Annotated in this window: 44 protein-coding genes (1 of these 44 running past the window's edge); 24 read left to right on the top strand and 20 right to left on the bottom strand. The window is 46.7% G+C overall.

The annotated features are described in order from the left end of the window. A protein-coding gene (locus ACMA1I_RS19005) for a tetratricopeptide repeat protein (RefSeq protein ID WP_337070027.1) crosses the window boundary here: on the bottom strand, positions 1-2,429 show its 5' portion. It extends 412 nt beyond the left edge of the window; the window shows 2,429 of its 2,841 coding nt (coding positions 1-2,429); the start codon lies at positions 2,427-2,429; its stop codon lies off the left edge, out of view. Positions 2,430-3,020: 591 nt separating this feature from the next. Between ACMA1I_RS19005 and ACMA1I_RS19000 the strand changes: the two genes are divergently transcribed. The 11 genes from ACMA1I_RS19000 to ACMA1I_RS18950 all read left to right on the top strand — a co-directional run bounded on the left by ACMA1I_RS19000 (position 3,021) and on the right by ACMA1I_RS18950 (position 12,420). Beyond that, complete coding sequence (locus tag ACMA1I_RS19000) at positions 3,021-3,302, top strand: AtpZ/AtpI family protein (RefSeq protein WP_337070025.1); 282 nt, start codon at positions 3,021-3,023, stop codon at positions 3,300-3,302. Between the two features lie 4 nt (positions 3,303-3,306). Beyond that, positions 3,307-3,684, top strand: coding sequence for a hypothetical protein (locus ACMA1I_RS18995; RefSeq protein WP_337070024.1), 378 nt, complete (start codon positions 3,307-3,309; stop codon positions 3,682-3,684). 49 nt (positions 3,685-3,733) lie between these two features. Further along, positions 3,734-4,771, top strand: a complete 1,038-nt coding sequence (gene atpB / locus ACMA1I_RS18990) for a F0F1 ATP synthase subunit A (protein ID WP_337070023.1) — start codon at positions 3,734-3,736, stop codon at positions 4,769-4,771. A gap of 39 nt (positions 4,772-4,810) precedes the next feature. Beyond that, entirely contained in the window at positions 4,811-5,071 is a 261-nt protein-coding gene (atpE, locus tag ACMA1I_RS18985; RefSeq protein WP_114782027.1) for an ATP synthase F0 subunit C, read from the top strand. Positions 5,072-5,211: 140 nt separating this feature from the next. Then, positions 5,212-5,706, top strand: a complete 495-nt coding sequence (locus ACMA1I_RS18980; protein WP_337070022.1) for a F0F1 ATP synthase subunit B — start codon at positions 5,212-5,214, stop codon at positions 5,704-5,706. A 52-nt stretch (positions 5,707-5,758) separates the two neighbouring features. Further along, complete coding sequence (atpH, locus tag ACMA1I_RS18975; protein ID WP_337070021.1) at positions 5,759-6,316, top strand: ATP synthase F1 subunit delta; 558 nt, start codon at positions 5,759-5,761, stop codon at positions 6,314-6,316. A gap of 2 nt (positions 6,317-6,318) precedes the next feature. Next, on the top strand, positions 6,319-7,893 hold the full coding sequence (atpA, locus tag ACMA1I_RS18970; protein ID WP_337070020.1) for a F0F1 ATP synthase subunit alpha: 1,575 nt from the start codon (positions 6,319-6,321) through the stop codon (positions 7,891-7,893). 73 nt (positions 7,894-7,966) lie between these two features. After that, positions 7,967-8,860 carry an ATP synthase F1 subunit gamma gene (atpG, locus tag ACMA1I_RS18965; protein WP_337070018.1) on the top strand — a complete coding sequence of 298 codons (894 nt, stop codon included), beginning with the start codon at positions 7,967-7,969 and terminating at the stop codon, positions 8,858-8,860. Between the two features lie 171 nt (positions 8,861-9,031). Next, positions 9,032-10,732, top strand: a complete 1,701-nt coding sequence (gene pafA / locus ACMA1I_RS18960; protein WP_337070016.1) for an alkaline phosphatase PafA — start codon at positions 9,032-9,034, stop codon at positions 10,730-10,732. A gap of 57 nt (positions 10,733-10,789) precedes the next feature. Continuing rightward, the gene (locus ACMA1I_RS18955) at positions 10,790-11,350 is read left to right on the top strand and encodes an inorganic diphosphatase (protein ID WP_337070015.1); all 561 of its coding nucleotides are present in this window, start codon (positions 10,790-10,792) and stop codon (positions 11,348-11,350) included. Positions 11,351-11,505: 155 nt separating this feature from the next. After that, complete coding sequence (locus tag ACMA1I_RS18950; RefSeq protein WP_337070013.1) at positions 11,506-12,420, top strand: hypothetical protein; 915 nt, start codon at positions 11,506-11,508, stop codon at positions 12,418-12,420. Here ACMA1I_RS18950 and ACMA1I_RS18945 read toward each other — a convergent pair. From ACMA1I_RS18945 to ACMA1I_RS18910, 8 genes are all read right to left on the bottom strand, one after another. Beyond that, positions 12,411-13,925 carry an NAD(P)H-hydrate dehydratase gene (locus ACMA1I_RS18945; protein WP_337070012.1) on the bottom strand — a complete coding sequence of 505 codons (1,515 nt, stop codon included), beginning with the start codon at positions 13,923-13,925 and terminating at the stop codon, positions 12,411-12,413. The genes ACMA1I_RS18950 and ACMA1I_RS18945 overlap by 10 nt on opposite strands. Positions 13,926-14,266: 341 nt before the next feature. Next, the gene (dgt, locus tag ACMA1I_RS18940) at positions 14,267-15,646 is read right to left on the bottom strand and encodes a dGTP triphosphohydrolase (RefSeq protein ID WP_337070011.1); all 1,380 of its coding nucleotides are present in this window, start codon (positions 15,644-15,646) and stop codon (positions 14,267-14,269) included. Positions 15,647-16,205: 559 nt separating this feature from the next. Beyond that, positions 16,206-18,263 (bottom strand): T9SS type A sorting domain-containing protein, encoded by a 2,058-nt coding sequence (locus ACMA1I_RS18935; RefSeq protein ID WP_337070010.1) that lies wholly within the window; start codon positions 18,261-18,263, stop codon positions 16,206-16,208. A 440-nt stretch (positions 18,264-18,703) separates the two neighbouring features. Then, on the bottom strand, positions 18,704-20,800 hold the full coding sequence (locus ACMA1I_RS18930; RefSeq protein ID WP_337070008.1) for a M56 family metallopeptidase: 2,097 nt from the start codon (positions 20,798-20,800) through the stop codon (positions 18,704-18,706). Continuing rightward, positions 20,797-21,186: a BlaI/MecI/CopY family transcriptional regulator gene (locus ACMA1I_RS18925; RefSeq protein WP_337070007.1), complete on the bottom strand. Its 390-nt coding sequence runs from the start codon at positions 21,184-21,186 to the stop codon at positions 20,797-20,799. Before ACMA1I_RS18925 ends, ACMA1I_RS18930 begins: the two co-directional genes overlap by 4 nt. Positions 21,187-21,482: 296 nt before the next feature. Then, positions 21,483-22,565: a site-2 protease family protein gene (locus tag ACMA1I_RS18920; RefSeq protein ID WP_337070006.1), complete on the bottom strand. Its 1,083-nt coding sequence runs from the start codon at positions 22,563-22,565 to the stop codon at positions 21,483-21,485. A 753-nt stretch (positions 22,566-23,318) separates the two neighbouring features. Next, complete coding sequence (locus ACMA1I_RS18915) at positions 23,319-23,603, bottom strand: acylphosphatase (RefSeq protein WP_337070005.1); 285 nt, start codon at positions 23,601-23,603, stop codon at positions 23,319-23,321. Between the two features lie 23 nt (positions 23,604-23,626). Continuing rightward, positions 23,627-24,118 (bottom strand): hypothetical protein, encoded by a 492-nt coding sequence (locus ACMA1I_RS18910; protein ID WP_337070004.1) that lies wholly within the window; start codon positions 24,116-24,118, stop codon positions 23,627-23,629. Between the two features lie 290 nt (positions 24,119-24,408). On the opposite strand from ACMA1I_RS18910, the gene sdaAA reads away from it, so the two are divergent. Further along, a complete protein-coding gene (gene sdaAA / locus ACMA1I_RS18905; protein WP_337070003.1) occupies positions 24,409-25,317 on the top strand; it encodes an L-serine ammonia-lyase, iron-sulfur-dependent, subunit alpha in 909 nt (302 codons plus the stop codon). 93 nt (positions 25,318-25,410) lie between these two features. On the opposite strand, the gene ACMA1I_RS18900 is transcribed toward sdaAA, so the two are convergent. The 7 genes from ACMA1I_RS18900 to ACMA1I_RS18870 all read right to left on the bottom strand — a co-directional run bounded on the left by ACMA1I_RS18900 (position 25,411) and on the right by ACMA1I_RS18870 (position 34,300). Beyond that, complete coding sequence (locus tag ACMA1I_RS18900; RefSeq protein ID WP_337070001.1) at positions 25,411-25,869, bottom strand: Lrp/AsnC ligand binding domain-containing protein; 459 nt, start codon at positions 25,867-25,869, stop codon at positions 25,411-25,413. Positions 25,870-26,318: 449 nt separating this feature from the next. Then, the gene (locus ACMA1I_RS18895) at positions 26,319-27,689 is read right to left on the bottom strand and encodes a LutB/LldF family L-lactate oxidation iron-sulfur protein (RefSeq protein ID WP_337070000.1); all 1,371 of its coding nucleotides are present in this window, start codon (positions 27,687-27,689) and stop codon (positions 26,319-26,321) included. 748 nt (positions 27,690-28,437) lie between these two features. Continuing rightward, positions 28,438-30,120, bottom strand: coding sequence for a M28 family peptidase (locus tag ACMA1I_RS18890; protein WP_337069998.1), 1,683 nt, complete (start codon positions 30,118-30,120; stop codon positions 28,438-28,440). A 36-nt stretch (positions 30,121-30,156) separates the two neighbouring features. Next, positions 30,157-30,642 carry a 2-C-methyl-D-erythritol 2,4-cyclodiphosphate synthase gene (gene ispF / locus ACMA1I_RS18885; RefSeq protein ID WP_337069997.1) on the bottom strand — a complete coding sequence of 162 codons (486 nt, stop codon included), beginning with the start codon at positions 30,640-30,642 and terminating at the stop codon, positions 30,157-30,159. 312 nt (positions 30,643-30,954) lie between these two features. Next, a complete protein-coding gene (locus ACMA1I_RS18880; protein WP_337069996.1) occupies positions 30,955-31,773 on the bottom strand; it encodes an aldo/keto reductase in 819 nt (272 codons plus the stop codon). 48 nt (positions 31,774-31,821) lie between these two features. Then, positions 31,822-32,271: a MarR family transcriptional regulator gene (locus tag ACMA1I_RS18875; RefSeq protein WP_337069994.1), complete on the bottom strand. Its 450-nt coding sequence runs from the start codon at positions 32,269-32,271 to the stop codon at positions 31,822-31,824. A 772-nt stretch (positions 32,272-33,043) separates the two neighbouring features. Continuing rightward, positions 33,044-34,300, bottom strand: coding sequence for a pitrilysin family protein (locus ACMA1I_RS18870; RefSeq protein ID WP_337069993.1), 1,257 nt, complete (start codon positions 34,298-34,300; stop codon positions 33,044-33,046). Between the two features lie 246 nt (positions 34,301-34,546). Between ACMA1I_RS18870 and ACMA1I_RS18865 the strand changes: the two genes are divergently transcribed. The 4 genes from ACMA1I_RS18865 to ytxJ are packed head-to-tail and all read left to right on the top strand — an operon-like array spanning position 34,547 to position 37,499. Further along, a complete protein-coding gene (locus ACMA1I_RS18865; RefSeq protein WP_337069992.1) occupies positions 34,547-36,526 on the top strand; it encodes a dehydrogenase E1 component subunit alpha/beta in 1,980 nt (659 codons plus the stop codon). A 16-nt stretch (positions 36,527-36,542) separates the two neighbouring features. Next, the gene (locus ACMA1I_RS18860) at positions 36,543-36,749 is read left to right on the top strand and encodes a hypothetical protein (protein WP_337069991.1); all 207 of its coding nucleotides are present in this window, start codon (positions 36,543-36,545) and stop codon (positions 36,747-36,749) included. Between the two features lie 51 nt (positions 36,750-36,800). Next, positions 36,801-37,145, top strand: coding sequence for a hypothetical protein (locus tag ACMA1I_RS18855; RefSeq protein ID WP_337069990.1), 345 nt, complete (start codon positions 36,801-36,803; stop codon positions 37,143-37,145). A 12-nt stretch (positions 37,146-37,157) separates the two neighbouring features. Next, on the top strand, positions 37,158-37,499 hold the full coding sequence (ytxJ, locus tag ACMA1I_RS18850) for a bacillithiol system redox-active protein YtxJ (protein WP_337069989.1): 342 nt from the start codon (positions 37,158-37,160) through the stop codon (positions 37,497-37,499). A 32-nt stretch (positions 37,500-37,531) separates the two neighbouring features. On the opposite strand, the gene ACMA1I_RS18845 is transcribed toward ytxJ, so the two are convergent. Continuing rightward, the gene (locus tag ACMA1I_RS18845) at positions 37,532-37,939 is read right to left on the bottom strand and encodes an OsmC family protein (protein ID WP_337069988.1); all 408 of its coding nucleotides are present in this window, start codon (positions 37,937-37,939) and stop codon (positions 37,532-37,534) included. Positions 37,940-38,006: 67 nt separating this feature from the next. On the opposite strand from ACMA1I_RS18845, the gene ACMA1I_RS18840 reads away from it, so the two are divergent. The 7 genes from ACMA1I_RS18840 (at position 38,007) to ACMA1I_RS18810 (ending at position 50,336) form a co-directional block, all read left to right on the top strand. Next, complete coding sequence (locus tag ACMA1I_RS18840; protein WP_337069987.1) at positions 38,007-38,738, top strand: hypothetical protein; 732 nt, start codon at positions 38,007-38,009, stop codon at positions 38,736-38,738. Positions 38,739-39,125: 387 nt separating this feature from the next. Next, positions 39,126-40,037 carry a lipoyl synthase gene (gene lipA / locus ACMA1I_RS18835; protein ID WP_337069986.1) on the top strand — a complete coding sequence of 304 codons (912 nt, stop codon included), beginning with the start codon at positions 39,126-39,128 and terminating at the stop codon, positions 40,035-40,037. A gap of 625 nt (positions 40,038-40,662) precedes the next feature. Beyond that, positions 40,663-43,554, top strand: coding sequence for an ice-binding family protein (locus ACMA1I_RS18830; protein WP_337069985.1), 2,892 nt, complete (start codon positions 40,663-40,665; stop codon positions 43,552-43,554). Between the two features lie 34 nt (positions 43,555-43,588). Then, complete coding sequence (locus tag ACMA1I_RS18825; protein ID WP_337069984.1) at positions 43,589-44,521, top strand: type IX secretion system membrane protein PorP/SprF; 933 nt, start codon at positions 43,589-43,591, stop codon at positions 44,519-44,521. A gap of 17 nt (positions 44,522-44,538) precedes the next feature. Further along, complete coding sequence (locus tag ACMA1I_RS18820) at positions 44,539-46,503, top strand: OmpA family protein (protein WP_337069983.1); 1,965 nt, start codon at positions 44,539-44,541, stop codon at positions 46,501-46,503. A 237-nt stretch (positions 46,504-46,740) separates the two neighbouring features. Beyond that, on the top strand, positions 46,741-49,041 hold the full coding sequence (locus ACMA1I_RS18815) for a TonB-dependent receptor domain-containing protein (RefSeq protein ID WP_337069982.1): 2,301 nt from the start codon (positions 46,741-46,743) through the stop codon (positions 49,039-49,041). Positions 49,042-49,271: 230 nt separating this feature from the next. Beyond that, positions 49,272-50,336 carry an NAD(P)H-dependent oxidoreductase gene (locus ACMA1I_RS18810; protein WP_337069981.1) on the top strand — a complete coding sequence of 355 codons (1,065 nt, stop codon included), beginning with the start codon at positions 49,272-49,274 and terminating at the stop codon, positions 50,334-50,336. Between the two features lie 304 nt (positions 50,337-50,640). On the opposite strand, the gene ACMA1I_RS18805 is transcribed toward ACMA1I_RS18810, so the two are convergent. From ACMA1I_RS18805 to gcvP, 3 genes are all read right to left on the bottom strand, one after another. Continuing rightward, entirely contained in the window at positions 50,641-51,258 is a 618-nt protein-coding gene (locus tag ACMA1I_RS18805; protein ID WP_337069980.1) for a DUF4136 domain-containing protein, read from the bottom strand. 91 nt (positions 51,259-51,349) lie between these two features. Next, positions 51,350-51,673 (bottom strand): hypothetical protein, encoded by a 324-nt coding sequence (locus tag ACMA1I_RS18800; RefSeq protein ID WP_337069979.1) that lies wholly within the window; start codon positions 51,671-51,673, stop codon positions 51,350-51,352. 789 nt (positions 51,674-52,462) lie between these two features. Next, entirely contained in the window at positions 52,463-55,378 is a 2,916-nt protein-coding gene (gcvP, locus tag ACMA1I_RS18795) for an aminomethyl-transferring glycine dehydrogenase (protein ID WP_337069978.1), read from the bottom strand. Between the two features lie 267 nt (positions 55,379-55,645). Between gcvP and ACMA1I_RS18790 the strand changes: the two genes are divergently transcribed. Then, a complete protein-coding gene (locus ACMA1I_RS18790; protein WP_337069977.1) occupies positions 55,646-56,863 on the top strand; it encodes an NAD(P)-dependent oxidoreductase in 1,218 nt (405 codons plus the stop codon). Positions 56,864-57,671: the final 808 nt, after the last annotated feature.

Genomic DNA, 57,671 nt, shown 5'->3' with positions numbered 1-57,671 from the left:
GCAACAGGCGGCTGGTTGTGAATAATGGTGTCGGTAGGTGGCGTTTGTACTGGCTGCTGTGCTGTTTCCGGCTGTGCTTCTGTAGCGGGTTGCGCTATAACGATCTGTTCTGGAGCAGCAGGAGATTCCAATATTTCAGTTTCAGTTGCTATTGGTCTTGCTGGTGCCGGAGTAGGTGCTGCCGAAGCAGTGGCCAGGGCCATTTCTGCCGCTATTCGTTCTTCAGGCGAAAGGTTATGAGTTACTTGTTCTTGGTTATTCGCAATTGGTGTAGCAGGAGCCTCCTGTCGCAACTGGTTTTTTTGTGCCAGGTCGTTATATACAACCAAAAGCTGATCCGCTTTCGCTTTAAGTGGACTGTACGGGAAATCAGCTGTAAAACGCTGTAGCTGCTCCAGGAGCACCACCGGCTTATCAGTACGTGCTGTTATGAGTACAGTCAGATAAGCTACTTTATCCGGAATGTCATTTAGAGGGTATTGTTGCTTCAGTGTTGCCAGTAAAGAAGATGCTTCCTGATAATCCTGCTTTTCGTAATGCATAAAGGCCGAATCATAAAGTCGATGTACCAGAATGTTATCTGCCGCATTTTTAGACATAAAGTCAGGGTCATCTATAAGCCTTGCAAAGGTAGTGTTAGGGAATTCCTGTTTTATTTTATTGTAATAAGCAGTTTTTCGTTCGTCCTCAGCTCTGGAGTACAGCAGGTAAAGGCTATAATAAGATTCTGCGGCATGCACTGTTTTAGGGAAGCGCTGCAGGAGCTGCTCAAAAGTTTCGGAAGCTCTGGCTGGGTCTTGTAATTTCTGGGCGTAAATATTGGCAAGGTTGAACATCGCCTCTTCCACCTGCTCTTCAGATTCCTGCATAGCAGCAGCAGTAACAGGTATATTCTGTAGGTATGACTGTACCTGGGCAGCAATGCGGTCTTCGGCACTTTCTGTAGGAGCTTCGGGGACAGCTGTCTGTTGTTGGGCTATTTGCTCCTGCTCCGATGCTTCTCCCCTTAATCGGACTCGCCAATTATCTTGTAAAGGCCTGTCGCCCCATCGCCTGTTAAATTCTGAACGGGCTGTGGTCATGGCAGCCGGATTATCAAAATACCATACACCGCCTGCGTCTGGTGTAGTGGCAATGCCTGTGCTGTTGTTCTGATTCTGATTTATAGAAGATCCTTGTCGTTGTTCAGCCTGTTTTGCTTGCTCCTGCAAGCGGGCAATTTCCTGCTGCCTCCTTTCTTCCTCTGCTTCCACCATTTGTGTTACAAAAGCTATTCTATCGGTCTCTGGCAAGCGGCCGATGCGCTGCAGGCTGTCCTGGGTGTGAATAGTGTTGTAGTTGAAGGTGAATTCTGTTAAAATGTTTCTGCGCTGCACCACCGCCTCATAATTAGCAGCCTGAGCCGGAAGTACCTGAACAGCACTGTCGTAATAGGCCTGTGCTGGATTGTATTTGCTCAGGTCGAAATAGATCGAGCCGGCCAATAGGTAGGAATAAGCTTTCTGGTTTGGTAGGCTGCCCGGAGTTTTTAACGAAGTATTTAAATGCTCCAGTGCCTTCTCAGGGTTGTTCTGGCGCAGTTCAAATAAAGCCATTTCATAAAAGATCTTATCGCGGTACTCGGTGTTTTTGCTATCCTTCAGCATTCTTTTATAATAGCCTGCAATCCGTTCTATGTCGTGTGTATTGCCAACTTCTGCTACCTGACCCATGTAGAGCCTGCTAAAAAAACCAAGGTCGTAAGGCGGGTTACGGCGCAGAATCTTGCTGTATTGCTGGTATGCCTCTTTGTCCTGATCCTTTGCCTGCAGTAGTCGGGCCAGCGAGAAACGGGCGCGGGCCAGGCCATCTTTTTCTTTAAAGTTGCGCAGCGACAAACTTAAGTTCTCTATAACGGCGGCTGTATCTCCTGCAAGGCGATTATAGTGGGCACGGGCAAGGTAAAGTTCTCTTGCGTTTTCTCTGTTAAGCCGCTCTTTCCGCAAAAAATCAGAGACAGCTTTTGCATTTTCCATCTCCTCCATCATCATAAAAGAGCGCATCAGCCAAATATGTGCTTCATGGCGGGTGGCATCGTCTTTACTGATAGAGTTTACATATTTAAAGGTACGCGAGGCATCGGCAAAGTTAAGTTGGTAATAGCGCACTTTGCCTATTAATACATAGCAGTCATCAATCCACTTGCTGTTCTTGTGGTATTGAATGGGAAAGGAGGCTTTTTTTACCACATCTTCCAGATCAGCAGCAAATGCTTTAGCAGTGGTAGAGTCTATAGCAGGGTAGACAGGGAGGGCAAGGTTATAATCATACACCATCTGCTCCTGCAGGCTTTCTTCTATCAGGCGTAGCTTCTCCTTAGCCAGAAAATAGCCATTATAACGGGCAGAAGTATTGTGATAGGCCTTGCTGAGCGGATTGTTGCGTTCCACAGAGCAGGCCGCAAGTGCAAGTCCAGCTAAAAGGAAGAGAGTATATAAGGATAGCTTGTTCAAAATATAAAGGAAGGAGAATATCAGTTAGCTATAGAGATCAATTGGTTCGTGAATAACGATGCATGTTACCTTTAAAGTATAGCTGTTGCTGCAGCTATCCGCTGTCCTGATGCCTCGCAGGTCAGGTTTAAACAGTACTCACAAAAATACAACAATATGCTGAATAATATTGGTTTCTGTTCAACTGCGCCTTCGTTAAAAGTATTTATCCGGCTAAGCTAATGAACCAATGAAAAACCTAATTGGTTTCAAGCAAAACTGCTCTAAAACAGCCACACGAGATGAGTTGGAAAAGAGGAAGCTAATTGTTCCTGCCTGTAAAAAAACAACATAGTGGAGAGAGCGTGCAGCACTATGTTCATATCAAATCATTGTCTGGGTAAAGGTTGAATCAGATAGCTGGTTTTTATTAGAGAAAATCCTGTTCAAGAGTAAATAAAGTTAGTTAGTTTTGTTTTAAGCAGTATACTTTAGTAAAAACGTAGAAATCAGGCTAAAAAAACACACAAATTAACTAAACATAACGTTTTGATCTTAAAAAGAAGTAAGTTTGCAAACTTGAATATTGGTATGGACGAAGCGCCTGAAAATAAGGAAGAGAAACCATCGCGACAGGATAATGTAAAACCGTACGTGAAGTATTCTGGAATGGCTTTTCAGATGATCGGGACTCTCTTGTTGGCGGCTTTTGCAGGCATTAAGTTAGACGAATATTTTGCCACAGAAAATCCATGGTTTACTATTGTGTTCCTACTCGTTGGGGTAATAGGTTCTATGGTGCTTACCATTATTTCTATCAGTAAAAAATAACAGCATGCGTTTTTACAAAAACCTGGCTATTCTTACAGTAGTGCTTGTACCTTTGCTGGCCTATTTACAAGTGGCCACGGGCAATGGACTAGTACATTCCTACATCTGGTATATGTTAGCTTTCTTTGTGTTTGTAACGGGGTTCGCCTATTATATAACAAACCTCGGGGTAGAGCAGGATGCCGACAACTTTCAGGTGTATTACTTTAGCGCTATGGGATTTAGGTTGCTATTATGTATAGCTGTAATATTTGCTTATGTCTATATAATAGGGGAGCAGCAACTACAATTCGTTTTAAATTTCTTTATATTATATTTCCTGTTTACCGGGTTTGAAATTTACAGTTTGTTAGCTAACTTGCGGCCGCATTTGAAAAAGTGATGCCAAAAGCTGGCTCGCTTCACTACATTTTGCTTCTAAAATATTCTTAATGAAGAGGTTATTCGTTCTATTGTTTTCCTTCTTAACTATTTCAGCTTCTGCTGAGGCACCAGTGGAAGGCGGGGAGTTTAAGCCCGGTGATATGATCACACATCACATTGCCGATGATTACAATTGGCATTTTGCTGATGGTGCCACCCTTTACCTGCCTGTGATCCTGCTGGATAATGGCAATCTTCAGGTATTCTCCTCTCATAATTTCTACAACGACAACCACGAACTGGTACCTTATAATGGGTATAAAGTGGAGCATGGGCACATTTACAGGGTAGATGCCGCCGGTCAGCCACTTGCCGACCAATCTGGCTTGTTAGACTTCTCTATCACCAAAAACGTTGCCTCGCTATTTCTTAGTGTAGCACTGCTATTTATAATTTTCTTTACTATAGCAGGACGTTACAAAAGCAACCCTGGTAAAGCGCCAAAAGGTATTCAGTCGTTCTTTGAGCCAATCATTGTTTTTATTCGCGATGAAATTGCCAAAGCCAATATTGGGCCAAAGTATGAGCGCTACATGCCGTACTTGCTTACTGTGTTCTTCTTTATCTGGTTTAATAACCTGCTAGGCTTAATGCCAGGAGGGGCTAACTTAACAGGAAACATAGCTGTAACGTTGGTTTTAGCAACACTTACCCTGCTTATTACTGTGTTTAGTGGTAACAAAAGCTACTGGCAACATATTTTTGCTACTCCAGGTGTTCCGGTTTGGCTTGCCCCGATCATGATTCCTGTGGAACTTATCGGTATAATTACAAAGCCGTTCTCCCTAATGGTTCGTCTTTTTGCCAACATCACGGCTGGTCACATCATCATCCTGTCTTTGTTTAGCTTGATTTTCATTTTCCAGAGCATCGCCGTTGGGCCGCTTAGTGTAGCGTTTGCAACCTTTATGAACTTCCTGGAGTTATTTGTGGCGCTGCTGCAGGCTTATATCTTTACGCTGCTTTCGGCTATGTACTTTGGCGGTGCCGTTGAGGAGCATGACCATACGGGCGATCTAGGTCACGGAGACGGAGCTCATCATTAATCTGAATTTTTATTTTTTAACTATATATTAACTACAATTATGTTATTAGCAATTCTGCTTCAAGCTCTATCTGAGGGTGCTGGTTTCGCGATTATGGGTGCTGGTATCGGCGCTGGTCTAGTAGCTCTAGGCGCAGGTTTGGGTATTGGTAGAATCGGTGGCTCTGCCATGGAATCTATCGCACGTCAGCCTGAGGCTGGTGGTAAAATCCAGACTGCCATGATTATCGCTGCTGCCCTTATCGAAGGTGTTGCACTTTTCGGTGTGGTAGTTTGCTTGCTAATCTCTTTCAAAGGCTAATTCAGCTTTTGTTGATCTCACGTCCGGACGCATGGTCCGGACGATGAGATTAAACTTGTAGTAGAGAGTATAGTTAAAGGCACCGGCAACTTAATGCCGACAGCCATTTTAAAAGAAACAATCTTTCAAATAAATAAACAATGGAATTAGTAACCCCTGGTATAGGTCTAATTTTCTGGCAGACAATAACATTTCTTATTGTACTGTTCCTGCTTTCTAAATTTGCCTGGAAGCCAATCATGGGCGCTCTTCGTGACCGTGAGGCGTCTATAGAAAGTGCCTTAAGCGCAGCTGAAAAAGCAAAGCTCGAAATTCAGGGCTTAAAGGCTGAGAATGAGAAGCTGTTGGCAGAAGCTCGTTTAGAGCGTGATAAGATTCTGAAAGAAGCCTCTGAAGCTGGTAACAGTATTGTGGAGTCAGCTAAGCTGAAAGCAAACGAAGAAGGTGCCCGCATGATTGCACAGGCGCGTGAGGCGATAGACAATGAGAAGCGTGCCGCCTTTACAGAGTTAAAGAACATGGCAGCTACTATTTCTTTAGAGATTGCTGAGCAAATCCTGAGAAAAGAGTTAAGCGACCCGAAAGCACAGCAGGTACTGGCGCAGCAGTATATTCAGGAAGTAACGCTTAACTAAATTTTTATAAAAGAATGGCGGATGATAACCGCTGTTGCTGATAAGATACAATATGTCAGATATTAGAGTTGCTTCCAGATACGCTAAGTCGCTAATAGAACTAGCTTCTGAAAAAGATGTGCTGGAACAGGTGCACGCTGATCTGCAACTGTTTACTCAGGTGGTGTCTCAGAACAGAGACTTTAAACTGCTCCTTCAAAATCCGATAGTAAAATCAGATAAGAAGCTGGCTATTATCAATTCTGTTTTCGGAAAACAAGTAAGCCCCATGACAATGGCCTTTTTTGGCATCATAACCAACAAAAGGAGAGAACCTGTTCTGGAAACTGTGGCGATCGAGTTTGAGAACCAATACAACGAGCTGAAAGGAATACAGAGAGCTGTTGTAACCAGTGCAATGCCACTTACAACTGCACTGCGCGAGCAGCTTATTATGCAGCTAACAGTGCAGACCGGAAAATCCATTCAACTTGTAGAAAAAGTTGATCCTTCGCTTATAGGTGGCTTTGTGCTACGTGTGGGCGACAAACAATACGACAGCTCGGTGAGACATAGCCTCACCAAGCTGAAAAATAATTTTAAAGACAACCCCTATATCAACAAATTATAATCATGGCAGAAGTAAGACCTGACGAAGTATCAGCCATACTAAGAGAGCAGTTATCAAACTTCCGTTCTGAGGCAGAACTGGAAGAAGTTGGTACAGTGCTGCAAGTGGGTGACGGTGTCGCTAGAATTTATGGCCTTTCGAAAGCACAGTCTGGAGAGCTTATTGAGTTCGAAAATGGACTTCAGGCTCTCGTTCTGAACTTAGAGGAAGACAATGTGGGTGCCGTAATGCTCGGCGATTACAGCGAGATCAGAGAAGGATCTACTGTAAAAAGAACAAATCGTATTGCTTCAGTAAGAGTAGGCGACGGAATTATTGGCAGAGTGGTAGATACACTTGGCCATCCGATCGATGGTAAAGGACCAGTTTCTGGTGAACTTTACGAAATGCCACTTGAGCGTAAAGCACCTGGGGTTGTATTCCGTCAGCCGGTAAACGAGCCAATGCAAACAGGCATCAAGGCGATCGATTCTATGATTCCGATTGGCCGTGGCCAGCGTGAGCTCATAATCGGTGACCGCCAGACAGGTAAAACTGCTGTTGCTATTGACACAATCCTGAATCAGCGCGAGTTCTATGAAAAAGGACAGCCTGTATTCTGTATATATGTAGCCGTTGGGCAAAAAGCATCTACAGTAGCTCAGATCGTGAAAGCGCTGGAGCAAGGTGGTGCTATGGATTACACAGTAGTTGTAGCGGCTTCTGCCTCCGATCCTGCTCCAATGCAGTTCTTTGCTCCATTTACTGGTGCAGCAATCGGAGAGTTTTTCCGTGATACAGGTCGTCCGGCGTTGGTTGTTTATGATGACCTTTCTAAGCAAGCAGTAGCTTACCGCGAAGTGTCGCTTCTGTTAAGAAGACCTCCAGGCCGCGAGGCTTATCCTGGTGACGTATTCTACCTGCACTCTCGCTTACTGGAGCGTGCAGCTAAAGTAAACGCATCGGATGAAATTGCACGCAACATGAACGACCTTCCTGATTCTATCAGACACCTGGTAAAAGGTGGTGGTTCATTAACAGCACTCCCAATTATTGAAACGCAGGCTGGTGACGTTTCTGCTTATATCCCAACCAACGTAATCTCTATTACCGATGGGCAGATATTCTTGGAAACCAACCTTTTCAACTCAGGTATTCGCCCGGCCATCAACGTAGGTATTTCCGTATCGCGTGTGGGTGGTTCTGCGCAAATTAAATCCATGAAAAAAGTGGCTGGTACACTTAAGCTGGATCAGGCGCAGTTCCGTGAACTGGAAGCTTTCGCTAAATTTGGTTCTGACCTGGATGCTGCTACCAAGCTTACTATTGAGCGTGGCCGCCGTAACCTAGAAATCCTGAAGCAACCACAATTCTCTCCTGTATCGGTAGAGGAGCAGGTAGCCATGATTTACTGCGCAACAAACGGCTTACTGGACAGGGTACCGGTAAGTGAAGTAAGAACATTTGAAAAGGATTTCTTGCGTACCATGCGTGCACAGCACAAAGGAACCTTAGATGCTCTTTTAGCTGGTAAGCTAGATGATCAGACTACAGGAGTTCTGAAGCAAGTAGCAAAAGAGCTTTCATCCAGATATTAATATAAACTAAAGTTATGTAAATGGCAGGGGCTAAACAGTTTTAGCCCCTCCTTTTGCTCATAACAACGAATTTATGGCAAGTTTAAAAGAGGTTAGAGCCCGAATTACGTCAGTATCGTCTACACAGCAGATTACCAAAGCCATGAAAATGGTGGCGGCTGCCAAGCTTAGACGTGCTCAGGACAATATCATGCGTATGCGCCCTTATGCACAGCGTTTGAGCGGTATTCTGACAAATTTGTCTGCAATTACGGATCAGGGATCTGTAACAAACGTGTACTCAGAGAAACGAGAAGTAAATCGTGTTCTGATTATTGCTGTTACCTCTGACCGTGGTTTGGCTGGCGCTTTTAACTCAAATATTATTAAGGCAGCTACTACCCTGGTAAACGGAAAATACAAGAGCCAGTTTGCTGCCGGGCAGGTAACATTCCTTGGAATAGGTAGGAAAGGCCATGAGGCTTTTACTAAAAAAGGCTTTAAAACGATAGGGGACTTCAGTAACCTTTTCTCTAACTTGTCTTTCGACACCGTACGTGCTGCAGCAGAACGTGCAATGGACGGCTTTGTGAAGAGGGAGTTTGATGAAGTGGTACTGCTTTACAATGAGTTCAAGAACGTGGCCACACAAATTGTGCGTACCGAACAGTTCCTGCCGATAGAAGACCAACCAACAGATACAGCAGCTGCTTCTGCCATGTCAGCTGACTATACGTTTGAGCCTTCAAAAGAAGAAATAATAGTAGAACTGATTCCAAAGTCGCTGAAGATACAGATATATAAAGCGGTATTGGAGTCAAATGCCTCAGAACATGGTGCCCGAATGACGGCCATGGATAAGGCAACAGAAAATGCCGGTGAACTATTAAAAGATCTTAAACTTACTTATAACAGAACCCGCCAGGCGGCCATCACTAAAGAGATTCTTGAAATTGTGGGTGGTGCCGAGGCATTGGCAGCTAAATAAGAAATATTGCCTTAAAAGGAACGCCCATCCTACCGATGGGCGTTTTTTATTCCTGCATATTTGCAAAAAGCTAAATTAATTATGAAATTGTTAAATTATTAGCTTCACCAGAAAGCTAATTTTAGTTTACTGTTGGGTGCGTTACATTTGTGGCAAACCTTAAAACATAACATGAAGTACAAAACAATTAAAATTTACTCCCTTTTTAAAATAACATTAGTAGCCTTGCTAGTGCTGAGTTCTTGTACCGGTAGTAAGACTGGTGCACAAAATAATACGCAGGTTCTTTCTGAAGCAGCGCCTCTTCCCAGACCAAAGCTTATAGTGGGTATTGTAGTGGACCAAATGCGGTACGATTTTCTGTATCGCTATTGGAGCCAATATGGAGAAGGCGGCTTTAAAAAGCTCGTAAGCAAAGGCTTTAATTTTAAGTACACGCATTTCAGTTATGTGCCTACCTATACTGCACCAGGGCATGCCTCTGTTTACACTGGTAGTGTGCCAGCTGTTAACGGCATTGTAGGCAACGCATGGTACAACAGGGAAACAGGCAAAACAGTCTATTGTGTCGAAGACAAAACGGTGAAAACGGTAGGTAGTACCTCTGATGCGGGCTTAATGTCGCCAAGAAACCTGCTGACAACAACTGTAACAGATGAACTTCGTTTGGCTACTAACATGGGTTCTAAAGTCATAGGCTTGTCATTAAAGGACAGGGGCTCTATTATTCCGGCGGGCCATTTGGCAAATGGTGCCTTCTGGTTCGACTCTCAGTCTGGCAACTGGATTACAAGTACTTTTTACAGCGAACAGCTACCGGATTGGGTACAGCAGTTCAATAACCAAAAATACCCAGACCAGCACCTAAGCAAGGTTTGGGAAACCCTGCTGCCGATAGAGCAGTACACCCAAAGCTCAGCCGACGATGTGCCTTGGGAAGGGAAATTATCTGGCGAGGAGCGTCCGGTTTTCCCACATAATATTCCGGCTATACGAAAAAAAGATTATGAATTACTACGCTCTATACCAGCTGGTAATACACTCACTAAAGATTTTGCACTTGCGGCATTGGCTGGCGAACAACTCGGTAAGGGTAACCATACTGACTTTTTAGCAGTAAGTTTCTCTACTCCTGATTATGTGGGGCATACATTCGGGCCAAACTCCATAGAGGTGCAGGATGTTTATTTGCGATTAGATAAAGAGATTGAGGAGCTACTGCAATACCTGGAGCAGCAAATAGGAACAGAGAATGTACTGGTATTTCTTACAGCCGATCATGGCGCCGCTCATGTGCCTGGTTATATGATTGATAAAAATGTACCGGCTGGTGTTGCCAGTTCCAGTATCATTAAAGACTCAACGGAAGCTTTCCTGAACAAAACATATGGAAGCGGAAAATGGGTAGAGAGTTATACAAACCAGCAATTATACCTGAACAGGAAGCTTATAGAAGCTAAGAAGCTAAACAGGCTGGAGGTACAGGAGAAAGTAGCCGATTATGTAACACGCTTTAATGCGGTGTCGAGGGCTATGTCGGCGGAGAGCATACAGCGCAGTGGCTGGGGTGAAGGAATGGTAAACAGAATGGCAAATGGCTACAATGCTGAACGTTCAGGTGATGTATTGATCGTGCTTCGGCCGGGTTGGTTTGAAGGAGGTTCTTCAAAGCATCCGACAGGCACCACCCATGGCTCCTACTCTAATTACGATACCCATGTGCCATTGGTATGGTATGGGTGGAAAGTAAAGCCAGGAGAGAGTTCTGCCGAAGTTATGATAGCTGATATTGCCCCAACTATTGCTTCCTGGCTCTACATTCAGGAACCGAACGGCACAGTTGGCAGACCGTTACAGGAGTTAATGAAATAATATGCTGCCTTGCAAAGGGCTTAACAGAAGAGAAAACAAAATTTATTTAATTAAGAGATGGCAAAATTTAATCCATGGCATGATGTACGCTTCGGAGATGAAGCTCCAAATGTAGTAAGCGCTATTATTGAAATACCGAAAGGTTCGAAGGCAAAGTATGAGTTGGATAAAGATAGCGGTATGCTAAAATTAGACAGAGTGTTATTCTCTTCTGTTCATTATCCTGCTAATTACGGATTTATCCCGCAAACCTATTGCGACGATAAAGACCCTCTTGATATACTCGTAATCTGCTCTATTGATGTGCAGCCAATGTGCCTGATAGATGCCAAAGTGATTGGCGTAATGCAGATGATTGACAACAACGAGGAAGATGACAAAATTATAGCCGTTGCAAACAACGACATGTCTGTGCGTCATATCAACGACATATCTGAACTGCCTCCTCACACACTGCTGGAGCTGCGTCGTTTCTTCGAAGACTACAAGAAACTGGAAAACAAAGAGGTAATTGTAGAACAGTTCCTTGGCCGTGAGCATGCTTATGGTATTATCAACGAAAGCATTAGCCTGTACGATGCTACATTTAGAACACAGGTAGAGAAGAGCGTCATATAAATTTTTACATATCCTATTGAGCCTGGCGTATTTCAATGCGTCAGGCTTTTTTATTCTCTAAATTGCCGTATATTCTTCAGAGTGCTCTATTGCCAAAACACTCTTAGGAGCTGCTATCCGCAGTTATGAATACCGAGAGCGGAAATTTCTATTACATGAACAGAGAAGAAGGTGTAAGCTTCAGAAACAGTAGCCAGGTACGCGATAGCAAAGTGTTTGCGGTACTTGCTGAAGGACTGTACTCACTACTGTACAGCAGCATCTTTATTTCCTGCTGCGCCTTTTTTCTGACAGTAGAAACTTTTCTGTTAGCAGGTATTCCTGTTTCGTTGCCATTGGCGAGCTTCGTGTTTCTGGCAACTTTATTTACCTACAACCTAAGCAGCATACAAACTGTGCTTAGAGGTAGCAGGAACCATAAAAAAAGCGCCTCATGGGCGCAAAGGCATAAGCAGGAATTAGCTTTTACCGGCACCTGCAGCCTTTTAGGAGCTATTCTTCTTTATTGGTTATACCAGCTGCATATTAACATCTGGTTTATGCTGCATCTGGCTGTTATTTCAGTTGGTTACACGATTCCTATTATCTACAAATCTAAAAAAGTGCGGCCACTCCGGAGTGTGCCACTGTTAAAGGTTTTTTTAATTGCCTATGTATGGGCGGCTGTTACAGTGTTTTTCCCATTGCTGCACGCAAAGGTTGCCATGTGGGAGCAGGAGGTGCTGCTCCTTTTTCTAAGGCGGTTTTTATTTATACTGGCCCTGGCTCTTCTTTTTGATATCCGCGATTACCTTTACGACCAAACAACCAACACTCTCACCGTGCCAGGGTTTGTAGGCGTCTGGAACACCAAGCTCTTATCGCTGGGCCTGTTGTTGCTAAACGGGCTCATTGGCATTAAAATGGAAAATATGCCTTTAGGAATTGCGCTATTAGTGGCTGCTGTATTATCGGCATTGGTGGTGCTTTACTCTTCGGAGCATAAACCACGGGTTTATTACGCCATATTGGCAGACGGAGCTATGTTATTGCACGCCGGCCTGGTGTACCTGGCTACGCTTTACACCTGAAGGAGCTTCAGGAAAGCTTGTGGCAGGAACCGGATAAGGTCAGAGGCTGTCATAGAAATTTCTCCTACTTCTGGCTTGGCCAGATCAGCAGCCAAACCGTGTACATATACACCAAGTATACAAGCATCCTGCAAACTATATTGCTGTGCTACTAAGGCTGTAATGATGCCTGTTAATACATCGCCGGTACCACCGGTAGCCATGCCCGCATTACCAGTTGAATTAAAGTAGAGGCTGCCATCTGGTGTACCAACTGCTGTATGTCTTCCTTTGAGCATAACGCAGCAGCTATACTGCTGACAAAAGGCCTGCAGCCGTTCCAGCCTTTGGTAATGGTTATCTGTTTTACCAGCCAGCCGCTCAAACTCTTTTGGGTGCGGCGTAAAAATGACCCTGTCCTTCGGAATCATAGATTTCAACTTGTCGCTGCCAGCTACCAGGTTAATGGCATCTGCATCCAGCACCAGGGGCTGCGTAGTAGTGGCAAGCAACTGCCCTACCATGGCCCGCGTTACCTTCTCCTGCCCAATACCAGGGCCAACTCCAATAACATGATAAGCAGCAGTAGTCTCCGGCAAAGAAGACAGGAATTTTTTGTTGGAGTCGGCCAGGCACATGGCTTCGGGCGCGGCAGTTTGCAGCACCGTGTAACCCGCAGCAGGAGCACGCACCGTGAGCAGGCCAACCCCACTTCGGAGGCAAGCTTGAGTGGCCAGTACAGCAGCACCCATTTTCCCATAACTGCCGCAGAGGAGCAAAGCATGACCAAAGGTGCCTTTATGCGAGAACTTGCTGCGAGGCTTTAGGAGGCCTTTTGCTGAAGGCAGACAGGTAAGGTAATATGGCGTTGGAGTAGTTGCTATATGTGCGGCATGCAGCCCGATAGGCACCACGTGCCACTCTCCCACAAATGCCTCATGCTGCGGCAGCAGAAAAGCCAGTTTTGGAAGCTCAAAGCTTATGGTATAGGCTGCACGTACCACTGCGCTCGCCTCTGGTGTCTGGCTATCGGAGTAGAGGCCAGATGGCATGTCGATAGCCGTAATGCAGGCGTCGCTCTGGTTCATATGAGCGATAACAGCAGCAAACAAACCCTCTGCAGGGCGGTTCAGTCCGGTTCCGAAAAGCGCATCTATTACAAGAGCATGAGCAGGCAAAGCAGGCAGGTCTTCCGAAAACTCTTTTATTTGTATCAGGCTTACTTCAGCTGGTAGGGCCTCATGGTTTGCCTTGAAGTCTTCAGATGCTTTTGTTGTGTCACCAACTATTGCTACCTCTACAGTGTAGCCACGCTGTTGCAGCAGCCTTGCCACAGCTAGTCCATCGCCACCGTTGTTTCCTGGTCCGCAGAAAATACACACTGGCTTATCAGGCCTGAACTTGTTCTCGAACCAGCAGGTAAAAGCTTTGGCAGCACGTTCCATTAACTCAACAGAAGCAATGCCTTCCTGTGCAATGGTTACTTTGTCGGCTTCTCTGGTTTGGGCAGCAGTCAGAATTTTCATAGCATCCGGGTTGAGTGGTGAGTGGTTAGGCAGATGTACGTGAGCACCGGCATCCGCGATACTAAAGTTCGCAAGGAAGCCCCTGAGGCATTTAAATCTAAATATCCCTCCGGAAGGGCAAATTCATTAGAATAATTTTGTTGCTTAGTATTAAATGGCCGATCCGGTATTTCGCTGGATGTGCCGCTCCTGCGAGTGACTGGAGTAAGCAGAAAAACTGGTGCATCAAACTTGAGAAAATTTAACATCTAAACCCTGGTATTTAAAATCTCCAAAAGGCCTCAGGAAGGCCATTTTCATTAGCAGAATTTAAATGGACTGAGAAAACAAGGGCAGGAAGTTTAATACATCCGTGGCAGCTCAATTCCTTTTATTTTCCGGTACAGTCCAAGTGCGGCTTGGTCGGTAAGGCTGGTAACATAATCGGTAAAGTGAATAATGCGATCGTAGTCGGTTGCGGTGCTAGGGAGTTGCAGGTACTGAGGCGGTATAAGCGCAGCCAGCTTGCGGTGGTGCTTCGATTCTGGTTTGAAAACGGCCTTCATGCAAGCGTCTAATAATCCGCCCAGCACCTCAAAGCCAGCGGCTTCTATCTCCAGCACCGGTTTGTTGTTATAAATCAGGTTTACAGAGAGCTTGCTTATTTCATCCAGCACCAGCTTGCACTCCAGTTCGTTTATAAGTGGCTTATCGTAAGTGCCGGCCAAAATCTCCTCCTCATGCTGCAGAAAAATGGAGGCTGTCTCATTTATCAACTTGCCGATAATGCGTGCCCTCACAAAGCCGAGCTCCTCTCGCCAGTCGTAAAACGTGAGGCGTGACACCCGGTCAGGTGCATCGTTGAGGATCTGGCGCAGTAGCGACATGCCTTTTTCCTGTGGCACCAGCCCCAGCTTCAGGCCATCTTCAAAGTCGATAATACGATAACAAATATCATCGGCGGCCTCTACCAGAAAGGCCAGCGGGTGCCGGTGAAAGAACACCTGATCCTCCTGGCCTTTAGAAAGCAAACCTAATTCTGTGGCAATGGTTTGGAACCACTGGCGTTCTGATTGAAAAAAGCCATATTTCTTCTCACTGGTGTTTTTAGTGCCCGCTATTACAGGCAACGACTCTTTCGGGTATTTGGTAAAGGTAGCCAGCGTGGTATAGGTGAGGCTCAGGCCGCCAGGCATGTTACAATGGGCCGGATAGGTGTAGGTAAGTACCCTAAAACCGGCAGCGTTGCCTTCGAAGCGGTGCAAATCTGCTTTTTGGGCATCTGTGAGCTGCTGCAGAAAAGGCTTTGCCGCATCGCTCAGAAAATAAGCCGATATGGCATCTTCGCCGGAGTGGCCAAACGGAGGGTTTCCAATGTCGTGAGCCAGGCAGGCAGCAGCTACTACATCACCAAAGTCGGCCTCTTGTATATGTTTCTCAAGTGCCAGCTGAGGGTGTCGCTCCAATATGCTTTTGCCTACAATACGACCCAACGACCGGCCCACCACTGAGGCTTCGAGGCTGTGGGTAAGGCGGGTGTGCACAAAGTCGCTTTCGGGCATTGGCATTACCTGGGTTTTGTTCTGCAACCTCCTGAAGGCGGAAGAGAATACAATTCGGTCATAGTCGCGCTGAAACTCACCTCGTACCGATTCGTCTGTTCCATATTTCTCCGAATCTGCCGCTGACTGGTACCGCTTTTTGGAGATCAGTTTTTCCCAGGTAGTGCTTGTTTGTTGCATAGAGCTCGCAAATTTATATTTCGTGTAAAGTTACACGATCTTGCCCATTCTAACTTCATAAACCAGTTGGAGCTGTATTAGCAGAAAGAAAATCGGGTGGCCGTAACTTTCTATTTGCATCTTTTATTGCTAGCATCTTTTACATTAGGCTAGGCGGCCAAATTAATTTTGTGGAGCATTTTATCAGGTATAATAGCTGGCGGCATAGTTTCTTAGTTTGAACTACGGTTTTTATGTTACTTTTTATATATTTTAAAATCAGGTTTTGTGGCTAAATAATCCCGTTTTGTAAATTTATAGTGTAAAATGGTAACAAAATTTATGAGGAGAATATGTTACTTTTTGCTATAAATTTGCCTTTTATTTAAGCCGTGAGATGAGCACCTTTGATAACATAAACCGGTCCCTTTCCAAGCTACAAACTTAATATGCGCCGCAACCTAACAATAACAAATAGTGCAGACACCTATTTGTTGTTCTTGGACATGAACAGAAAACAAACGAAAAGGCCAGCTGCAGAGCTGGCCTTTTAATTTTTAGTCTCAGGTGCTTTTGCTGTTTAAAGCTTTATTACTTTTACTTCTCCGCTACGGTCACCATAGGTCCACCTCAGAATGTACATGCCAGCCGCCAGGTTATGCATATCTACCTCAACAGGAGCATTGATGCTCGAAAATTCGGCTGTAAAGATTTTGTGCAGCTTTCCGGTATAATCATATAGCTTAAAATCAATAGTGGCGTCATCTTCTACCAGAAATTGCAGGTTAAGAGTCTGGTTTTCTACCTGAATAGGGTTGGGGTACACGAGCAGTTCCTGCGAATCGAGCGGGTTCAGCACACGTACCCTGCTGGAGAAGGCTGAGGTGTTGTTTCTATAAACCACCCGTAGCCTGTAGAAACTCTCCTTCCGCAGCGGTTCAGGATCGTTATAAGAGTAGCTGGTGGAACTGGCGGCGGGCACAGTGCCAAGTTCCGTCCAGGTAATGCCGTCGGGGCTTCGCTGTACTATAAAAGATCCGAGGTTCGAGGTTGTATTGGTCGTCCAGGTTACGGCCACTGTGCCTGCCGCTGTAAAAGCCGCCCGTAAGGTGCTTATCTCTTCGGCGAGGTTGCAGTCGGCATCGGTTTTGGCAATCATGGGCGGTTCCTGGCAGATGTTGGCAACCAAACTACCAGTCATTACAAAGTTTGCACCAGTTATATCGTTGCTGCTGAGGTCCAAGTTCTGAGCCTGCGACTCCACTGCATGATGCATAACTGCCCGTGGCAGAATAACGTGCCCTAGCTGGTGCGCATGCCCTAATTCGTGGAGCATAACCGTTTCGAAATCGAATTGGCCTCTGCCAGGGCCGTTGGGGCCATATTGCCAGTTTATGGCGCTGTTTATCTGCATATCAAACTCACTTACCCAAAGCAGTGTATCGTTACCGCTGCGGCAGCCTTCGTAACGGCTCACGGTGCTGGCTAACACATTTTGTCCTACCTGCGAGCTGGGTACAAAGTTTACTGTAATAATATCGTCGTCAATAGCCTCTGCTATGGAGGTGTTAGAGCCTATTCGCCAGTTTATGCGGGTGTTACAGATCCAGTTGTTCATGGCACGTTTAAAACCCTCCTGCGCTGCCGCCCTGGATTGCATGCCTGGCCCGAAGCGAATGGTATAGCCTCCTGATCCGTTTACATTGGTTAAAATAGGCCTGAAAGAGCGGGTGCCGTTATCGAAGGCAAGGTTAGAGTATACAAAAGGAATGCTGAGGCTACCGATGCTGGTGGCATTGTTTCCATCAGCAGCCGTAACCCTGATCTGACCGGAGCCGGCGGTGCCGCCATTTTCTCCATAAGATGGTAGCTGCACCCGAATCTGCGTATTAGACCACGAAATATAATCGCGCGGGAGAGGCTTGATCCAGGTAGAACCGCCATCATCGGCATTGCGGAACTCTACATAACCATCGCCACGGCTGTTGCCAAAGTCCCTTCCGTTAATAGTAATAATGGCGCCGGTACCGGCACTGGCTTCTGTAGGCGTAAAATTTGTAATAGCAGGCAAAAGTAATGTCTGCTGCTCTCGTAGCTGCTGCAGGTTTGTAGCCTCGCGCAGCCTCTGGTTATCAGATAGCGTTCTGAAAGTTGTGCCGGTGCTGGCCGAAATGGTATTGTAAAGCTCCTGAGCAGAGTTGTACTCGTAGAAAACATCCTTTGCCGTACCTTGCTTTAGGTCGTATTGCACAAAACCCTGCTGGCTTCCGTAGGCGCGCACCTTGTGGCGTTGGTTACCCGGTGTTCTTTGCTGCTGTTGCTCACCTGTTAAAAAGAATAAACCTTGCTGTCCGCGCTTCAGTTTAAGGGCAGCCGAAAAAACATGCACTTTAAAACCGATCTGCCCTCCTTCTGTTATTAGTTCTAGCTGCTCTTCCTGTACATCGCCTTTAAAGACCTTATATACTTTAATAATGTTCGAAGTATAGATGTTATGCTGGTTCTCGTCCCAAAACGATTGCTGCGACACAATTTCTCCTTCTACAATGGTGCTTGCTCCTTTTGTGCGCTCACCAAGAGGCATTGGAATAAAATGATGCGTGTCGTTGGCGAAGCTGCTTCCTGGTAACAAGAGCAAAATCAAAAAAATACACGTAAGGCTATTTCTTTTGGAAAGGTTTCTTAAAAAGTAAAAGTTGGTCATAGATACAATAGGATTTTGTATTTTGGGGATGGTATGAGTAAGGATGCAGGAGAACAGCTACCCACCTGATATTCTATTTTGCTGCGAATATATATTTTAAAAGCGTTACTTCTGGTGGCCGTCTGTTTTTACGGAAAAGATACTGCAGACGGATAAATCGCAATTTAGTTTAATTAGAAAAAGAACAGCCCCTCATTTAAAAAAATGCATGTCAGAATGATCTTCTTTTGTTCGTAAGTAATTGACTGTGTGACAGGTGTATTGGTTTTTGTTTTTGAAGTTTGTTACAGGAGCTTATAAAAGTGCTAAAACACTAAAGCCCGGACCGTAAACAACAACGTTTGCGATCCGGGCTTTAGTGTATATAGTGCTGGTTAGTCTCGTATTATAGTCGAAGAGCTTTTGTCCTGAATGTGGAAGTCGAAGCTTTTGCCTTCCTTGTCTTTCAGCAGGTTTCGGTATTTTTTGTGTACCTCTTCCGGTTGTTTTTTACCATTGATATACATCGAGTTTTCATCTATTTTAAGATTTAGGTGTGGAGTGTTCTCCTCCAGCAGCTTATCCTTTACCATCTCTTTCTTTGCATTCTCCAGCAGCTGGTTAGTTTCTTCCCGTATCTTCATGCTTTCCTCGTGTTTTACCATAGCCTCCTCGCGCAGCTGCTCGCTGCGCTCATGCTGCTGCTGGGCCTGCTCACGGTGGCGCATAACCTGCGCCTGCTCCATTGCAGTGCTGTGACGGCCAGGCAAAAGCCTTGCGCCTGGGGTTCTCAAGGGTCTCCCGGTTTGTTGCTGATAATAAATGGCGTCCTCCTGGTACTGCTTCATATCCTCTTCGTACTGCTTTATTTCCTGCTCATACGCCTTCATTTGCTGTTGATATGCTTTCCTGTCTTTTTCTGATACACCCGGAGCAAGGGGGGCAACAGGAGGAACAGGCGGCATGGGTGGCACCAGTATATGAACGTCAGGTAGAGGAGGAGCAGGAGGCAGGGGAGGTGCTGGGGGAGCAGGTGGCATTTCAAAACGGAAGTGGGTACTGTCGCCCTCCTGCGTCTGATAGTGGTAGCTGTACACCACGCGCTGGTTTCGAGCTTTTTCTGCGGAGGTGCGGGCAGCCTCCATGGCTGTGTTTACTTCTTCGCGGGTAGCTTTAGGAGCTTTTTGAGTTGCTTTCAGGCGCTGGTCCAGGAGGTTGGTATAGGCCGGAATGTCTTTTTTAGGAATGCGCTTCCCGTTTACATACAACTCGGTTACTTCTCCTTTCTTATTTTTGATAATAACGACATCGTCACCTTTTCCTGCGTCGTCCTGCAGCTTGTATACAAAGGCCTGCGTGGTTTCTTTTGCAGAATTGGGATGAGTAGTTGGTGGCAGTAAGATAGTCTTCTCTGTAAAAGGAACTGCTTCTGGAGTGGCAGGCTTAAAGCTGGCCATAGCACCCACCGACAGTACCGACAACCCCACCACCATAATGAGTGCCGCCATAAACCCTTCTGAAAAAGTTGGCCGCAGAGCAGGTTTGTTAACTAGCCTTTTAATGCGGTGCAGCAGCGAGCCGCTTTTGCCAGATACAGCCATCACCATGGCCGGAGCAGCCGGTAATCTCATGGCCTCCAGTTCAGCCAGAGCGCGGGCGTAGGTAAGAGGGTTGCCGCACAAAGCTACTGCCAGGTCGTCGCAGCAGTGTTCGCGTTCTGCCCGCACTACTGCCGACATCCACCACATGGCCGGATGGTAAAAGAACAGCAGATCCACCACCGATTGTAGCAGGTTCAGCAAATAATCTTTGCGGAGTATATGGGCCAGCTCATGTGCCAGTATAGCCTCTACCTGCGCCTGCGACAGCCCTGTAACGGCACCAACAGGCAGTAGAATTACCGGCTTCAGGTAGCCGATGGTTAGCGGAACCTGCACCAGTGCCGACTCTACCAGTTTTACAGTTTTATCTACACCCAAGGCATTGCTCAAAATAGCTGCCTTTTGTTGCCAGTGCTCGCCTAGCAAGGTGGTACGGTAGTGGCGCAGACGCTGGGTATAGGCAAGTCCGCCCAGGAACCGAAGCAGCATCACGAGCATTCCCATAAGCCAAACGGTTACTATCAGCGGCAGGTGCTGGTCGAAGTATCTGTTTGCTACTGCCAATGGGCCTTCTTCGGCTGTTACCGGGTTTGCCTGGTAAAGAGCCGGTGCAGCAGTTCCTATTTGGGTAACCTGTATGGGAGCAGCTATTGGGTTTGGTGCCGGAACTGTGCTGTAATACCACCCAAAGGTTACCACCGAGAGCAGGAGTTGCAGCAGCAAAGCGCCTCCTGCTATGTTGTAGCGTAGGGTGGCAGCGTGCCGCTGCAGCAATACTAGCAGCAAGCCGAGCACCAGGGCCACCAGGGCGCCTTGCCATAGCGAGTGCAGAAGCGTCCAGCCGAGGGCATGCACCAGCGCTTCAGAAAATAAATTGGCTATAAAATTCATGGCTTACCTCCTTCCAGTTTGTCAAGTAAGTTTCTTATTTCATCTAATTCTTCCTGCGATGTTTCGCGATTGCCGAGGGCCTGCATCACCAGCTTAGATGCAGAGCCGCGGAAGGCGGTGTCCAGGAAGCGGTCGAGGAGCTTGCGCTGAGTATCCTCTTCCTGCAGCAACGGGTGGTAAATATGTGTACGGCTCGATTTGTCGGGGGCTAGCATACCTTTTTCTGTCATAATCTGCATGAACTTAAGGGTAGTGGTGTAGCCAACCTCCTTTGTCTTGTTGAGCTCTTCGTTTACAAACCTGACGGTAGAGGGCCCATGCTGCCACAGCAATTGGAGTATCTCCAGTTCTGCTTCTGTTAGTTTTTGAGATGGTTCTGTGCTCATAGTTTTATTTGTACTAAGGTAATGTTCAGCTGACTCTATGCTAATGTACGAATGTTTTCGTAAAAGGAAAATGTATCTACGATATTTTTCGTATTTCTTTTTGTTTAGCAGCGTTAGTCTGTGAGGCTATGAGTATCTGTAAAGCTTTTTTGCCTCCGGAAGGCCATTTTCATTAGCAGAATTTACCTATAGTAATATGCAAAGTGCAGCTGGCGGAGGTGTTTGCAATGCAGCTACAGGAGCACCGCATTTTTTTGGCTAGCTACCGCACCATAAGGGCCACCTACTTTATTGACTTAATGCTGTGCCAGGGCAGATTTTATCATGATAAACTCGTTGATGTTATCGAGGTTGATAACGCCGGCCAGTTGGCCGTTTTCGAGTACGGGGAAGAGTGGAGCTTTGGTTTTTTGGAGTTCAGCATAGGCCTCAGAAAGCTTGTCGTGCACATCAAAGGTTCTGGTGCCTGGTGTCATAATGTTTGCTACAGGCGTGTGCATCTGGTCGTTTTTAACGGCTTCAATCAATTGTGCTCTGGTGAGTGTGCCTATAACTTGCCCCTGCTGCTCTACCACAAACTCATGTTCGGAGCCTTGCAGCAGCTTGCCCAAGGCTTCTCTTACTGTCTCAGCCGGAGAGAGTGCCACAAAGTGGGTCATCATGCCTTCGCGTACCCGGTGGCCCCGCAGGTAGTCGAGGTGCTGCACCATAATGTTTTCTGAATGCGCTCCAAAAAAGACAAAGATGCCGATCAGGATCAGGAATGGGTTGTAAAAGAAGCCAATAAACACAAAGAACATGGCCAGTAGCTGACCCAGGTTGGCTGCAATCTGAGTAGCACGCACACGACCTAACTTAAATGCTAATAGTGCTCGCAGCACCCGGCCGCCATCCATAGGGAAGGCCGGAATAGCATTGAAGAAAACCAGCATCAGGTTCACGAAAAACAGGAGGTACAGGAAGTTCGCCGGACTGATAGGTGTTAAAAATTCCTGAGGAGGTACCTCGCGCATAGGGGGCAGCACCAGGTACAGCACAAGTGCAATGACCACGTTTACAGCCGGCCCGGCAATGGCTATCAGCAGTTCCTGCTTTGGCTTTTTTGGCATTCGTTCCAGGCTGGCCACGCCACCAATGGGCAGCAGTGTGATCATTTTAGTATCGATGCCAAACTTCTGTGCGGTAAGCGAGTGACCCAGCTCGTGCAGTACTACACAAACAAAAATGGTGAGTACAAAGGCAACCGAAAGCAAAGTGGTTGCTGCATCGCTGCCGCGCTTCATTTCAGAAAACACAATCCAGCCGATCAGGATCAGGAATGTCCAGTGCACCAGTATTTTGATGCCAGCTATTCTGCCTAAGTTTAAGGACCATTTCATATGCTGCTAAAACGTTTTGCCTATACTTGTAACGGGAGTTGTAGACAAAAGGCTGCTTAAAATCGGGTGCAATGGATAGTGGCTTCTCCCGGCTTTCTTCCGCTTTTTGTCCTCCTGGAAGGATCTTGTGGGCGAGAGCCAACAGCAGTCGCTACTAGTGATCTTTTTGGTCTAGGTTCGCATTTCCTCACTAGCGCGAGCTTGTAGCTCGTACTTTCATGCCAACGGTTTCACGTAATAGCGTGGGCGAGAACCTTTAGCAGTGGCTATAGGCGTTTAAGTCTAAGTTCGCATAGCTTATTTTCTTGCTGCGACAGTTGTGGCTATTTGTTTCATTGCCTGCTTTCTTGTTCTTTTTGTCTTGATACAAAAAGAACCAAAAAAATCAAGACGCTAAAAATTCGCTGAACGCTCAGACAGTTTAGCGCCAATTCGTGCACCTGGCAGAAGGCGTATGCGCTGTAGCCTACTGCCGCAATACATTACACAGGATTAGCCTTTGAAACTCCTCTAATGAAATTGGCCTTCCAGAGGCAAAAAAGCTATTCACAACATTAGGCTTGGCTTTGATCTGCTTTGCCCAAACACTCGCAGGAGCTGCGCACACTGCGAGGTCTTTTATACTATCTTCCAATGACAATTTAACCATTAAGCCATTTAACAATCAGTAACAAACAATCAGCAACCAACCCAAATTCCTCTAATGAAAAAGGCCTTTCAGAGCAAAATGAGCTCTGAAAGGCCTAGGCTTGCTTACCGTTTCACTTCGAAGCTGGTAAATTGAGCTAACTGCTCTAGTTGCTGTACGGTTACCTTGTCTACGCGGGCGCGGCTGGGGCCTTGGTGTGCCCATTCTTCCAGTTTTTTCAATGCCTCTGGGGCGCCTTCAGCCTCTATGTACACTGTGCCATCGGGTTCGTTCTGCACAAAGCCTGTTAAGCCTAATTCCTGCGCTTTGTCTTTGGTGCTGGCCCTAAAGAACACGCCATGTACCTTGCCGTGTACCCGAAGGGCCAGATGCTGTTTGCTGTCGCTCATGGTGCTTACTTTATGTAATAGAGCTAATTTCTAAAAAGTTCGCTCAGGTCGCGGCCGTTGTAGCTAAAGTCTTCGCCTTTCTGTATCAGGTGTTGGGCGTATTTTTTTACTGAGTTAAACTCTTTTTCAAAGCCGAACAAAAGCAAGGAACTGCCACATTTATGGAGCCTGATAGGCCAGTTATGCCAGGTCTGCGAAGGGTCTGGGTTTTCTAGTAGCTTTTCTTCCTGCAGGTTCCAGCCCCAGGCCAGCAGGAGCAGCTCTACGCCTCGCAGGTAGTTACCAATATATTCAGGATCTTGCTTTAATTGCTGCACTTCTTCTTCCATCACCGTCCAGGCGAAGCCGTGGCTGCTGGGCTTATCCACGGGGAACATCCACCAGTCGTAGTGCGTGTTATGGAAGCTGTTCCAGTCTTTGGCGGCTGCCCATTCCTCAAACTGTAGCAACTGGCTTGCCTGCTTCTCTTTTAGAGCGAGTATGCCTGCAAAACCAGGATCAGTGTTTTTTGTCATATCAGGTAAGTTGGTTTTAATGTGTTTCCGGCCAGCCTTACTGTTGGCTCCAGCTGCAAATATTACGAATTTGATATAAAATCTGCTTTGTGCAACGATAGTTTTTATTTTACGGGTTTTAGCTGCTGTAGATGGGCAAACGCTATGTTCTTCGTGAAACATACCATTTTGCGGCATTTTATTTCTTGCTGAGGGGTGATCTAATGACTGAATTAGCTGCTTATGTGTAAGATAAATTGCATCTTTAGTCTTTACTGAACCTACAACATCTACAATGGAAAATTAAGTGTATGTCATTACTATTCAACAATTTTAAAAGCTGGGAGCAGCACTGTGCTGCAACTGGCGAGCTGCTCTACCAGCCGGTGCTGGCTTACGAGATAGAGCAGAAAGGGCGCACCGAATCCTTTATTTGGGAGAACCTGGCGCGTGCCTACAATGTGATGAAAGATGCCGTAAAAACCGGCTTGACAGATGACATGCGTTCCCGGTCTGGCATGGTGAACAACAGCGGCAAGAAAGTGGCCAATGCGCCGGTAACAGTGCTATCAGGGGAGTTTCAGATGCTGGTGGCGCGGGCGCTGAGTGCCAAGGAAGTAAATTCCTGCATGGGGCGTGTGGTGGCGGCTCCTACGGCTGGTGCTTCGGGCATTTTGCCAGGCACGCTTACTACGCTGCAGGACCTGCACCACCTGCCCGACCGCAAGATACACGAAGGTTTACTGGTGGCCGCAGGCATCGCGTTAATAATTGAGCAGAATGCCTCGCTGGCAGGTGCCGTAGGTGGTTGCCAGGCCGAAACAGGCAGTGCTGCAGCCATGGCGTCTGGGGCTATTGTATATTGCCTTGGAGGTAGCGTGGAGCAGGTGTTTACGGCTGTTGCTGTTACCATACAGTGTATGCTGGGCTTGGTGTGTGACCCGGTGGCGGGGCTGGTAGAGGTGCCGTGCATCGTGCGCAATGCTAGTGCGGCTGCCATTGCCTTTTCGTCGGCGCAAATGGCGCTGGCGGGTGTTAATGCCGTTATTCCGGTAGATGAGTGTGTGGCAGCACTTGGCGAGGTAGGCGAGAGCATGGAGCGACGCTACAAAGAGACAGCAGAAGGCGGACTAGCTAACACGCCCAAAGCCCGCGAAATAGAAAAGCTGGTGCTGGTGCAGGATGTGGATATTCTGCCGGACGAGCCGGAGGAACCATAGCACTGGTCAGGCAAAAATATTGGGCTACAACGTATCAGCTCCTCTTGCCGCGTGGTGCAAGAGGAGCTGACATAGTTTGTAATAAGGAGGCTACTAAATAATGCTGATTTGTCTGGAGATGCTTTCTTCCAGCGAAATTAGGGTTTCGGTACGCGATACGCCCGGAATTGCCTGCATCTTTTCGTTCAGAACTTCACGCAGGTGCTTGGTGTCGCGGCAGATTAATTTCACAAACATGCTGTAAGAACCTGTGGTATAATGCAGCTCCACGATCTCCGGAATCTGGCGCATCAGCTCCTGTGCTTCTTTATAGGCAGACCCCTTTTCGAGGTAAACCCCGATAAAGGCGCAGATATCAAAACCAATAGCAGACGGGTTTATAAGCAGCTGAGATCCGGTTACTACCCCCATCTCCGTTAACTTTTTCATCCGCACGTGAATGGTGCCACCAGAAACATTAAGTTCTTTTGCTATATCGGTATAAGCACGAGTTACATCCTGCATGAGCAGTCGTAAAATCTGGCGGTCCAGATTGTCAATTTCATAATTCATGTTGATCTAAAGCTTTTTAATACTTTGCTTTTGATAAAATTTAGGCAAAAGGTATGGTAATATTTTAATAATAAAAAATAAAATTTGATATTTTGGTAAAAGTATGCAAATTATTAAAGCCAAAACAGGCCTTTCGTTATTAATTTGATAAAATTTTACGGTGAAGACCTCTTGCTGCGCTTTGGTAAGTTATCATCAACACAAATATGTGAAAATTGGTATATAAGGAGGCTTCAGGTGCGCGTATAATCCTGCTCCGTCACTTCCGTTACCTTTCTTATAATAAAAATTTATCTGGGAAGCCCTTAACCTTTGTGGCTCTGAAATGCCTCTGGAAGGGCCCTTTTATTAGAGGAATTGTATTAAGCTAAAATGCTGGCACCTGTTGCTGAAAAGTGGATAAAAGAAAAGAGCCTGCTGGTATGGTTACAGCAGGCTCTTTTCTTTTATTATCTTCTTTCTTTCCAGAGTTGGTTAAACGATTTGGGCGCCACCACAAGCGGCTCCCGGCGTTTGCTCCAGGTATCTTTCAGTACATATTTGAGCACATACGATTTTATGCTGGCCGGTGCCAGGTTCAGCAACCTGCGGCTTTTCATGGCTTTTGTCCAGAGTTTAAAGGCCGTTGTTTCCTGCTTGTCGGCCATGCCCATTTCTACGCTTTGCTTCCGGTTGAGCAGGAGCAGGTTGTGTATGTTTATTTTTACGGGGCATACTGAGGTGCAGGCACCACAGAGGGAGCTGGCATAACTTAAGTGTTTGTTTTCGGACATGCCGTTGAGGTGCGGCGTAATAACAGAGCCAATAGGGCCACTGTAGGTGCTCTCGTAGGTATGGCCACCAATGTTTTTGTACACCGGGCAAATGTTAAGGCAGGCACCGCAACGGATGCAGTTCAGGGCCTCACGCTTCTCGGGCAAGGCCAGCAACTCGGTGCGGCCGTTGTCGAGCAGGATCACGTACATCTCTTCAGGGCCGTCTGTTTCGTGTGGCTGGCGCGGACCAGTTAGTACAGTATTGTATACCGTTACATTCTGGCCGGTGCCGCTGGTGCTGAGCAGGGGCCAGAACAGGTCCAGGTCCATAATGGAAGGCAGCATTTTTTCGATGCCCACCACGGCAATGTGCGTTTTGGGGAAGGTGGTGGAGAGCCTGCCGTTTCCTTCGTTTTCGGTAATGGCTACTCCGCCTACATCTGCCAGCAAAAAGTTGCCGCCTGTAATACCCACTTCCGCCGCTGTATATTTGGCCCGAAGCAGCTTGCGGGCTGTGAGCACCAGTTCCTGGGCATCTTCGGTGGGCGCAATTTTTAGTTTACGAACAAATAGGTCGGCAATGTCTTTTTTAGACATGTGCATGGCTGGCGTTACGATATGGTAAGGCCGCTGTTCAGCCAGCTGCACTATATATTCGCCCAGGTCGGTTTCTACTACCTCTATGCCATTCTTCTCCAGGAAATCGTTCATGTGTATTTCCTCGGTGATCATAGACTTAGACTTCACCACCGACCGTGCCCGCTTGCGCTTCATAATGTTGCCGATTTCCCGTAGCGCTTCCTCTGAGTCGCGCGCCCAAATAACCTTTCCGCCCCGAGCTGCAAAATTCGACTCAAACTCCATCAGGTACTTGTCGAGGTTATTGATCACGTTGGTTTTGATATAGGAAGCGCGCTCCCTGGCCAGCTCGTGGTCTGTGTATTGGGTGAGGCCGCGTTGCACCGCCGCATTATATTTACCAATATTAAACCGGATAGTAGCCCGGTGATTCAGATCAAATGACTTTGTTTCTGCATCCTGCAAAAACTGTTTTAATTTACTCATAGAAATTCTCCTACACTTTTTCCCTGGTAGTAACTTTATCAGGAACTCCTAACAAAGAGAAAATAATTTTAAAGATAACGAAAGAATATTTCTTTGCGATACTCTCTGCCTCACTTATAAATAGTTGCGCCTGCCTCATCGCCAGTAAACAGGGCGCTGAACCTTAAGAGAGAACAAAGTAGAATTTTCAAAAATAGAGGATACGTATAAAGTCGCTTTTCAGACAAGCAGAAATATGTCAGGTAGTTTTTAAGCCTAAAGCATTAGCGATTCTGAAATAACATTTTGCAGGATTTATTCTAATGAAATGGCCCTTCAGGAGTTATAAAATGCATTTTTGTATTAATAGGTCTTTGGGTAAGATATGGGCTGAGGCTGGTAAGCTGAAGCAGGTTCTGAGGAAGCAAAGGCAGAATATATATTTTTTAGATTATTTTTAATGAATGTTTGTTAGTGAGATAAAATTTGTACATCTTTAGCACAAGAAGGTTGTTGAGTAAAGAGTTTAGTTTAGTTAGATTAGTTTTGGGTGCTTTTTAAGCCGGGGCGGTATTCTGTCCCGGCTTATTAGCTTTTCAGGCTCCAGGTATGTCCTCTCCCGCCAGGTTCAAACAGCAATCAAATTCTTCTAATCAAATTGCCCTTCCAGAGGCTAATAAGATCTTTTGCCTTTAGGGCACAAAAAAACACCCTGCCGCACAGGGTGTTTTTTTGTTTGCAAGCAATCGGGAACTTCCGGCTCTGGAAACTATTTTTTATTGCTGTCTACCACAATGCGGTTTTCGCGGTTGGCCAGCTCCCAGGTAACATGAAAAGCCAGGCGGGCTACTTTCTCGGCGCTCTCAAAAATCATTTTATCTACCGAGTCTGTTACTTTGTGGTAATCGTCGTGCACGCCGTTAAAATAGAAAATAATTGGAATGCCGTGCTTGGCGAAATTATAGTGGTCGGAGCGATAGTAGAAGCGGTTCGGGTCGTTTTCATCGTTAAAAGTATAGTCGAGCTTCAGGTTTACGTGTTGTTGGTTCGCCTCCTCGTTTATCTGGTGCAACTCCGACGACAGCTTGTCTGACCCGATTACGTAGATGTAGTTGCTGTCGTTGGTCTTTTCGTAGGTGTAGTCCATGCGGCCGATCATGTCTATGTTCACGTTGGCTACAGTGTTGGCCAGCGGGAATACAGGGTTCTCGGAATAGTACTCTGATCCGAGCAAGCCTTTTTCTTCGGCTGTAACAGTCATAAACAAGATGCTGCGGCGAGGACCATAACCATCCTTCTTGGCCAGGGCAAATGCCTCTGCCAGTTCTATCACGGCTACTGTGCCGGAGCCATCGTCGTTAGCACCGTTAAATATCTGGTCGCCTGCCAAGGTTGTGTCTACGCCTACGTGGTCATAGTGGGCAGTCACTACTATTACTTCCTCTTTCTTATCGGTTCCTTCTATAAAGCCCAGCACGTTTTCGGTTGGCACAGGCTCACTCAGGCGCTCCGTTCTTATTTTAATATCTTTTATAGCGGTAAAAGTAGCGGAAGTCGGTTTGCCAGCCTTTGCCACTGCTTTGGCGTAATCAGTCATTTTTCCGGGAGTGGTACCAAGTAAGGCAGCACCCACCTGCGGCGATATAAACATGGTGGCAGCAGTTGCCCCTGTTGCTGTGGTGCTCTTAAGGCCGAGAGAAGGTCTGTCGGCTGCGTGCCGGTAGCGGCTGGTTAGGCTGGTAAATTCTTCGGGAGTGGTGCCTGTCACAATCAGCACACTTTTGGCACCGCGCTTGGTGGCTGCATTGCGTTTGGTACGGTAATCGTTGCCCCAGTCGGATGCTTTGTTGGTGCCGCTAACGAGCATATTGCCGTTGCTGCCTTTAGGTTCGCCAGCCAGCACCACCACCATTTTATCTTTTACATCGAGGTTGGTGTAATCGGAGTATTTGGTGTCGTCTATGCCATAGCCCGCAAAAATTACTTCAGCGGCTTGCTCTGTCTGATAAGGAGAGCTACCCAACACAAAGAAATCGCGGCCCATTAAAAATTTCTGCTTGTTTACTGTAATGTAGCCTTCGCCCCACTGTGTCTGCTCCAGCTCAAACTGCTGATAATAAGGGTTGCTGCCTTCTTTTACCGGTCCTGTAAGGCCATCTTCCTTAAACTCGCGGGCAATGTACTCTGCGGCCATTTTCTGGCCTTTGCTGCCCGTGTCGCGGCCTTCGTACTCATCGGAAGCCAGAATGTGCAGGTGCCTGGAAAGGTCAGCAGCCGTAACAGTGGCCGCATAGTCTGGGGCAACTGCCTTAAGTCTGGCGGCATCGGTTACAGGCGCGGCAGGAGCCGTAGTGGAAGAGGTGGTGGTAGTATTGGTAGTAGAGGTAGTGGAGGCACAGCCAGCCGTTAGGGCAGCTACGAGTGCGTACACATACAATAAATTATGCTTCATGGTGTAGATGTAGGTATAGGTGGAGGAGGTATAGTGTTAGAGTTTAGAAATAAGCACGGTGGCAAAGGCGGCAACACCTTCTTTTTTGCCAACAAAGCCGAGCTGCTCTGTGGTGGTGGCTTTAATGGAAATATCTTCTTCTGGTATGTTCATTACTTCGGCCAGGCAGGTTTTCATGGCCGGAATATGTGGGTTTACCTTAGGTTCCTGCAGGCACACCGTAGAATCGATGTTGCCAATTTCATAGCCTTCGCGGGAGAGCAACTGCACCACCTCCTTTAGCAAAATCTTGCTGTCTATGCCTTTGTACTGAGGGTCTTTGTCGGAAAAGTGGAAGCCAATGTCGCGCATGTTGGCGGCACCTAACAGCGCATCGCAAATTACATGGATCAGTACGTCGGCATCGGAGTGGCCAAGGGCGCCGTGGGTGTGCGGAATCTTAATGCCGCCAAGCCAGAAATTGAGCCCTTCGTGCAGTTGGTGCACATCGTAGCCAAAGCCTGTTCTTATCTTCAGTTTCATGAATAGTATAATGTGTTGTAGTTTGCCCACCTGCATGGGGTGGAAAGGAGTAAATTTAGCTTAAAATGTGATTAGGTTGCTATTGTGCCAGCCTTTTCTGGCTTTATACCTGTTGCAGAGTCAAAAAGGTATGAAAAAAATCAGCCAACTGCTGTGTGACAGTTGGCTGATTTTTAAATTAAAAATGTGAAATTATGAATGGCAAAAAGGAAGGCTTTTACTTTTCAAATCGATTAAAACAGCTAGGAAAAGCTAAGTATAGGAAAGGGTTTCCACAGAGGTAACCATCATAATTTCTAATTTGGAAAAATGTTAATCCCATTCGGGCGCAAAGTCGGGTGTTACTACGCGTCGGTTCTGCTCCTTTAGCTTGTCTATCTGGGCCATATCGGCTTGCGTTAGCTCAAAGTCGAAAATCTGGCTGTTTGCTTTCATGTTGGCTTCGCTGGAAGTACGTGGAATGGCAAATACTCCGTCTTGTTGCATCATCCAGCGCAGGGCCACCTGAATTTCGCTTTTACCATACTGCTCACCAATGCTGCGGAGCACTTCGTTCCCGATGATTTCGCCTTGAGCAATGGGGCTGTAGGCGGTGAGGGTAAGGTCTTTGCTGCGCAGGTAGTTATAAAGCTTGGTCTGGTTTATGAGCGGGTGATATTCCACCTGATTGGTTATAATGTCGGCGCCCAGCGCCAGCGTTTGCTCTACAAGCTTAACCGGGAAGTTGCTTACGCCGATATGTTTGCTATAGCCTTTTTCGCGGGCAAGCTGCAATTGCTCTACCGTTTCTGCCAGCGGCACCTCAGGGTTAGGCCAGTGTATGAGCAGCAGATCTACGTAATCGGTTTTGAGTTTTCGAAGGCTTTCTTCTACCGATGGCAGAAAATCCTTCCTCGTCATTTTATCGAGCCAGACTTTGGTAGTCAGAAAAATGTTGTCGCGGTCTACGCCTGATGCCTTTATGGCGCTGCCGACCGGTGCTTCGTTTTGGTATATCTGTGCAGTATCTATGTGATGGTAACCTTCAGAAATGGCTGCGCCTACCATGCGGAGGGCTGTTTTTTCGTCGAGGTACAAAGTGCCAAAGCCTAGAGCTGGTATAGCGGTGCCTTTTATGGTTATATGCTTCATGTATCGGAATATATAGGTTGAATAAATATGGTGAGGCAGTCCTTGCTTTTAGCCTCTCAGCTTATCCAGCAGCTCGCTTGCCTGCACGGCCTCCTGCTGACTCAGGTTATGAAACTGCGCCAGCAACTGCGGAAAACTGTTGTCTACCTGCTGCAGCTTCTCAAGGCCTTTTTCAGTAATGCGTACCTCTATCATGCGGCGGTTGTCGGGGCAGATAACCCTGGTAACATAGCCTTTCTCTATCAGTTTATCGACCAAGCGGGTTACGTTGGAGTTGCGGTCTACCATACGATCCTGAATCTCACCGAAACAAACCGGTTTTGGGTGCTGCCCCCTCAGTATGGCTAACACATTGTGCTGTTGCAGTGTGAGGTCCAGCTCCTTAAAAAAAGGCATCACCTGCTGGTTTACCCAATTATTGGTGAACAGCAGGTTGGCAAGCAGACGGCGGTAATCATCTTTAAAATCTTTCTGATGTAGTTCGTCTTCTATCCGCATGGCTGTATGAAATGTGGTGCAAAAGTAGTTGTGTTGTTTGTATATACAAATGTTTGGGCTGAAAAGTTTAAAATAGAGCGGCCTCCTAGTTTTGTTTAGTACTAAATAAGCTCCGGAAGGCCTTTTTCATTAGAGGAATTCAGTTAATGCAGTAATGATCTAATGTGCTGCTGTGAAAATTTAGAGGTGTGAAAATGAGTTGGAAGGTATTAGCAGCGTGCGCAGCTCCTGCAAGCGTTTGGGCAAAGCAGACCAAAGCTAACCAAAGCTAACCCTAATGCCCCAAATAACTTCTCTGCCTCTGGAAGGCCTTTTTCATTAGAAGAATTTCAGTTAAGACTTACTAAAGGCAAGGTTTTGCGGCAGGAGGCAACGAAGAGAGCACAAATGCCAGGTGCACCTATTGACGATTTTTTGTTGGGGGAAGGGGCCCTCTTCAAAGAGCGTTCAGCAAGTGGGGGTGTAGGGGCCCCCTTTGGACAAAATCGTCTTGATTTTTTTGGTTCTTTTTGTATCAAGACAAAAAGAACAAGAAAGCCAGCAATGAAACAGCTTCACTCCAAAGTCACAGAAAGAAAACAACTATGCGACCTTAGACTTAAAAGCCACTAGCCATTGTTGATGCCTCTACTCACAAGACCCTTTAAAATGACATAGAGAAAAGAGCTGGGGAAAAAGAATAAGGCAGAATTATAGCCAGAAAACAACAAAGCCGCAACAGGTAAAACTGCAGCGGCTCTGTGAGATTTTATGGTGAAACGGATGCAGTAGCTTACGCTACGGCTTCTGCTTTCTTTTCAGCTTGGTAAAGCAGGGTAGAGCAGTTGTTGGGGTTCAGTACCTGCCGGGCAAGGCGCAGGACATCATCCGGTGTAACAGCCTGTACTTTCTCTCCTTCGAGATTTACGTGGTTGGCATCGCCGAGCAATTTGCCATAAGCCAGGTTCATGGCGCGGTTCAGGAGGTCTACTTCGGAATACACAATGCTGGTTTCGGCTTGGTTTTTAACTTTGTTCAGCTCTTCCTCCTCTACCAGGTTATCTATTATCTGCTGGTTTATGGCCTCAATTGCCGCATTGGCCTCCTGCAGGTCTACACCTTCATTTAGTTTGCCCTGTATAATGAGCAGCCCGGGCTCTACGGAGCCGGTTACAGAAGCCGAAATCGAATTAAATAGTTTCCGTTCTTTTACCAGCTCGTTGTATAGCCTCGACGATTTCCCTCTTCCCAGAATATCGCTTACCAGGTCCGCAGCATAGTAGTCGTGGTGGGTACGGGCGGGCATGTGGTAGGCTTTGTAGATAGCACTGAGCGGCACATCGGCTGAAATCTCTAAAAGGCGAGCCTCTTGTTGTTTTGGCTCCACCGGCAGGTTACGCTCATATTTAGTGCCTGACGGTATGGGACCGAACCATTTCTCAGTCAGCTCCTTTGCCCGCTCAAAGGTAATGTTGCCTGCCACCACTAAAATAGCGTTGGCCGGTGAATAGTGCTTGTTAAAGAAGGCCTTTACAATATCCATGGTGGCGTTCTCGATGTGCGAAATCTCTTTGCCAATAGTCGCCCATTTGTAGGGGTGCTGCTGGTAAGTCAGCGGACGCAGTTTGAGCCACACATCGCCGTATGGCTGGTTGAGGTAGTTCTGCTTAAACTCTTCCACTACTACCTTACGCTGCACTTCCAGCCCATTTTCACTGAAAGCCAATTCCAGCATCCGGTCCGACTCCAGCCAGAAACCTGTTTCTATGTTCTGAGCGGGTAGCGAGAGGTAATAGTTGGTAATGTCGGGGCTGGTAAAGGCATTGTTCTCGCCACCTACCCGCTGCAACGGCTCGTCATAAACCGGAATGTTTTTGGAACCACTGAACATCAGGTGTTCAAATAAGTGTGCAAAGCCGGTATGTTGTTCGTCCTCGTCGCGTGAGCCTACATTGTAGAGCACGTTAAGCACCGCCATGGGGGTGCTATGGTCTTCGTGCACAATTACCTGCAGGCCATTATCAAGTGTAAATTCTTTATATTTTATCATGTCTTAGGGATGTTAGATGCTAGATATTAGATGCTAGATTTTAATATGGAGACAAATTCATGCCTGACGAATAGGTATACCTCAATCTGATTGATAACGGAAGAAAATAGAACACTGTATTCTTGATGTCTATTATCTATAGTCTAACATCTAATTAAAAGCAAAATTAAAAAATAGCAGCATATTTTCAGGGCTTCTGCGAATACATTAACTTGCCAGATTATAACGAAGTTTAGGTTTTTGGAGATGAATTTCAATCGTAAAGAATATACCGACGACGAATTGCTAGCTCTTTACAAGGCTATACTAAAGCCCCGGATGATAGAAGAGCGGATGCTGGTACTGTTGCGCCAGGGCAAAGTAAGCAAATGGTTTTCGGGCATTGGGCAGGAAGCTATTTCGGTGGGAGCAGCCATGGCCCTGGAGTCAGATGAGTATATATTGCCGCTGCACCGTAACCTGGGCGTGTTCACCAGCCGTCAGGTGCCGCTCGACAAGCTGTTTGCGCAGTTTCAGGGCAAGAAGACCGGCTTTACCAAAGGCAGAGACCGCTCGTTTCATTTCGGCTCCAACGAACACCACATTGTGGGCATGATCTCGCACCTGGGGCCGCAGCTGGCTGTAGCCGACGGCATTGCCCTGGCCGACCTGCTGGAGCAGAAAGAGAAAGTAACGCTGGTGTTTAGTGGAGATGGCGGTGCTTCTGAAGGCGATTTCCATGAGGCGCTGAATGTGGCGGCGGTATGGGGGCTGCCAGTTATCTTTATGATCGAGAACAACGGCTACGGTTTGTCTACTCCCAATAGCGAACAGTTTAAGTTCCGGCACTTTACCGACAAGGGCCCGGCCTACGGCATAGATGCCCTGCAGATAGATGGCAACAACGTGGTAGAGGTATTCGACACCGTGCGCCAGGCCGCAGATAGTATCCGCAAAAGTCCGCGACCTATCTTAATAGAGGCCGTTACTTTCCGGATGCGTGGACACGAGGAAGCCTCCGGTACCAAGTATGTGCCGCAGGAACTGTTCGAGAAATGGGTGAAGAAAGACCCCGTAGTTACCTTTGAAAAGTACCTGCTCGATGAACTGGTGCTGACGCAGAAAACGCTGGACAGCATTCGCGAAGAAATAAAGCAGGAGATTGAACAGGCCTTGGAGACTGCCGGTGCTACGCCTTTGCCAGAAGCCGACCAGCAGGAAGAACTGGCCGACATGTACAAGCCCATTGAGCAGCAGGTAATACAACCTGCCACCGATGCCCGAACAGAGAAACGTTTTGTAGATGCCATTTCAGATGCCTTGCGCCAGAGCATGGAGCGTTACCCGGAGCTGGTGCTGATGGGGCAGGACATTGCCGAATACGGTGGTGTATTTAAAGTGACCGAAGGCTTTGTAGAGACCTTCGGTAAAGAACGCGTACGCAACACCCCGCTTTGCGAATCGGCTATTCTGGGTATTGGCCTGGGCATGTCAGTGCGCGGCAAAAAGAGCATGGTCGAAATGCAGTTCGCCGACTTTGTGAGCAGTGGCTTCAGTCAGATAATAAATAACCTGGCCAAAAGCCACTACCGCTGGGGACAGCACGCCGATGTGGTGGTGCGCATGCCCACGGGAGCCGGGGCCGCCGCCGGGCCTTTTCACTCGCAGAGCAACGAGGCATGGTTTGTGCACACGCCTGGTCTAAAAGTGGTGTACCCATCGTCGCCTTACGATGCCAAAGGTTTGCTGAACGCAGCCCTGGAAGACCCGAACCCAGTCATGTATTTTGAGCACAAGCTTTTGTACAGGGCCGTGTCGCAGGAGATACCAGACGATTATTATACCGTTGAGATCGGAAAGGCAAATTTAGTAGCCTCCGGCGACGATCTATCTATAATTACGTATGGCATGGGTGTGCACTGGGCAAAGCAACTGCAACAGGAAATGACCGATGCTACTTTTGATATTCTGGACCTGCGCTCGCTGCTCCCCTGGGATAAGGAAGCTGTGCGTGCAACAGTAGCCAAAACAGGCCGTGTAATCGTGCTACACGAAGATACTTTAACGGGTGGCATAGGTGGCGAAATAGCTGCCTGGATTGCAGAAAACTGTTTTGAGTTGCTGGATGGTCCTGTTACCCGTGTTGCCAGCCTGGATACTGCCGTGCCTTTTTCGCCACCACTGGAGCAGGAGTTTTTGCCAAAGCAGCGCCTGCGCCAAAAGGTAGAGGCCGTACTAAATTTTTAAATGAACCTACAAGCATATGTTTAAGCCAAAATTTCTGCTTCTCACAGTCCTGATACTGACCCTGCTCGCCGGCTCCGCCTGCCAACGGAAGGGTTTGAAGTGCCCTAAACCAGGCAAATCGAGTGCAACAGTTGGCGGAGGAGGTAAAAGTATAGAAGGCGTGAAGGTGCAGACAGATAAGAATGGCTTAGTAAAGAAAAAAAGAATCTTAAAGATTTTATAGTTTATAACTGTTATCTTAACTTTCAGTATAATTGAGAAAGAGGGATTGGTTATGAATTTTAATAGTAAGAGTATATTTGCCTATATCTTAAGGCCATTAATTGCCTTTCTGCCTGTCTTTCTGGTGCAGTCGGCAGCGGTTGCTCAGATCAGTCATGCTCCTTCTGCGTTTCAGAAAGAGGATGGGCAGTTAGCTGCAAAGCAACAGAAGGAAATAGAAACCATTTACCTGGAAACACACCTGGACAGAGGGGCGAGCAGGCGAAAAGATGAGACCAACAGGCAGAAAGTAATTCGAACTGAAAAGCGTAAATTACGGTTTAATAACAAAGGAAAGGCTGTAAAGCGCAGGCAACTTAAAAACAGCCAGGGCCACAGCCTCATTGATAAATCTTAAATTTAAATAAATATGAATTGGCATCCACTTACAAGTGCAGAACAGTTAGATACAGTTATAGAAGAGTCGAAGAGCACACCAGTGGTTATATTTAAGCATAGCACGTCTTGTTCGATAAGCGCCACCGCTAAAAGCAGATTGGAGCGCCAGTGGGAGAAAGCAGGCGTAGATCATGTTAAACCTTATTACCTGGATTTATTACAATACCGCCCGGTATCCAACGAAATAGCACAGGTTCTGCAAGTGCAGCACGAGTCGCCACAGCTGCTGCTGGTGCAGGATGGTGTTTGTACCTACAATGCCTCGCACCTGGGCATAAATCTGGATGCTCTCAAGAAAAAAGTAACGGCGTAGCACACTAAACGGCCTCTACGCCGGTTGTTTACTTACTGGTACTGAAACGAAACAGATTGTTTTACATCTGGGTGCAGACTCAGCGCCACCGGGCAAGTACGGGCAGCATTTTCGAGCATGGCTTTTTCTTTGTCGCTGTAGTTTACGGCTGGCATTTTAAAGTTAACCACTACCTCTGCAATACGGCGTGGCTCAGCAGACATGATTTTGGTGATGTCCATTTCCATGCCCTCTATATTAATGCCGGTGCGGTTTGCCATAATACCCATAATGGTCATCATGCAGCTGCCCAGGGCGGCGCTTACCAGGTCTGTTGGTGAAAAAGCCTCGCCTTTCCCGTTGTTGTCTACAGGAGCATCGGTAATAACAGTGTTGCCGGAGGCCAGGTGTTGGGCAGCGGTGCGAAGGTCACCCTTGTAAATACTATGAATGGTTGCCATGTTACTAACTATAAGTTTGATAAGAACGTAAATTTAGATAGTTTTAGAGAAATATAAATCAAAGAAGGTGGTAAGATACCTCATTATTATTTTAGCTGTTGCCTTGCTGGGAGTTAGCTCGCAGGCAGTGGCGCAAACCGATGAAGACTTCAGCAATGAGTTAAGCTACGGTATAAACTTTAACTCTAATGGCGGCCTTATAGGTGGTATCTTTGTTCGTTCTTCTTATTTCAAGAAAGAGCGGCTTTATCAGTTTGGGGCTATCGAGATCGTAGAAGTAAAACATCCGAAAGAAACACGCTGGTACAGTGTAAATACCGGCGATTTCTTTATTTATGGAAAACAAAATTATCTTTTTGTGGTAAGGCCGCAATATGGGGCAGAGTATATTCTGTTTAGAAAAGCGGCAGAGTCGGGGGTGCAGGTAAATGCCATTGGCGCCATTGGGCCATCGCTTGGTTTACAGGTACCTTACTACATTCGCTATAACTACAGCCAGGGAGGTTTTGAGGATGTGCGTACCGAGCAGTACAACCCCGTGGTGCACGGCGATAGAAACAGCATTTACGGCAGTGCCAATGTATTTACAGGTTTAGGCGAAATGGCTCTGAGGCCCGGAGTGCATTTTAAAGCTGGTCTTACTTTTGAATACGGGCGATATAGAGAAAGTGTAACCGGTATAGAAGTTGGCTTTCTGGTAGAACATTATTTCAAAAGACCCATTATTATCCCCGACGCTCAAAACGTCAACACCTTCCCCTCTGTTTACCTCAATATTTACTACGGCACTCGTAAATAGTGTTTATATTGATTCTTCGAACTCCAGATTATTCTAATGAATTCAGCCTTCCGGAGGCGTTTTAGAGATTTTAGATACTAGATGTTAGATTGTAGATTTTTTCTCAAGAAGTTATATCTACTCTCTGCTTCCCTCAAGCGATGGCACGGTTTGCGTACGTTGCCAGGTTTTACGGCGATCTTTGGTCAACTATTTAACCATTAAGCCATTTAACCATCAACAACAAACAGTCAACCATCAAATTCTTCTAATAAAATTGGCCTCTCAGAGGCTTTTTGTGCCTGAATGGCATATGGGCTGCTGACAGGCGATTATGTAGCGGAGCTCCATAATTAAAACTTACGGAAATGCCTAATGTGTTAATGCAGAACTTTGTATCTTTGTGCTATGGATGAACTATTGACGCTACCGGTCATACAGCCTGATGCAGCGGCAGATGGGCTGAACGCTTTAGGAAAACCACGTAAGCCTAACTGGCTGCGTGTAAAGCTGCCGGTTGGGAAGGAATACGCAAAAGTAAGAAGCATAGTAGACGAATATAAACTGCACACCATTTGCGAAAGCGGTAACTGTCCGAACATGGGAGAGTGCTGGGGTGCAGGTACAGCAACCTTTATGATTCTGGGGAACGTGTGCACACGCAGCTGCTCTTTTTGTGCAGTGGCTACCGGCCGCCCGAACGAATACGACACCGATGAACCTCGACGTGTGGCTGAAGCTATACAGCTGATGGGTGTGAAGCATGCAGTTATTACCTCTGTTAACCGCGATGAACTAAAAGACCGAGGTGCTTCTATCTGGCACGAAACAGTGCGCTTGGTTAAAGAATTGTCGCCTGCCACTACCATCGAAACGCTAATTCCAGATGTGAAAGCTAACTGGGACGCGCTGATTACCATGATCTCACCGGGCCAGGAAGTGGTGTCGCATAACATGGAAACAGTAAAAGAACTGTATCGCCGTGTAAGGCCACAAGCCAAGTATGAGCGAAGCCTGGAGCAGACTCGCCGTACCAAAGAGTTTGGCAAACGCACCAAAACTGGTATTATGCTGGGGCTGGGCGAAACTAAAGACCAAGTGTACCAGGCCATGGATGATCTGGCAGCCAACGGATGCGATATCCTGACGCTGGGACAGTACCTACAACCAACCAAAATGCACTTAGAAGTGGCTGAGTTTATTCATCCCGACCTGTTCGATCATTACAGGGAAGAAGGCTTGAACCGTGGTCTTAAGTATGTAGAGTCCGGACCATTGGTACGTTCTTCTTACCATGCGGAGCGCCACGTGCACGTGTAAAAGTGGTGTAGAAAACCTTGTATTAAGCAACTACTTTGTTCGGTATCTTAGAACCAAATTTAAATGCTGCCTTATATTAAGTAGAAGTTAAGAATTGAAAATTTTAAAAAAAAATTTCAAAAATTTTTATCCAAAAGAGGCTCCCCTTGCTTAGAAGGAGAGCCTCTTTTTTTTGTGCTAACACATGTTATATAAATAAAGTTTAAACAGTTAATTATCAGTGTGATCTATTTGGGAATAGGTGGGCCAAAGCTTTACAAAAAACCGATCTATAAGACACTCTGCCAAGGCTACAGCTTTTAAATATACAATAAGTACCGCTTATTTATCAGAATATCAGCTTGTTCTCTTTAATAGTGATCAATAAATATTTAATCTTTTTTATATTTTTGAACAATTTTCCAATTATGTTTGCAAAATATTTCCCAAAACTACGTGCTGTTTAATTATCAGTACATGCCAAAAATTATGCTTTTTTTAAGTAAAAGCACTCCTGTTAGGTTTAATTATAGGAATTTTCAGCTATTGAGAACAAAAAAACCGAATTTGAGTAGATACGGACATATAATTATATAACTATATTTATATATATTGACTTTTATTGATATTAATTTACACAATCCGCATGGTTAAACATTTTACCCTGTTCTGTACATCCCTCCTCTTAGCCATACAGGTAGGTTACGCACAAACAAAATCGATTTTAGGGCTAGCAGGTGACTATTCTGTGTTAGCAAACACAGAAGTAAATAATACTGGCACAACCAGTGTTGGCGGTAACCTGGGCATACATCCAGGTGACAGGATCAATGACCCGAGTAAGGGGTTAGTAGTAACTGGAAGTGAAGAGGTTGGACCCGGTTCCTCTGCCGGCGGAGGCCAGGTGGCGGCGTTACAAGCCTATGCCACTCTAACCGCCAGACCCATTACCAGAACACTGGGTGCCGAAATCGGAAACAGACAAATTCTAACCCCCGGAGTTTATCATATACCTGGCAATGCCAGACTGAGCAATATCCTTATTCTGGATGGTCAGAGAAGTTTTGACTCAGAATTCATATTTATTATCGATGGCGACTTTACCTCTACTTCGCCAGCCTCCCCTGGGGTCTCCAGTGCGGGTGTACTCCCTCAAAATGGAGCGCAGGCTGAAAATATCGTATGGGTTGTAAAGGGTAAAGCCGATATTGGTGTATCCACTTTACTGATGGGTAGTATTGTGGCGCAAGAGAGTGTAACACTCCGATCTGGTGCCAGCCTTATCGGAAGCGCTATCTCTTTAAACAGTAGTGTAAGCCTGAACACCAACAACATCTACTTAACCACCATATTATATGCCAACCTGGGTGTAACTAAAGTGGCACAGCCTTCTGAGAACGGCTTCAGAGTAGGGGACGAAGTTACATACGATATTACAGTTCGTAACAGTGGTGTCGGCTCTGGTACTGCTACCAATGTGCGCGTAAAGGAGCAATTTCCAAGCACACTTCAATTTGTAAGTGCCAGACCCTCTAAGGGAACTTATGACCCCGAAACAAGCGAGTGGATTGTAGGGAATGTCCAGGCTGAATCATCTGCTACACTTTCTATCACTTTCAGAATTTTGGCAGCCGGTAGTCTTGTAAACAACGTGCAGGTTATCTCAGATACGCCAGATCCGGATCCGGAAGATGACGAGGCTGAGGATCCTATTGTAGTAACATGTGCAGATCCTGGCCTCGCGCTCACAGGTAATACTGCAATTTGTCCGGGTGTGGCTACGCTTAATTTTACAGCTACTGAAGTGGTGGGCGGTACTTACGCTTATGAAGTAACTGGTGGGCTGTCTATCTTGTCTCGGCAGAATAACACCGTTAGCTTAGGTGTCGAATCGGGTTTAACAGGCGGAACTTTAAAGGTAACTGTAACAGATCAATGTGGTGAAACATATTCTGTTACTCAAAATATCGGTGTGTTAAGTGGATCGACTGCACCTACTTTAGATGGACATGAAACAGTGTGTGCCAACTCAGAGGTTATCTTTACAGCTACAGGTGCTGGTGCCGATGATGTGTTTAATTGGGTTGTAACGGGAGGCTTGCAACTTATTCGCAGCTCTGGAAACACCGCCACTGTTAAAGCAGGCAATACAGGTGGCACGGTGAGTGTAACAGCCACTAACAGCTGCCAGCTTACCAGTCCTCCTGCCATTAAAACTATTACTACCGCTACACCTCTTGCTGCCTTAGGTGCCATTAACGGGCCTCTTGCGATATGTGCGGGTACTAATGAGGTTGTGTTTTCTGTACCGGCACTTACTGCGAATACCACCTACACCTGGAACTATTCGGGCACTTGGACCAAGTTAGGTGAAGACGTAGTGAATGGCCGAGCTAGAGTTCGTGCACGATTTGAAACCGTAACTACTGGTGATCTTACGCTTACTGCCTCTAACGCCTGCGGAGAAGTGGCTGCCACTCCGGTTACTGTTGCCGTATCGTCTGGGGCGCCTGCAGCTCCCGGGTCAATTACAACTACTGGCGGTGCTTGTATAGGGGAGTCTATAATTTACAGTATTGGCGCAGTTGCCAATGCCACCAGTTATGAGTGGACAGTAACAGGTGCTGGCTGGGCAATACCTGGCGATAATACCGGTACCTCTGTAACAGTTACAGCAGGAACTGGTGCCGGATCGATAGCCGTAAAAGCTGTGAATGGATGTGGCAGCAGCACTACCACTACCTTAAATGTTACGCCTTCAGGCCAGTTAGGGGTTGTAGGTGCCATTGCTGGTCCTGCCACTAACTGTGCGGGTACTACAGGGTTACAGTACACTATAGGAGCAGTAACAGGTGTTTCAACTTATACCTGGTCGGTGCCGGCTGGCTGGACTATTACCGCAGGCCAGGGGACAAATAGGATTACAGTAACGGCAGGTTCTGGCAACGGTGCTGTACGGGTGGCTGCGGCAAATGCCTGCAAAACCACCGATGCTACTCTTAATGTTACAGCGGTACCACAGGTTGCAGCGCCAAGTATTATAGATAATAGCAGTGTATGCGGAGGCCTTACTTATAGCGTTAATCCGGTGGCAGGTGCTACATCTTACACCTGGAGTGTACCTAATGGCTTTACCATTACTTCTGGTCAGGGAACAGCTTCTATACAAATTCGTTCTGATTCCCCAAATGCTTTCGGAGAGGTAAGGTTAGTGACGAGTAACGGTGCTTGCGATGGTCCAACTGCTGCAATAGCCATAGATCGTAGCCGCATAGATGGTGCTTTGGAATTCCCGAAAGCCTTTAGCCCGAACGGGGATGGCATTAACGACACCTGGGTTATCTCTAACATCACACAATACCAGAACCAAGTAACGCTGTTTAACCGCTTGGGGTCTGAAGTGTATCGCAAGTCGAATTACCAGAACGACTGGAACGGTAATAACCTGGAGGCAGGTACTTACTTCTACAGGGTAACGGTGCGACAGTGCGACAATACCAACAGAGAATATACAGGCTATGTCATGATTTTCCGCTAAGCTCAAGGTACTTTAATTTAATACGAATTAGAATATGAAATTACTTTATACGCTGCTCGCCCTGCTGCTAACTTTTGCGGCTAGTGCCCAGCAAAATCCTCAGTACTCGCAATACATTTTTAACAGTATGGCCATTAACCCGGCCTACACTGGAAGTAAAAAAGTACTTAATTTTAATGCTTTTCACCGGTCGCAGTGGGCTTCTGTAGAAGGAGCGCCTACTACCAGCAGCCTGCTTATAGATGGCCTTGTAGCAAACGATAAACTAGGTCTCGGGCTAGATATCTCCCGTGATAAAATTGGTCCACTCACCCACTTCTCGGCTTACGCCAATCTGGCGGTGAGAGTGCCGTTAAGCGAGCAGGCAACCCTTAGCTTTGGTGCTGCACCAGGTTTTGTACAGCGCTCTCTGAACGGAGCAGAGCTTGGTATCATCGACGATCCATCTATTCCTACAGGAACCGAAACAGCCCTTAGGCCAGATATTAAACTTGGTTTATATTTCAACACGAGCCGTTTCTATACAGGTGTTTCGGTATCTGACTTGTTGCAGTTTAAAGACGACATGGAGTTGGCTACTAACAGACACTACTTCTTCACTTCCGGATATGTGTTTGATCTGGGAAGCTCTCTTAAATTCAAGCCTAGTGTGTTGGTGAAAGAAGACTTCAACTCGCCTGCCAATGTGGACCTGAATGCTTTTCTGTTGATAAAGGAAATCTTGTGGTTAGGAGCTTCTTACCGCACAAGCATGAACCTCTTCAATGATAAACTATCTTTCGATGCCAGAAACAGAACAGCTGTCGCATTAATCGGAGAGATTCAGATTAACAGAGCATTCCGATTAGGTTATGCCTATGATGTAATGGTGAATGATTTTAGAGGAGTTAGCACGCACGAAGTCTCAATAGGGTATTACCTGTTCGGGAAAAAAGACGCTCCTATGCTTACACCTCAATACTTTTAATATTAGCATCAGATTATATGAACTATAAATACACCTCCCTTTGCCTTCTTATGGCCGCAACCCTAGGCTTTGCAACAAATGCGCAGGCTCAGCTACGGAAGGCGGATAAGCTTTACAATAACTACCAATTTGCCCTGGCACTCGAGCAGTATGAGCAGGCTGTTACTAAACGCACACCTGATGTACAAACGGCGCAGCGCATTGCTGATGCTTATCGCCTGACTCGCCGCAGCCAGGAAGCAGAAACCTGGTATGCTAAAGTCGTGACCATGCCAGGTCGGCAATCTCAAAACCTGTACTATCATGCGGAGGCATTGCGCAGCAATGGGAAATTTGAGGAGGCTAAAAAACAGTATATGAGCTGGGGTGAGGAAATGCCCGACATGGCAGCACAGGCCCAACAGAAAATTCAGGCTTGCGACAAAGCAACAGAATGGATGAACAAACTGCCTGTTGCAGAAGTAACAGCGGCCAAAGGACTGAATGCGGCCGGGTTTTCTGACTTCAGCCCGGCTAGCTTTGAGCAGGGAATCGTTTTTAGCTCAGATCGTGGTGCAGGTGCTAAGGCAGATGTTTTTGGCTGGACTGGAAGACCATACTTAAAACTATACAAAGCTGAGCGAAGTGCCGACGGCAACTTTAGTGCTCCCTCCTTGCTGGCAGAAGATGTAAACGCACCTTACCACAATGCGACGGCCTCTGCTGCTGAAGGTGGGCAGGAACTATATTTTACCAGAACACAGCTGGTGAAAAACAAAGCATACAAAAACACAGATCCTACAAGTTGGGTAGAACAGAACAAGCAGGAACAGGAATATGTAAGCCGCCTAGAAATTTATAGTGCCCAAAAGCAAGGCGACTCCTGGACCAATGTGCAGCCTTTTGCTTTCAATAAAATAGAGGAGTACTCGGTAGGACATCCGGCTTTATCGCCAGACGGCAAAACCATGTATTTTGTGTCTGATATGCCAGGTGGCGAAGGAGCAACAGATATTTATTATACTACACGCCAGGCAGATGGCAACTGGGGACGACCTGTAAATGCTGGCAGTACTGTAAACACTGCAGGAAGCGAAAGCTTTCCGTATGTAGACCAGAATGGCAAGTTGTTTTTTGCATCCGATGGTCATGTGGGCTTTGGTGGTCTGGATATTTTTGCGGCAGAAGGCCAACATGGTGCCTGGACTGATGTTAAAAACCTGGGTTACCCGATAAACACTCCCAAAAACGACTACGGCATTATGTTCGATAGCGTGAATACAAGTGGGCTGCTGTCTTCTAACCGCGATGCTGCCGATGGTACAGACAATATTTACCAGTTTCGGTTACTGCAGGAGGCCGTAGTGATTGCCGTTACAACACTGGAGCGAAAACAGAACCAGCAGAAACGCAACATTGAGGCGCCACTTCCGCAGGCAAGGGTAGTAGCCACTCAGCAGAACCAGGCCGACTCTACTGTTTTTGTAACAGATGTAAACGGAAAATATTTTCTGGATAGCCGCAAAGGTAATACCTACTCCTTCCAGGGCACAAAAGATGGTTTCCTGAACCAGTCGGTAGATCTGGAGGTGCCAGTAACAGCCGGCGACACGGTGCAGGTAGCTCTTTTATTTGATAAAAGTGATAAAGGCATTGCCATTGTACTAGAAAAGATCTACTACGATCTAGATAAATGGGAGATCAGGCCAGACGCTGCCAGAGAACTAGATAAACTGGTAAAGGTGCTGAAAGCTAACCCAAGCATTAAAATTGAGATGAGCTCACACACAGATAGTCGGGAAGGTTTTCAATACAACCAGGTTCTATCAGAAAGACGTGCACAGGCAGCTGTTGATTATCTCGTTTCTAAAGGCATAAAAGCTGATCGCCTTACAGCCAAAGGATACGGCAAAACCAGACTGGTAAACCACTGTAAAGATGGAGTATCATGTTCTGAGAAGGAGCATCAGCTTAACAGAAGAACTGAGTTCAAAATCAGGTAAGGCTACAGTTTTTGTAGTTAGTAAAAAGCTCCGCAGTTGCTGTGGAGCTTTTTACTTTTTAGGCGGTTTTCAGAAGCTTTTCTGGAGATATACAAACGGAGGAGCACACAATTCGTTAAATCTAGACAGCATGCTTTTGTTCTAATGGCTGTAAGATAATTTTACAGCAACAGCTAAACTATTTTGACCAACCTCAGAGCCTGCCTCTCCGTTTCCATTACTACCAATTTAAATTTCATGAAACATTATTTATATTCTTCAATTCTATTGCCGTTCCTGTTGCTCCTGCCTGTGGTGGCATGGGCACAAACCACAATTAACGGGCAGGTGCTAGATGCCCGAAGCCGACAGCCATTAGAGGGAGTAACAATTTCTGCAGGCGTTAACGGGCAGCAAATTATTAGCAATGCACAAGGGGAGTTTAAGGTGCCTGTAAATGGAGAGGGTGCCACGACCACACTTCACTTTCAGTTGCTCGGCTATGCCACTCGAACGTTAAAGGTTATTCTGCCACTTACACAGGTATTGCAGGTATCGATGCAGGCCAATGCCACAAACTTATCTGAGGTAGTGGTAACAGGCTACGAAACAAACAGGCCACTGCTCGAGACGGCCGGTGCCATTAGCATAGTAGACAGTGAAGTAATCCAGCGCTTTGATCAGAGTTCTTTAGTAAGAGCAGTAAACACAGTGCCGGGTGTGCGCATGGAGGAAAGAGCTCCTGCCAGCTACAGGATTTCTATTCGGGGGAGCAGCCTTCGCTCTCCTTATGGGGTGCGCAACGTTAAAATGTATTTAGGTGATGTGCCGCTTACTGAAGCAAGTGGTATTACTATGCTCAACATGCTGGATGCAGGCAATATTGGCCGGATGGAAATCCTGAAAGGTCCGGTGGGCAGTATCTATGGTGCCGGTACGGGAGGTGCCATTTTGCTGGAGCCCAAACGCGCGGCGCCAGGGGAGCATCAGTTAGAAGTTGGGGGTACTACCGGTTCTTATGGTTTCAGGCGATATGCGGTAACGGCTTCTACAGGAGGAGAAAAAGCAAATGCGCTGGTGCAGTACACCCGGCAGCAGTACGATGGCTATCGCGAGCATACCGCCATGGAGCGTGAGGTGCTTCTGCTTTCTGCCCAGTTTTACCCTAGTGAGAAGCAAACTCTGTCGACCTACCTTATTTATTCGGACCTATTTTACCAGTTACCAGGAGCGCTTACTCAGGAGCAATACAACGAGAACCCCAGGCAGGCACGTGGCGGTGCGTTGGGTAGCGTAGCACAGAATGCATCCATGAACACCGATGGGGTAAATATTGGTTTGTCGCATGAGTATAAGCTGAATAACCGCTGGCGCAATATCACCTCGGTGTATGGACTGTTCCGGTCCCAGGATCACCCGTTCAACACCGATTATGAGCGAAATGCCAACCAGGAATTTGGTGCCAGATCCTTACTGGTTCACACTACCCGGGTGGGTGTAGCCGAGGCTACAATTACAGTAGGAGGAGAGTATCAGCGCGGTTTCCAGGTGGCCCGCACCTTCGATAACAATGGTGGGGCGGTAGGTGCCAACCGATCTGATGATGAACTGATTTCCGAAACAGGACTATTGTTTGCACAGGCTGAATTTCTTTTGCCGGGCAATTGGCTTGCCACCGCCGCCCTCAGCTATAACGATACCCGCTACGACATTACAAGGCTGCAACAGGCTGCCGCCGGTGCAGACTTTCGTTTTATTCGCGATTTTAATGCGGTGCTATCGCCAAGGGTAGCTCTGCTCAAGCGCTTAACTAAACAGATTTCGGCACATGCCAGCGTGAGCGCCGGCTACTCTCCGCCCTCCGAAGAAGAGATACTGACATCTGATGGAGTGTTGAACCAGGAACTGGAAGCAGAAAAGGGCTTGAACTTTGAAGCTGGAGTAAGAGGCCGGATATTTGATGGTCGACTTAGCTTCGATGTGGTAGCTTTCTCTTTCAGGTTAAACGAAACAATTGTAAGCCGCCAGGATGTGTCGAGCATTGCTGTTTTTCGCAACATAGGCTCCACCAGCCAAAACGGGTTGGAAACAGCACTGGCTTTTACTGTAGTAGAAGAGTCCATGGCTCCGCTGAGTTTGCTAAAGCTCTGGGGTAGTTATACCTATAACCATTTTAGGTTTAAAGATTACCAGCAAGGCGAAACAGTTTTGTCGGGCAATAAGCTAACCGGAGTGGCACCACATATGGCTACCGTTGGGCTCGACTTGGCAACACAGGTAGGTTTTTACCTGAACCTTACTTCTAATTTTGTAGATACCATACCCCTTACCGATGAGAATACTGTTTTTTCAGATGCATTTCTTATTGTTGGAGCACGCACCGGTATCAGAAGACCTTTAAGCAAACACTTGGCACTGGATGCCTTTGTGGGAGCAGAAAATCTTACGAACCAGAAGTACAGCCTTGGCAATGATCTCAACGCTTTTGGAGCCCGTTTTTTCCAGCCCGCCGCCGATCGTAATTACTACGGTGGCCTTTCACTGAAGTACGCGCTATGAATTTTGAATGAGTGGATGAGTGATTGAGTGAATAATTTTAGTTGAAAGGCTAAAATTTGGGAAGCAGGTTTCAGCGGGAATGTAAAAACCCTAAACTGATAAATGCTTTACTCACTGTTATTACGTAAATAAATACAGCATACACTTTACCTTTCGACAGGAATTGCAACAGTAGAGATGTTCATGAAATAAAAACTCATTCAGTCATTCACTCATTCAAAATTTAAAGTATGCAACCAGACAATAAAAAGGCAGGCTTACCATTGGCTGAGCGGCCACTTCGGGTGCTGCTGATCTCCGCATCACAAAGGCGGCAGTACAATTGCCCCGGTGTAGACTCCAAGTCGCGGACCCTGATGTTGCGCATGGCAGAACACCTGCCGCAGGAGTGGGAAATAGACCTGGAAGATATTGGGAATGTGTATGCGCGCGAACAAATTCAAAGTTGTAATGCCTGTGTCAGCACTTCTATGGCGCTTTGTGTATGGCCTTGTAACTGTTACGAGAAAAACAGCAAGGCCGAGCCGGACCTGATGTGGAACCTCGATTTGTATGCCCGTCTCGATATGGCCGATGCCTGGGCTTTTGTAGCACCACACAACTGGTATGGGCCAACATCAAATCTCAAACTGATGTTCGATAGATTGGTTTGTATGAACGGAGGTAATCCGAAAGAAGAATTGATAGCACATAAAAACCCGGAGCTGGCCATGAAACTGGACAAAACCGCTGAGTGGGAAGAACTTAGCCAGAACCACCTGGAAGGGCGAACTGCTGCATTCTTTTGCCATGGTGACTTGGGAGGCGACGAGATAGACGAAACAGGGCGGCCCAACCTGCTGCAGCACAAGTCTTATTTTGATCCGGAGCAGGAGCCATTCAAGAATGAGCGCGATGCCTATGCTCCCTTAGTGTGGCAGTGCAGGTACAGCGGCATAGAGGTGCCGGACCAACTCTGGACCTACGCTGCCATAGGCAAAGGGAAAAAGTATTCTGAAAATCAGGCGGAAGACATGGTGCAAGACCACGATTCTATGGCCGCTTTCGATAAATGGGTAGCTGACTTTGCAGATTTTGTTCAGAACAAAGGCAAAGTGCCACCTGGTAGGTTCAGAGCCTACGGTTACAAAGCACCAGGCCACACCTGGAACGAGCTAAAGCTAGGCTGGCGCGATGCCCGTATGCGTATCGGGTTTCCTCCGGCAGATTCTTCACCTAAAAAGCAGCAGGACCTAGGCCTCAACAAAGATGTGACTCTCTTCCCTGGCAAACCAGAAAATGAGCGAAATGGATAGCATGCTTGGCACCAAATTCTGCTAATGAAAAAGGCCTTCCGGAGGCTTTTTCAAGACACTATAAGCAAGGCTTTTTCTATAATCTGTTTTCCAGTCTTTCGTCGCACTGTCCGGATAATCGCAGCAACTGCATACTGCACGAGGTGTTCCTGGTTCGTTTACAACTCTTTAAATCCCCGAATCTCCAAATTAAGAATAACCACATCTATCAAATTCTGCTAATGAAAACGGCCTTTCGGAGGTTTTTTTCTGTTGATCGGTTTAGGGTGTTCGGATGTGAAATACAGAATCTGTATTTGGGAGCCTAAGGAGTGGTAACATTATTGGGTGGGTATTGGGCCAGAATACTCGATACTGCTCTATTAAGCCGCTTCTGATCAGCCTCTGTTACAGAAATGCTTCCGCCTGCCCATCCACGCCAGACCAATGCATTTAAGCTTGGGTTGATAAAATCAATTACCAAGGTGCCTACCTGATAATCGCTGATGCTGCGGTAAGTCGGCACGCCCGCAAATTCATAGTTGAAGCGGTAGCCATACCAGTACCCATAGCCATAGCCATATCGGGGAACTACTATGTTATTTTCGGCTTCCGGGTCAGTTTGTATGGCAATGTCGTAAGCTATGAGCAGATCAGGAGCCGCATCTACCGCAGGCGTGAGGCCTTTTATCACCAACTCGCTGGCAATGGCTGCTTTTAATTGCTCGTCTATAGAGGTATTGTACTGAGGCGTTTCACCGTTTAATTGCAGCGTGTTTTGTGGTTCGTAAAAACCAAATGTTCGGTAAGGCTGAAAACTAACGGTGCGGTCGTAGTCGCTTTGCACATTGAGCATGGCAAACCCGCAGCCAGCTAAGCCTGACAGCAGCCATATAAAACTCAGTGCAAATTTGTGGAAAAAGCTGGAAGTGGATACTCGCATAGGTTTGTGAGGGTAGTTTTGTTCTTAAGTTCACAAACTATACGAAAGACAGGGACCTCTGACTGAATTTGAGAGAACTACTTCTATTCCTCTACCAAACGGGTGAAGAGGTTTTTCTACGCTTCGGTCTCTTATAAGAATTAATGACCGCTTCTTTTTTTTCTACCCAACTGCTAAGCTCTTCCGACATGCTTTTGGCTGCACGAGTTCCGGTTATAACTTCACCAGGTACTGTAGCAGTAGCATTATAAAAAGCAAGCGGCTGATCTTGCGTCTTTTTTTCAGTCACGATAGAGGCAGTAACCTCTGTGGAATACTGCGAAGAAACCATGCTGGTTATTACATTTTGAGCAGAGGTGGTAAGAGCCGAAAAGCTCAAGCTCATAATGCCCGTAACCAATAAGTACACCTTCATATAATAGTAGTTTACCACACCAGCCTATTGGAGGCGTGTGTGCAGGTTAAATTCAAATCATGTTTTATGCTGGCCTAACTGTAACCAGCTTCTTGTATGGCACCGGTTAAGCAGCAGCAGACTGTAAATAATTGTATAGGCGGTTGGTAGCGCCATTAGTTGTTTTCAGACGTAGTGGTTGAGGCTGGCAGGGAGTTAAAAGGATGTCTCTGCCTGTTGTTATTAATAGGGCAATTAAAGTACCAGCCATAGGTGCAGAAGAAGCCGCAAAAGGTTGCAATCAACAACAAAGAGAGGATTCTTAAGCTTAAACTAAATTAATAGGATATTTTTTGCTTGAATTTGTATATATATTGCACTGTGTTAAGAATATTATGTATGCTAAAACAGATATTTTTTTGCCTTATTTTTTAAAGGTGAAGTGTGTGAGCGTAATTTAGCATTCATGCTGGTGCCAAGATGGGAGGAGCAGGTAGGGAAAATCTCAATTTGGGATTGCTCAGAATTGATTTAAGTAGTGAGGAGAGGATGGCTTAGGAGCTGAATATAACTGAAGCACAAGTTGAATTATTCTAATGAAAAGTCCCTTCCGGAGGCAAAAAGCATTAGTTTAGCCTTAGGGCGTTTGCCAGGAACTAACCTTTTTAGGAGCCTTTAACTGTTTAGATAGCCTTAGATGATAGAAAAAAAATATGATTAAGGCTAAACGCCAAAAACAACTACCTACAAAAACAACAGAGGCTGCCTTGAACAAGGCAGCCTCTGTTTATAAAAGAAATTAAGTCTAACTTAAACAGCCGTAATTTCCTGGTGATCTTCGTTGTACGCTTCTATAGGGGCGCAGGAGCAAACCAGGTTACGATCGCCATAGGCACTGTCTACGCGGCTAACCGTTGGCCAGAATTTGTAATGCCGCGCGTGCTCGTATGGGTAAACAGCTTTTTCACGGCTGTACGGCCTGTCCCAGTTGTCGGCAAGTGCTACCTGTGCCGTGTGTGGCGCATTTTTTAACACATTGTTTTTCTGCTCGGCTCTGCCTTCCTCTATCTCCCTAATCTCTTCACGAATGCAGATCATAGCTTCGCAAAAACGGTCTAATTCTTCCTGTGCTTCAGACTCTGTTGGTTCTACCATGAGCGTACCAGCTACCGGGAACGACACCGTTGGTGCATGAAATCCATAGTCCATCAGGCGTTTGGCAATGTCTTCTACCTCAACGCCAAATTTCTTAAAGCCACGGCAATCCAGAATCATTTCGTGTGCGCAGCGGCCTTTGCTTCCAACATACAGCACCGGGTAATGTTTCTCTAAGCGGGCCTTGATATAGTTGGCATTCAGAATAGCTACTTTTGTCGCCTCCTCCAAACCTTCGCCACCCATCATCGAGATGTAGGCATACGAAATAGGAAGAATGCTGGCAGATCCCCAGGGAGCAGCCGATACCGCATTAATGGCTGCTTCGCCAGCCATTTTTACCACTGCGTGGCCTGGCAGGAACGGCGCAAGGTCTTTTACCACACCGATAGGACCTACACCAGGACCGCCGCCACCGTGAGGAATACAGAATGTTTTGTGCAGGTTCAGGTGACAAACATCAGCGCCAATAGTAGCCGGGGAGGTAAGGCCAACCTGAGCATTCATGTTAGCACCGTCCATGTACACGCGGCCACCGTTCTGGTGAATGGTTTCGCAAATTTCAATGATGCTTTCTTCGTAAACACCGTGCGTAGATGGGTAAGTAACCATCAGGCAAGACAGGTCGTCTTTGTGCTGTTCTGCCTTGGCATGCAGGTCGGCTACGTCGATGTTGCCTTTTTCGTCGCATTTAACAATCACCACCTTCATGCCGGCCATAACCGCAGAAGCCGGGTTTGTGCCGTGTGCCGAAGAAGGAATAAGGGCAATGTTACGATGATGATCGCCACGCGATTCGTGGTAAGCACGAATTACCATCAGACCAGCATATTCGCCTTGGGCACCAGAGTTAGGCTGTAGCGACACGGCATCAAAACCAGTAACTTCGCAAAGCCAGCTCTCAAGGTCTTCAAAAATCTGCTTATAGCCTTGTACTTGGTCAGCAGGTGCAAAGGGGTGCAACTGCCCGATTTCAGGCCAGGTTACCGGAATCATTTCGGCAGTGGCGTTTAGTTTCATGGTGCAGGAGCCAAGCGGAATCATGCCGTGAGCCAACGAGAAGTCTTTGTTCTCGAGGTGCTTCATGTAGCGCAGAATTTCACTTTCGGAGTGGTGCTTGTTAAACACCTCCTGGCGCAGATACTCGGTTGTTCTGATAAGTGACTCCGGCCAGGTAATCTCTGTTTCGGCTGGCAGCTCATCTATTGTTATCACCTCTCCAGATTTACCTGCTACTTTAGCAAATACAGCTAAGATTGCTTTTACATCCTGCAGATCGGTGTTCTGGTTAAGAGAGATAGAAATGTAAGTATCGTTAAAATAACGGAAATTAATACCTGCTGCCTCTGCCTCTTGCTTAATGGCTGCCTGCATGTCGGTACTCTCTGCAGCTATTTTCAACGTATCGAAATACTGCTCGTTCAGCTGCTCAAACCCTAAGATTTTAAGGCCGGCTTCCAGTTGCTGTGCCAGCGCATGTATATTAAGGCCAATGTAGCGGAGGCGGCGCGGGCCATGGTATACGGCATACATACCGGCAATTACAGCCAGCAGGACCTGCGCAGTACAAATATTTGAAGTGGCTTTTTCTCTGCGGATGTGCTGCTCCCGCGTTTGCAGCGCCATGCGGTAAGCCTTATTACCTTGTGCATCTATAGAAGCACCAATAATACGGCCCGGGATAACACGCTTAAAGGCATCTTTAGTAGCAAAGTAACCTGCGTGCGGACCACCATAGCCCATTGGTACACCAAAACGCTGCGTTGTGCCCACTACTACGTCGGCACCCATTTCGCCCGGAGGCGTTAGCAGGGTAAGGGAAAGCAAATCTGCCGCAACGGCTACCACAACTTCCTGAGTATGTGCGGTAGCTATAAAAGAAGTGTAGTCGAATATTTCCCCATCTGCTGCCGGGTATTGTACGATAGCACCAAAAAACGAAGTATCCTCTAAATTTACTTGGCGGTGGTCGCCTATTTCGAGTTCTATGCCAAGAGGTGTGGCGCGTGATATAAGTACATCAATAGTCTGTGGCAGGCAAAGCTCCGATACAAAAAAGCGGGTAGCTCCTTTGCGGGAGCCTTTGCGCTGTGCGAAGAACATGCCCATCGCTTCAGCGGCTGCCGTACCCTCGTCGAGCAAGGAAGCGTTGGCTATTTCCATGCCTGTTAGCTCCATTACCATTGTTTGGTAGTTAATAAGCGCTTCAAGGCGACCCTGTGCTATTTCTGCCTGATACGGGGTGTAGGCGGTGTACCAGCCCGGGTTCTCCATAATATTCCGGAGAATAACTGGAGGCATAATAGTATCGTTATATCCTAAGCCAATATAAGATTTAAAAACTTTGTTCTGTCTGGCTATAGCCCCGAACTTGTTCAAAAAATCTTTTTCGGAGAGGCCTTTAGGCAGATTCAGTGGCTTTTTAAGACGAATGGCCGCTGGCACTGTCTCCTCAATCAGTTGATCCAGCGAGTTTACCCCTATCGTGTTAAGCATGTCTTGCATCTGCTCCTTATCGGGGCCGTTATGACGCTCCTTAAACACATCAGCAGGTTTGGTTTTAAATATCATGTGTACGAAATATAGATTGGGAATGTGGGATTTTTGTAAACAGCTTTTCAGCCACTAAACTTCAAATATTACGCTATTTAATCATTTCACAAAAGTAACAGGAATTGTGTATTATACAGATGCGCAGAGGCTAAATAGTTACATCACTCCGTATATTGATTTGCTGGCCGGTTAGCAGGTCGCTTCATCTAAAAAGGGTTGTAAATAAGCCTGTTGCTATTGCTTTACAACAGAATAAAGAGAATAAAAATTCAAGAATACGCGCTGATGCTTAAACTGAAAATCGGAATTATTAAAGAGGGTAAAACTCCGTTGGATGCGCGGGTGGCCCTTACACCCAAAAAATGTGTGGAGCTAATGGCTGCCTTTCCGGGTGCGCAGGTGGTTGTTCAACCGAGCGACAGGCGTTGCTTTTCGGATGCTGAGTACCAGGAGTTGGATATTCCGCTGCAGCAGAACCTGGCGGACTGTGATATATTGATGGGTGTGAAGGAGGTGCCGGTAGTGCAGCTGATACCAGACAAAACGTATTTCTTCTTTTCGCACACTATTAAAAAGCAGCCGCAGAATGCTAAATTGCTCCGGGCTATTCTCCAGAACAACATCACACTTATAGATTATGAAACGCTGACTAACGCGCAGGGGCAGCGGCTAGTAGCCTTTGGGCGCTATGCTGGCATAGTGGGCGCTTATAATGGCATAAGAACTTACGGTAGAAAATGGGGACTATTTGAGCTGAAGCCAGCTTACCTATGCCGCGAGATGGAAGATATGCAGGAAGAGTATTTTAAAGTGAAACTTCCTCCTATAAAGATTGGAGTAACCGGTGGGGGCAGAGTGGCTGGAGGTGCCATGGAGGTGCTCGATAAAATGCATATAAAAAAAGTGAGCGTATTCGATTTTCTGTACAAGCAGTTTAAGGAGCCCGTGTATGCCCAGCTACACTCCGGCGATTATAACACACGCCCGGATGTAGAAGTCTGGGATTCGCCAGACTTTTACCAGCACCCACACCTTTACCAATCTACATTCCGCAAATTTACGCGAGTAACCGACTTGCTTATGGCATGCGCTTATTGGGACCCGCACGCTCCTAAGCTCTTTACCGAAGAAGAAGCGCGTGCAGCCGATTTCAAGATCAATACTATTGCTGATATCACCTGCGACGTAAACGGCTCCATACCATGTACCAAGCGCTCTGCTACTATAGATGCTCCTGCATATGATTATAATCCGCAAACCGGAGAACTGGAGCCACCATATAGTAATAGCCGAAATATAACTGTGATGGCCGTAGACAACCTTCCCTGCGAACTCCCGCGAAATGCCTCTCGCGACTTTAGTCGTCAACTACTAGATCGGGTAATTCCTCATTTGTTTAATGGCGATAAAGATGGAATACTGCAACGAGGTACTATAGCCACCGGAGGAAGATTGACCGATAGGTACGCTTACCTGCAGGATTTTGTAGATAAGGCTGGATGAGGCATATATTCTTACCAGATTCTTACGGAGTTAATTTATTGGTATATAAATGCGACTGCAGTAGATTTTTTCTAACTAAAAAGGCCTTCCAGAGAGAACTCCATTGCCAGTATTCTTATTTCTGAAAATAATGATTCTGGAGATAAGGGAGTTATGATTTTTTAGAGCCTTTTTATCTCCTGCCGCTTGGAATGCGGCTGGGGTTTGCTACTTTTGCATCCCCATCCGGCAGGGACGGGAAAGGCCGAAGGGCCGAAGAGAGACGCCGAAAAAAAACTTTTGCCTTGGCGCTTGCGGGAACGGGAAAAATGCTTACCTTTGCCTCCCGTTTCAGAGGAGGCGGACCTCGGGGCCAGGCAGTGGCTCCAAGGGAAAGGAAGGGAGGAAAAGCTTCAGGAAATATTTCCTGCTTTTATTTTGCAGATTAAGGAATGTTTCTTACCTTTGCACCCGCTTCCAGAGGGAAGCCTCTTGAAGAGGCTTTGTAACAGGGGCCGCAGGAGAGGCAGGAGAGGAAAGGGAAAAAAAAGTTTGAAAATTTTTCCCTGAGGCCTTGCAGAAAGGAAAAAGCTTCTTACCTTTGCAACCCGCTCCGGAAGGGAGCAGGAAAAAAGAGTAAAAAAGTGACACAAGCCGTTGAGGCACAGCCGCTAAAGGGTAGCGGCACCAGGGAAGAGAGATGTTCTTCCGCAAGTTCTTTGAGAGACTGATAGAGACGAAATTAAAATCCGCGCGGGTCGGTGTTCACTCACCACCTGCGTCAATTCTAGAGATAGAGTAAAAAAAGGAAGGGCCGGGGTCGGACAGA

Source organism: Pontibacter sp. 13R65 (genome assembly GCF_047525655.1).
Lineage (GTDB): Bacteria > Bacteroidota > Bacteroidia > Cytophagales > Hymenobacteraceae > Pontibacter.
The sequence above is the reverse complement of the archived record's forward strand: the minus strand, read 5'-3'. Positions and strand labels throughout refer to the sequence as shown.

Coding starts and splice junctions, on each gene's coding strand:
- ACMA1I_RS18995 (WP_337070024.1), top strand. CDS start 3,307: ATGCGTTTTTACAAAAACCTGGCTATTCTTACAGTAGTGCTTGTACCT.
- atpB (WP_337070023.1), top strand. CDS start 3,734: ATGAAGAGGTTATTCGTTCTATTGTTTTCCTTCTTAACTATTTCAGCT.
- atpE (WP_114782027.1), top strand. CDS start 4,811: ATGTTATTAGCAATTCTGCTTCAAGCTCTATCTGAGGGTGCTGGTTTC.
- ACMA1I_RS18980 (WP_337070022.1), top strand. CDS start 5,212: ATGGAATTAGTAACCCCTGGTATAGGTCTAATTTTCTGGCAGACAATA.
- atpH (WP_337070021.1), top strand. CDS start 5,759: ATGTCAGATATTAGAGTTGCTTCCAGATACGCTAAGTCGCTAATAGAA.
- atpA (WP_337070020.1), top strand. CDS start 6,319: ATGGCAGAAGTAAGACCTGACGAAGTATCAGCCATACTAAGAGAGCAG.
- atpG (WP_337070018.1), top strand. CDS start 7,967: ATGGCAAGTTTAAAAGAGGTTAGAGCCCGAATTACGTCAGTATCGTCT.
- pafA (WP_337070016.1), top strand. CDS start 9,032: ATGAAGTACAAAACAATTAAAATTTACTCCCTTTTTAAAATAACATTA.
- ACMA1I_RS18955 (WP_337070015.1), top strand. CDS start 10,790: ATGGCAAAATTTAATCCATGGCATGATGTACGCTTCGGAGATGAAGCT.
- ACMA1I_RS18950 (WP_337070013.1), top strand. CDS start 11,506: ATGAACAGAGAAGAAGGTGTAAGCTTCAGAAACAGTAGCCAGGTACGC.
- ACMA1I_RS18945 (WP_337070012.1), bottom strand. CDS start 13,925: ATGAAAATTCTGACTGCTGCCCAAACCAGAGAAGCCGACAAAGTAACC.
- dgt (WP_337070011.1), bottom strand. CDS start 15,646: ATGCAACAAACAAGCACTACCTGGGAAAAACTGATCTCCAAAAAGCGG.
- ACMA1I_RS18930 (WP_337070008.1), bottom strand. CDS start 20,800: ATGAATTTTATAGCCAATTTATTTTCTGAAGCGCTGGTGCATGCCCTC.
- ACMA1I_RS18925 (WP_337070007.1), bottom strand. CDS start 21,186: ATGAGCACAGAACCATCTCAAAAACTAACAGAAGCAGAACTGGAGATA.
- ACMA1I_RS18920 (WP_337070006.1), bottom strand. CDS start 22,565: ATGAAATGGTCCTTAAACTTAGGCAGAATAGCTGGCATCAAAATACTG.
- ACMA1I_RS18915 (WP_337070005.1), bottom strand. CDS start 23,603: ATGAGCGACAGCAAACAGCATCTGGCCCTTCGGGTACACGGCAAGGTA.
- ACMA1I_RS18910 (WP_337070004.1), bottom strand. CDS start 24,118: ATGACAAAAAACACTGATCCTGGTTTTGCAGGCATACTCGCTCTAAAA.
- sdaAA (WP_337070003.1), top strand. CDS start 24,409: ATGTCATTACTATTCAACAATTTTAAAAGCTGGGAGCAGCACTGTGCT.
- ACMA1I_RS18900 (WP_337070001.1), bottom strand. CDS start 25,869: ATGAATTATGAAATTGACAATCTGGACCGCCAGATTTTACGACTGCTC.
- ACMA1I_RS18895 (WP_337070000.1), bottom strand. CDS start 27,689: ATGAGTAAATTAAAACAGTTTTTGCAGGATGCAGAAACAAAGTCATTT.
- ACMA1I_RS18890 (WP_337069998.1), bottom strand. CDS start 30,120: ATGAAGCATAATTTATTGTATGTGTACGCACTCGTAGCTGCCCTAACG.
- ispF (WP_337069997.1), bottom strand. CDS start 30,642: ATGAAACTGAAGATAAGAACAGGCTTTGGCTACGATGTGCACCAACTG.
- ACMA1I_RS18880 (WP_337069996.1), bottom strand. CDS start 31,773: ATGAAGCATATAACCATAAAAGGCACCGCTATACCAGCTCTAGGCTTT.
- ACMA1I_RS18875 (WP_337069994.1), bottom strand. CDS start 32,271: ATGCGGATAGAAGACGAACTACATCAGAAAGATTTTAAAGATGATTAC.
- ACMA1I_RS18870 (WP_337069993.1), bottom strand. CDS start 34,300: ATGATAAAATATAAAGAATTTACACTTGATAATGGCCTGCAGGTAATT.
- ACMA1I_RS18865 (WP_337069992.1), top strand. CDS start 34,547: ATGAATTTCAATCGTAAAGAATATACCGACGACGAATTGCTAGCTCTT.
- ACMA1I_RS18860 (WP_337069991.1), top strand. CDS start 36,543: ATGTTTAAGCCAAAATTTCTGCTTCTCACAGTCCTGATACTGACCCTG.
- ACMA1I_RS18855 (WP_337069990.1), top strand. CDS start 36,801: ATGAATTTTAATAGTAAGAGTATATTTGCCTATATCTTAAGGCCATTA.
- ytxJ (WP_337069989.1), top strand. CDS start 37,158: ATGAATTGGCATCCACTTACAAGTGCAGAACAGTTAGATACAGTTATA.
- ACMA1I_RS18845 (WP_337069988.1), bottom strand. CDS start 37,939: ATGGCAACCATTCATAGTATTTACAAGGGTGACCTTCGCACCGCTGCC.
- lipA (WP_337069986.1), top strand. CDS start 39,126: ATGGATGAACTATTGACGCTACCGGTCATACAGCCTGATGCAGCGGCA.
- ACMA1I_RS18830 (WP_337069985.1), top strand. CDS start 40,663: ATGGTTAAACATTTTACCCTGTTCTGTACATCCCTCCTCTTAGCCATA.
- ACMA1I_RS18825 (WP_337069984.1), top strand. CDS start 43,589: ATGAAATTACTTTATACGCTGCTCGCCCTGCTGCTAACTTTTGCGGCT.
- ACMA1I_RS18820 (WP_337069983.1), top strand. CDS start 44,539: ATGAACTATAAATACACCTCCCTTTGCCTTCTTATGGCCGCAACCCTA.
- ACMA1I_RS18815 (WP_337069982.1), top strand. CDS start 46,741: ATGAAACATTATTTATATTCTTCAATTCTATTGCCGTTCCTGTTGCTC.
- ACMA1I_RS18810 (WP_337069981.1), top strand. CDS start 49,272: ATGCAACCAGACAATAAAAAGGCAGGCTTACCATTGGCTGAGCGGCCA.
- ACMA1I_RS18805 (WP_337069980.1), bottom strand. CDS start 51,258: ATGCGAGTATCCACTTCCAGCTTTTTCCACAAATTTGCACTGAGTTTT.
- ACMA1I_RS18800 (WP_337069979.1), bottom strand. CDS start 51,673: ATGAAGGTGTACTTATTGGTTACGGGCATTATGAGCTTGAGCTTTTCG.
- gcvP (WP_337069978.1), bottom strand. CDS start 55,378: ATGATATTTAAAACCAAACCTGCTGATGTGTTTAAGGAGCGTCATAAC.
- ACMA1I_RS18790 (WP_337069977.1), top strand. CDS start 55,646: ATGCTTAAACTGAAAATCGGAATTATTAAAGAGGGTAAAACTCCGTTG.